The organism is Cryobacterium sp. W22_MBD10_FK3, from assembly GCF_052113745.1.
In the GTDB taxonomy this organism is placed as follows: Bacteria; Actinomycetota; Actinomycetes; order Actinomycetales; family Microbacteriaceae; genus Cryobacterium.
The window spans coordinates 113,902-170,785 of record NZ_JBGQOH010000007.1; the positions used below are offsets into that span (position 1 = coordinate 113,902).

The following is a 56,884-nucleotide window of genomic DNA, read 5'->3' on the forward strand; positions in this document are numbered from 1 at the left end:
TGCCGTCGGCGTGATGGTGGCGGGCCAGCAGCGTGAATTGCGCGTCGGTGGTGGCGAACGCCTTGAACAGGTAGGTCTCGCCAGGCTCCACGTCCACCCGTGGGGTCGTCAGCGTGACATCGCCCGAGGCGTACCCGGTGATGTCGACCTTCAGCGCGCTGTCGTCCAGCTCCCCGTCCACCAGCTCCAGCGAGGCCCGGGCGTCGCCGCTGTGACTGACGTTCCAGCCGCCCACGGACCCGGCGGACGCCGACGGCCCCGACATCGCCGCCGGGGCCCCTGCCGCAGTCGCATCGAGCGCGGGGAGCAGGTTCGCGCCTGGCCGCGCCTCGGCGATGCTGCTCGAGCCGCCGGTGTACAACAGCCACCCGGTGGTGACAGCGACGACAACCACCAGGCTGAGCAGGAGCGGATTGAGCAGCACGCCCAGCCCTCGCCTGCGCCTAGGCGCCACGGGCCACCACCACAGTGCGACCGGCCCGCTGCGGCGACGTCCAGGTGTTGATTTCGGGCCGTCGGAAGAGGCCGCGCGCGCCCACGATGCAGCGAAGCGCTGCTGTCAGCTGCACCAAGTCCATGATGTAGAACAGGATGTACGCGGTCGGCGCGTAGACGGAAAGCCGGGCGCGTTCGCGCACTGTCATGTTGTCATCCAGCCAGATGGTCAGCAGTGTGTATGCGGTTATGGTGGCGTACGCGCCGAGGATCAGGGCGGGCGTCTGCGTGGCCAGCGACCAGTAGACCGCGTACGTCCAGGCCAGAGGCGACACGAGCAGCGTGAACTCGCTGAGCATAGCCATCGGCATCCGGTAGTAGGTCAGCGTGCCGGTGTACCGGCGGCTCGGGTTGAGCATCATGGCGCGGTGCTTGATGAGGTTTTGGAGGCTGCCGTACTTCCAACGGAAGCGCTGCTTCGCCAAGGCGGGGAGCGTCAGCACGCTCTCGGTCTTCGCAACCACGTCGGCGCCGTAGACCATGCGGAAGCGCCGGTTGCCCAGGCTGGTGATCTTCATGCTCAGGCCGATGTCCTCGGTCAGGGTGTCTGTGTCGTAGAAGTCCACCTTGCGCAGCACGCGCATTCGATAGGTGGAGGCCACCCCGCCCACCACGAACTCGCAGTTCAGCAGCGAATAGAGCTTCTTCGAGCGGTACCCGATCATGTGCTCGAACCGCTGCAGGAGGCCGAGCACCGTCGTGTCCGCGAGAATCTGTACGTTGGCGGCGACACCGGCCACGTACGGGTCGTCGAAGTAGGACAGCGCGTTCGTGATGGCATCCGGTTCGAGGATCGAGTCAGCGTCGAGGGTCATGACGAACTGACCTCGCCCGTGCCGTCGGAGCGCCGAGTTGAGCGCCACGCCCTTGCCGACGTTCGTGCGCATCCGCACAACTCGCAGGTCCAGCTCGGGGTGGCGCACCTGGTAGTCCCGAACCAACCGGCCGGTGAGATCCGTGGAGGCGTCGTCCGCGACCAGAACCTCGACGGAACGGTAGGTGGTGTGCCGGATGGAATCGAGCGTCCGGACGATTGCCGCTTCCTCGTTATGCGCGGCGACGACGATGGTGACCAGCCCCGGCACCTCGGGGAGGGCCCGGCTGGTCCAGGTGGCCGTCGCCGCGCACTCCGCCTCGTACTCGGCTGGGAACCGGATGCCCCAGATCGCCTTTCGCCGCTGTTGCCAGACGTCGTAGAAGTTGGCGCCCACCAGGTAGAGGCCGAAATGCACGACGTAGAGAATGCTGACCGCGGCGAACAACCAGAAGATCAGAATGGGAACGTCCATACTCACGCTTCCACGGAGTCGGGGGCGAGCGCGGGCAGGGGCGCGGCAGAGCACGGCTCGGCACGCTGATGGCGAGGACCGCCGAGCCGAATCTGCATGGATGCGGCCACGGCGGGCGTGACGACGGCGTGCGGCGCGGGCGCGGGCGCGGGCTCGGGCGCGGGTGCCGATACGGGTTCGGGTGCGGGCTCGGTCGTCGCGACAGCCCGGCGGATTGCGGCGTGCCGATAGACCCGGATGCCGACGAAGCGGATGACCGCCGTGAGGATCACCAGGCTCCACAAGGCCACGCTCAACTGAGCCACGAAGCCGAGCAGGCCCTCGAACATCGCGCCGTCCCGGCCGAAGGTCGACTGCACGGTCTCGGTGACGTTCTCCTCGAGGCGGGTCACCGGAGACGACCTTCAGCTGCGTGCGGGAAAGCCGCTGTGGCGCGGCCGAAGACTGGGCGTGGAAAACTCTGCATGGGTGTTGTCCTCCGGGCGATCGGGATGCGCACCGCTCGATTGTCGGGTCTGCTGCGCGCGGGGGCGGTTCTACCCAGGGGAAAGTAGAAGGGTTTTGCGGTCTTGCATACCCTCATTCGGGACACGGGCAATAACTCCGGAGAGGGTGGTACTCTACGCCGCTGGGTCCCGGGGCCAAATCCATGCTCGCTAGGATGAGGTGCGTGCCTATTCGTATGTCGAACTACTTTCTCCGGACCCTTCGCGAAGACCCCTCCGATGCCGAGGTGACCAGCCACCGGCTGCTTGTGCGGGCCGGTTACATCCGCCGCCAGGCTCCGGGCATTTTCGCCTGGCTGCCGCTGGGCCTGAAGGTCAAGGCGAAGATCGAGACCATCATCCGCGAGGAGATGGCTGCCGCCGGCGCTTTCGAGGTGCACTTCCCGGCCCTGCTGCCCCGCGAGCCGTACGAGATCACCGGACGCTGGGACGAATACGGCGACGGCCTGTTCCGTTTGCAGGACCGGAAGGGCAGCGACCTGCTCCTGGCCCCCACCCACGAAGAGGTCTTCACCCTGATGGTGAAGGACCTGTACAACAGCTACAAAGACCTGCCGTTGTCGATCTTCCAGATCCAGGACAAGTACCGCGACGAGGCCCGCTCCCGGGGCGGCCTGCTGCGCGGCCGCGAGTTCACCATGAAGGACGCCTACTCCTTCGACCACACCGACGCCGGCCTCGACGCGAGCTACCAGGCCCAGCGCGACGCCTACGAGCGCATCTTCACCCGCCTCGGCCTCGAATACGTCGTAGTGCAGGCGGATGCCGGCGCCATGGGCGGTTCGAAGAGCGAAGAATTCCTGCACCCCACCCCGGTCGGCGAAGACACCTTCGTGCGTTCGGCGGGCGGATACGCGGCAAACGTCGAGGCGTTCCGCACCCTGGTGCCCGAGGCGATCGACTTCGCCGGTTTCCCGGCCGCCGCGGTGTACGACACCCCGGACACCCCCACCATCCAGACCCTGGTCGACTCGGCCAACGCCAGTCAGCCGCGCCCGGACGGGCGCGAGTGGACCGCTGCCGACACACTCAAGAACGTGGTGCTCGCTCTCGTGCAGCCCGACGGCAGCCGCGAGATCGTGGTGATCGGCCTGCCCGGCGACCGTGAGGTCGACCTCAAGCGCGTGGAGGTGGCCTTCGCCCCCGCCGAGGTCGAAGCCGCCAACGACGGCGACTTCGCCAAGCTCGCCAAAGTCGTCGGCAAGCCAGCCCTGGTCAAGGGCTACATCGGCCCGTGGTCCGCCGACGGCGCGATGCTGGGCGAGGAATCCGCCACCGGCATCCGTTTTCTGGTCGACCCGCGCGTGGTCGACGGCACCGAGTGGATCACCGGCGCCAACGAGCCCGGCCGTCACGTGTTCGGTCTCGTCGCCGGTCGTGACTTCGTCGCCGACGGCACCGTCGAGGCGGCCGAGGTGCGCGCGGGAGACCCCGCCCCCGACGGTTCCGGACCCGTGGAGCTCGCTCGCGGAATGGAGATCGGGCACGTCTTCCAGCTCGGCCGCAAGTACGCGGAGTCGCTGGGACTCAAGGTGCTCGACGAGAACGGCAAGCTCGTCACCGTGACCATGGGCTCATACGGCATCGGCGTCACCCGGGCGCTTGCCGTGATCGCCGAACTGAACAACGACGCCAAGGGCCTGATCTGGCCGGAGGCCGTTGCCCCGTTCGATGTGCACGTGATCGCCACCGGCCGCGACGAGATCGTCTTTGAGACCAGTGAGACCGTCACCGCCATGGTCGAGGCGTCCGGTCGCGACGTGCTCTACGACGACCGCCGCAAGGTTTCGCCCGGCGTCAAGTTCGGCGACGCCGAGCTCATCGGCATCCCCACCATCGTGATCGTGGGCCGCGGCGCGGCCGACGGCATCGTGGAGCTGTGGGACCGCCGGTCGGGCGAGCGCACCCAGGTTGCTGTCACAGAGCTGGCCGCGCACTTCGCCTGACCCGCAATCGCGAAAGCGGTCATAGGGTTGCCTCAGCGACGCTGAAGCAACCCTATGACCGCTTTCGCGTGCCCGAGTGGCTAGAGCTTCGCGAAGCGGGCTCGGAAGAAGCAGTAGACCCCGTAGGCGATCAGGCCCAGACCCACCAGAACCAGGATCACCACGCCGAACGGCAGGGCGGCGAGCGAGCGCAACGCACCGTCCAAGCCCGTCGACTGGCTCGGGTCGACGGTGAAGCCCGCCACGACCACCAGGATGCCCACCACGCCCACGGCGATGCCCTTGGCGATGTACCCGGCGACGCCGAGTCCCACCGTCACCTTGCCCAGGGTGCCTGCGGGCACGGCGAGGTCCTCGGTGAACGTCTGGGCGACACCCTTGTAGACGAAGTACACCCCGATCGCGAGCACAGCGAGCCCCGCGATCATGAGCAGCACCGGCCCGGCGGGCAGTGCGAGCACGGATGCGCTGGCCGACGACGTGCTGCCCGACGAGTCCGCAGACCCCGTCAGGGCCACCGTCAGGGCGGTTCCGGCCACGAAGAGGTACGCCACACCCTTGCCGATTTCCTTGAGCCGGTGCGCCCAGACCTTCTTGGGGTCGCTGCCCGGCACCAGGAACGCCTGCAGAATCTGCCAGAGGCCCAGGGCGGCCAGGCCGACGACGATGGTCCAGATCACAAAAATGCCGCCGGGGGACTGGGCGAGCTGGCCGAGTGCCCCGGACTGGTCTGCGCTCTCGCCGCCGGCCCCGATGCCCAAGCCGATGGCGATGGCGCCGATCAGACCGTGCAAGAGCCCGTTGACTGCATAGCCGACCTTGGCCAGGGTCTTCAAGTGCGGGTTGTTGCCGGCGCTCTGGGCGGCACGTCCGGCCGATCGGGCGCCGGACTCTGCGGAGGATCGAGTATTCATCGGGTTATCGTACCCGCGCAGCGCACCCCAGCCGCCGGCTGCGCCTGGCGAGTCCCGCGGACGGGGGACGGGCGGGTGACGGGGCCGCTGGGATTCCGGTACCGTAGGGAGAAGCCCGCTGCGCGGTTTCGCGGCGGCAAGATCTGAATAGAGGAGGCCGGCCATGGACATCGACCTCAGCGTGTTGCGGCTGATGGAGCGCGAGAAAGAGATTCCCTTCGAGGAACTCGTGCAGATCATCGAGCAAGCAATTCTGACGGCCTACCTCAAGCACACCCACCAGGGTGAGCCACTGAAGCAGGCAGCAGAAGAAGAACCCGGAGCTCGCGTCGTACTCGACCGCAAGTCCGGTCACGTCGACATTTACATTCCTGAGCACGACGACGAGGGCAACATCATCGGCGAAGCCGTTGACAACCCCGACGACTTCGGCCGCATCGCCGCATTCGCGGCCAAGCAGGTCATCAACCAGCGTCTGCGCGACATTGCGGATGACGCGGTGCTCGGCGAGTTCAAGGGCCGCGAAGGCGAGATCGTCGCCGGCGTGATCCAGCAGGGCCCCAACCCCCGCATGATCCACGTCGACCTCGGCACCATCGAAGCGATCCTTCCCCCCGAAGAGCAGGTGCCCGGCGAAAGCTACGTGCACGGTTCGCGCATCCGGGTGTATGTCACGGCCGTCGGCCGCGGCATGAAGGGCCCGCAGATCACGGTGTCGCGCACTCACCCGTCGCTCGTGCGCCGGCTGTTCGCGCTGGAGGTCCCCGAGATCGCCAGTGGTGTCGTCGAGATCGTGTCACTGGCCCGCGAGGCCGGCCACCGCACCAAGATCGCCGTGCGCGCCACCGAGCCCGGCGTCAACGCCAAGGGTGCCTGCATCGGCGAGCTCGGCCAGCGCGTTCGCGCGGTGACCGCCGAGCTCAACAACGAGAAGATCGACATCGTCGACTACTCGCCCGACCTGGCCACCTTCGTGGCCAGCGCGCTCTCGCCCGCGAAGGTCACCAGCGCCTACGTCATCGACGAGTCGATCAAGGCAGTGCGGGCCCTCGTGCCCGACTACCAGCTGTCGCTCGCGATCGGCAAGGAGGGCCAGAACGCCCGCCTCGCCGCCAAACTGACCGGCGCAAAAATCGACATCCAGCCGGACAGCATTCTGGAGGATGACGAATAGGGGGTACGATGGATCCCGTTAGAACGTGCATTGGATGCCGTTCCCGCGCCTCGCGCTCCTCACTTCTGAGGATCGTCGCCCAGAATTCGGACCTTGTGGTGGATGAAACCGCCACGCTCCCTGGGCGAGGTGCGTGGATTCATCCCACCATCGCGTGCTTCCAGGCGGCCGTGAGGCGGCGAGCTTTCGGGCGTGCCCTTCGAGTGACCAGCCCCCTGGATGCAAAACAACTAGAGAACAGGCTGACTTGGCTAATGGATAACTAATGAGCGGCTCGAAATGAGAACCGTCCGTTACTAACGGTCTGCCCCTTTCCGGGTGCAGGCCCGGAACAGGAGAATTGTGGCTGCGAAACCACGCGTACACGAGATCGCAACTGAACTCGGTGTCGATAGCAAGGTAGCCCTTGCGAAATTGAAAGAGATGGGCGAGTTCGTCAAGGGACCGTCCTCTAGCGTTGAACCCCCCGTTGCACGCCGTCTGCGTGCCGCCCTCGAGGCCGACGGAGTCGCCACCGGCGCCGCCGCCGCGACCCCGGCAACCCCCGCCGCCGCGAAGCCGGCGTCGACCACCACGGCCAAGCCCGGTGGCGCACGTCCGTCTCCGGCACGTCCCGCCGCCCCGATGCCCGCACCGGTAGCCGAGGCTCCCGCCGTGGATGCCCCGCCGATGCCGGCAGCACCGCTGACCGTCGCCGAGCGCCAGGTTCAGGCTGCCGAGAAGGCCGCTGCAGCCGAGAAGGCTGCCGCGACCGAGAAGGCCGCCGCCGAGGCTCCCGCAGCAGCGGGCGCCGAGGCGACCCCGACCCCCGCTGCTCCGGCCGCCACGGCCGACGGCGAGACGGCCACGGCCGCCAAGCCCGGCGGATCCGTGCCGCGTCCGGGAGCCCGACCGGGTAACAACCCGTTCGCCAGCAACCAGGGCATGGGCAAGACCCCCACCCCGCGTCCGGGCAACAACCCGTTCGCGAGCGCTCAGGGCATGGGCCAGCGCCCGCCGTCCTCAGCCTCGCCCAGCAACATCCCCCGTCCTGCCGCACCCCGTCCCGGCGCTCCGCGTCCGGGTGGGCCCGGCCAGGCACCCCGCCCGACCGGCTTCGGCCAGCGTCCGGGTGGATTCCAGCGCCCCGGCGGCGCTCCGGGTGGAGCCGGTGGCGCACGCCCCGGTTTCCAGCGCCCCGGTGCACCTGCCGGCGCGCCCGGCTTCGGACCGCCCCGCCCCGCCGGTGGCGGCGGCGCCGGTGGACGTGGCCGCGGCCCCGGCGGTGGAACCGCTGGTGCGTTCGGTCGCGGAGGCGGCAAGAACAAGGCTCGCAAGTCCAAGCGTACGAAGAGGGCCGAGTTCGAGCTGCGCGAGGCCCCGTCGCTGGGTGGCGTCAGCGTCCCCCGCGGCGACGGCGGTACCGTGGTGCGTCTGCGCCGTGGAGCCTCGATCACCGACTTCGCCGACAAGATCGACGCGAGCCCGGGCAACCTGGTCACCGTGCTGTTCCACCTCGGTGAGATGGCCACGGCGACCGAGTCGCTCGACGAGGCCACGTTCGACGTGCTGGGCAGCGAACTGGGTTACAAGATCCAGATGGTCTCGCCCGACGACGAAGACCGCGAACTGCTGCTCGCCTTCGACATCGACATCGACCAGGAGCTGGCCGACGAGACCGACGAAGAGCTCGAAGTTCGTCCTCCCGTCGTCACCGTCATGGGTCACGTCGACCACGGTAAGACCGCGCTGCTCGACGCCATCCGTAACGCCAAGGTCGCTGCCGGTGAAGCCGGTGGCATCACCCAGCACATCGGTGCCTACCAGGTCGTCACCGAGCACGAGGGCATCGAACGCGCCATCACCTTCATTGACACCCCCGGTCACGAGGCGTTCACCGCCATGCGTGCTCGTGGTGCGCAGGTCACCGACATCGCGATCCTCGTGGTCGCCGCCGATGACGGCATCATGCCGCAGACGATTGAGGCGCTCAACCACGCCCAGGCCGCCAACGTGCCGATCGTGGTCGCAGTGAACAAGATCGACAAGGCAGGTGCCAACCCGCAGAAGGTGCGCCAGCAGCTCACCGAATTCGGTCTCGTCGCCGAAGAGTACGGCGGAGACGTCATGTTCGTCGACGTGTCGGCGAAGAACAAGATCGGTATCCAGGAGATCCTGGACGCCGTCCTGCTCACCGCAGACGCCGGACTCGACATGCGCGCCAACCCGAACAAGGATGCCCGCGGTGTGGCCATCGAGGCCAAGCTCGACAAGGGCCGCGGTGCAGTCGCCACGGTGCTCATCCAGTCCGGAACGCTGCACGTCGGCGACTCGATCGTTGCCGGTACCGCTTACGGCCGCGTTCGTGCGATGGCCGACGAAAACGGCAACGCCGTTCTCGCCGCCACTCCGTCTCGTGCCGTTCAGGTGCAGGGCCTCTCGAGCGTTCCCCGCGCCGGTGACACCTTCCTCGTTATCGAGGAAGACCGCACCGCACGTCAGATCGCTGAGAAGCGTGAAGCCGCCGAGCGCAACGCCCTGCTGGCCAAGGCCCGCAAGCGCATCAGCCTCGAGGACTTCACCCGTGCACTCGAAGAGGGCAAGGTCGAATCGCTCAACCTCATCATCAAGGGTGACGTTTCCGGTGCCGTTGAGGCCCTGGAAGAGTCGCTGCTCAAGATCGAGGTCGACGACTCCGTTCAGCTGCGCATCATCCACCGTGGTGTCGGTGCGGTCACGGAGAGCGACGTCAACCTCGCCACCGTCGACAACGCCATCATCATCGGCTTCAACGTTCGCCCCGACACGAAGGCGCGCGAACGTGCGGCTCGTGAAGGTGTGGACGTGCGTTTCTACTCCGTCATCTACAACGCGCTCGAGGACATCGAGTCTTCCCTCACCGGAATGCTCAAGCCCGAGTTCGAAGAAGTGCAGAGTGGTATCGCCGAGATCCGCGAGGTCTTCAGCTCCTCGAAGTTCGGAAACGTCGCCGGTGTCATCGTGCGGTCGGGAACGATCACGCGAAACGCCAAGGCACGGGTCATCCGCGACGGCATCGTCGTGGGCGACAACCTGGCCATCGAGTCGCTGCGTCGCTTCAAGGACGACGTCACCGAGGTTCGCACGGACTTCGAGGCCGGTATCGGTCTTGGTAAGTTCAACGACATCCAGATCGGCGATGAGATCGAGACGATCGAATTGAAGGAAAAGCCGAGAAGCTAATAACTTCTAGTGGCAAGGGGTCTCCGCTTGATCCCCCCTCAGGGGAAGAGCGGGGACCCCTACCCCGATTCCCCTGAGGGGGGATCAAGCTACGACCCCACTCCCCGAGAAACGCCTCCGTCAATACGATGGTTGGGGAGGGCTAAAGAGCGTTTGAAGTATCCCGAAACTTATAGGAGTTCGACATGGTAGATCCGGCACGCGCTAGGAAGATGGCGGACCGCATCAAGGTCATCGTGGCCAAGCGGCTCGAACGCGGCATCCGCGACCCGAGGCTCGGCTTCGTGACCATCACCGACGTCAAGGTCACCGGCGACCTGCAGCACGCCTCGGTGTTCTACACCGTCTACGGCTCCGACGACGAGCGCAAAGACAGCGCCGCGGCGCTCAAGGCTGCCACCGGCATGATGCGCAGCGAGGTGGGCAAGAACATCACCGCCCGCCTGACCCCGTCGATCGAGTTCATCGCCGACGGCATCCCGGAGAACGCCGCCCTCATCGACGACCTGCTCCGCGAGGCCCGCGAACGCGACACCCAGGTGGATGAGATGGCCCGCACCGCCGTCTACGCCGGCGACGAAGACCCGTACGTCAAGCCGCGTGAGTACACCGAGCATGACGAAGATGACGACGACGATTCCGACGAGGACGAGGCTGAGGCAGCTCCGGCGCCAACCGGCCGGCACGTTGCTCCGACGGAGCCCGACGCCCTGTAGTCCTCTGCCGGCCAGCCCGGGCCGGCGCACAATCTCGAAACCTTCGGCGCCCTTCGGGTGCCGGAGGTTTCGTGCGTGTGACATATAACGGAACACCAGGCCCTTTTTTGAGAAATCCCCGGTGACCGCACTCATTTACTTCTAGGATCGACGCAATCGTCCCATCCAGAAGGAGTTGTCATGGTCGTACCCCAGCAAACCGCCGCACCTGTCGCGGGCGTTCCCCTGTCCCAGCCGTATTACGGCGCACCCATCGCCGTGGCGGTCAAGCGCTTCTTCGGCAAGTACGCCACCTTCTCGGGCCGGGCCAGCCTCAGCGAGTACTGGTGGTGGGCGCTGGTGAACTACGCCGTGCTCCTGGTGCTCGGCATCCTCGCGCTCGTGGCCGGCGGCACCCCGCAGGTGTCCGTGGACGGCACGGTGGCTCCGCCCGCCGGTGGCGCAATCGTGGTGGTGCTCATCATCACCGTGTACTCCCTGGCCACGATCATTCCGGGGCTGGCGCTCACGGCCCGGCGGCTGCACGACGGCAACTTCTCGGCGTGGTTCATCCTCATCGCCCTGATCCCCGGCATCGGCGGACTGATCCTCTTCATCCTCACCCTGCTGCCGTCCAAGCCCGAAGGCGCACGGTTCGACCAGGGTTCGCCCCAGTACAGCTGAACTCGAGCACACGAGCCCAGCACTGAAGGAAGAAAGCACTTGAGTAAGACCCCGTGGCCAGTGCCACGGGGTCTTCTTGGTGTGTCGGGCCGGGCCGGGTCAGGCCTCGGTGGCCGCGATGGTCCAGCTGGCGGAGTGGGCGGTGCCGGGGGCCAGCAGCACGAGGTCTTCGCCGGTGGAGAAGGCATCCGGCGGGCAGGTCATCGGCTCGACGGCCAGGCCGATCCGGCTGCGTTCAGGGGCCGGGCGGTCGGCGGTGTGCACCTGCAGCCAGGGCAGCTCGGCGCCGAAGCTCATGCGCACGCCGGTGCCGGCGGGGCTGGTGACGGTGACGCTTGCGGAGGCGTCCGCGCCGCGCGCGATCGCGGTGAAGGCGTGGTCGATGAAGGTGTCGCCGATGGTGCGGGCCGTGCGGAAGTCGAACTCCGGGGTGGTCTCGACCGGGACGGTGGCCACGGGGCTGAGCCGGTCCGGGGTCACCGTGAGGTAACTGGCCGCCGGAAACTCCAGAGTCCAGTCATCGACGGTGCCCGGCCCCGCCACGAGATAGGGGTGCGGCCCGGTGCCGTACGGTGCGGTGGCGGTGCCGAGGTTCTCGGCCGTGACCGTGCTGGTGAGGCCGTCGTCGGCCAGGCTGTACGTGACCAGGAGGGCGATGCGGTGCGGGTACCCGTCGCTCGGCACGATGGTGGTGCCCAGGGTGACCGAGTCGGCGGAGCGGGCCTGCAGGGTCCAGTCGGCCCAGCAGACCAGGCCGTGCAGGGCGTGCGAGCGGCTGGGTTCGGTGAGCGGCAGCTGGTAGTCGACGCCGTCGAAGGTGTAGCTGCCGTCGACCACGCGGTTGGGCCAGGGCGCGAGCACGGCGCCCCGGTAGCCCGGGCGCACCTCGTCGGCGTCGAACGGAACGACGAGGTCACGGCCGTGCCAGGTGAGCAGCCGCAGGCTCGCGCCGACGCTGGCCACGGTGGCTGCATAGCCGTCGTGGGTGATCGTGAACTGCAGCCCGGAGAGCGGCAGCACGGACGCATCCGTGGGAGGGGTGGTGGCGACGGCGTCAGTCATGGGACAGAACTCGTTTCAGGTAGGCGTTCTCGAATCGTCCGTCTGGATCGACCCTGTGCACGTGCGCCGCGAAGTCGTCTAGGCGCGGATAGGCGCGGCGGAGCCCCGCCGGGGACATCGTGGCGACCTTGCCCCAGTGCGGGCGCGGCGCGAAGGGTTCCAGGGTGTGCTCGATGAGGGGCAGCACCGTGAGGATCTCGGCCGGGAGCGGTTTCCAGGTGAAGTGGATGGCGAGCGAGTCGCGGGCGTAGCTCGGGCTGAGCCAAGCGGTGTCTGCGGCCACACTGCGCAGCTCGGAGATGTGCAGCAGCGGGGCGATCCGGTCGCCGATCGCACGCAGGGCGGTGATCGCGGCGACGGCATGTTCGGCCGGAATGAGGTACTCGGACTGGATCTCTTCACCGTGGCTGGGCTGGAACTCGCTGCGGAAGTGCGCCAGGCGCTCGTTCCACGGTCCGGGCTCGCGCAGTTGTCCGGTCACGCTGCCGGCGTCGACGCCGGGCAGCGGATGCAGGGCCACCGTCGCCTCGGTCGCGCCGAGGGCGGCGAGGTCCAGCTCGGGTCCATCAACGTCGAGCCGGCGCTTGGACCAGACCTGGTGGGTGTTCTCGCCCTGAAAAGTCGTGAACACGCTGACGCTGTAGCCGCTGGACATGATGGCGGCCCAGTTGGCCAGGGCAGCGGTCCAGGACAGGCCCTGGTGCACGAACTGGGAGATCTGGAAGTGCGGCTGCACCCTCAGGGTCACCGCGGTGACGATGCCGACAGCGCCCAGGCCCACCACCGAGGCCGCGAAGTCGGGGTCGTGCTCCCGCACGATCTCAACCTGGCCGGACGCTCGCACGATCTCCAGTGCCAGCACCGAGGACGCCAGCGAGCCGTTGCGCACCCCGGAGCCGTGGGTGCCGGTCTGGATGGCGCCGGCGACGGAGATGTGCGGCAGGGACGCGAGGTTGGGCAGGGCCAGGCCGTGCTCGGACAGGTAGGCGCCCACCTGGGCGTAGGTGCTGCCGGCGCCGACCCGCACGCTCACCGCCGTGCCGTCGGCATCGTGCTGCAGCGTCGGTTCGATGACCAGGGCGTCCAATGCCACGAGGGTGCCCGCGGTGTCGGCGATGGTGGAAAACGAGTGCCTGGAGCCCAGCGCCTTGATCCGGCCGCCGGCCGCGTCGACGGCGGCGACGATGGCCGCTACCTCCGCAGGCGTGGCTGGATGCCTGACGTCGTCGGTTGAATACACGACATTGCCGGCCCAGTTCTTCATCGAAACCATTTCTGTTGGAGAGAACGCGGGATTTTCACCCCTGGGAAAGAGCGTACAGCCCGGTTTCAACGGCAACGGCGAGGCCGTCGGCGAGGAGCCCGGCCAGGGCCCGGCCGCGCTGCACGGCGTCCGGCCACAGGCCGTCGATCTCGGCCGCGCTCACCGGATGATGCGTGGACCGCAGCTCGGCCATGATCAGGCCGCGCACCTGCCGGTCACTGCCCTCGAACTTCTTCTGCACAGCCTTCTTCGGTCCCTCGTAGGCCGGGTAGCCGGCCGCCCGCCAGGCGCAGGCATCCCGGATCGGGCACGCCGCACAGCGCGGGCTCCGGCTGGTGCACACGATGGCACCCAGTTCCATGATGGCCGCATTGAACACCGCCGCGTCCTCGGCCGGGGCGGGCAGCAGCGCCGACATCGCGTCGAGGTCCCTGCCGCGGCTGGGCGGGGCGGGTTCGGCCTGACCCGACACCGCCCTGGCGATCACCCGGCGGGTATTGGTGTCGACCACCGGATGCCGGTGGCCATAGGCGAACGCCGCCACGGCCCGGGCCGTGTAGTCGCCGACCCCGGTGAGGGCGAGGAGCTCCTCCACGTCGTGCGGCACGATGCCGCCGTGCCGTTCGGTGATCTGCACCGCAGCGGCGTGCAACCACAGCGCCCGGCGCGGGTAGCCGAGGCTCGCCCAGGCCCGAACGGCCTCGCCGGGCGGCACCGAGGCCAGATCGGCCGGGGTCGGCCAGCGTTCGAGCCATTCTTCGAGACGGGGGATGACCCGGTTCACCGGGGTCTGCTGCAGCATGAACTCGCTCACCAGGGTGCCCCAGGCGCTGAACCCGGGCCGTCGCCAGGGCAGGTCGCGGGCGTTCTCACCGAACCAGAGGCTGATCGTGTCACTGAGGCCCGCGCCGACGGGCGGTGTTTTCACGGGCACGTCGCCCTGGGCTGTGACGTTCATCGGTTCTAACCTAGGCTCGATTCATGAAGCTCGTTTCCACTCCGCGCGTCGAGTACCTGCGTACCCTCGCGGCCGAGATCCTCAACCTGAACGGCAGGGGCCGGGTGATCGTTGCCGTGGACGGCGCCGACGCCGCGGCCCGCACCGCCTTCGCCGACGACCTGGCCGCGGTGCTCGACGAGGCCGGGACCCCCACCTACCGGGCGTCGTTGCGTTACTTCCAGCGCTCCAGGGAAGACGTCGGCCGGTTCGGCGCCGAGTCCGCCGAGCGGCACTACCGGCACGGTTTCGACTATTCGGCGCTGCGGCGGGTTCTGCTCGAACCGTTCAGGCTCGGCGGCAGCACCGGCTTCGTCACTCAGGTGTTCGACCCCGACCGGGACAGCTGGATCGAACCGACCTGGACCACAGCGCCCGTCGACGCGTTGCTGGTGATCGACGGCGAATTCATCAACCGTGGCGAGCTCCGGGACGCCTGGAACTACCGCATCCTGCTGGAGAGCGAAGCCACCTCGGAGGCCGACTACCTCTATCAGAAGGAGGAACGGCCCCGGCAGGTGGCGTCCGCCGTGATCGACCTCAGCCAACGGCACCTCCCGCAGCGGGTGTTCAGCGACTCCTGCTGAACCGCGCCAGCACCTCGGCAGGGTCGAGGAATGAGCCGCGCTGCTCCACCTCGTGCACCAGTGCGGTGAGCCGGGTGTTCACCGGGGCGGCCATGCCGGCCACGGCGGCCTCGCGCACCACGGCTCCGTTCAGGTGGTCCACCTCGGTGCGCTGACCGCGGGTGATGCTCTGCAGGGTGGAACCGCGGTTGGGCACCGCGCCCATGCGGGCGCGCATCATCAGCGGCAACACCTGGCCGGCCCAGGCCGGCAGCAGCGAGAACACCCGCAGCCGACGGTCACCGAGCGCCTGCATGGCGCCGAACCGGATGCCCCGGCGCATGCCCACCCGCACGGCTTCGCGCATGCTCAGGGTCATCACGCGGCGCAGGCCCCGGTTCGAGACCACGGCCTGCACACTGAGCCCGGTGATCGCGGGCAAGGCGTTGAGCATGTTGACCACGAGCTTGGTCCACTGGGCACCGACGAAATTGTCGATGGCCTGGCAGGGCACCGCCCCGGCGAGCACGGCCTGCCAGTGCCGGGTGGCCGCATCGGCCGGCCCGGAGCCCCGACCGAGATAGGTGGGCGCGGCCGTGGTGACGGTGACCAGCCCCGGCTCGGTGTAGTTGGCGGCGATGATCGAGAGGGCGCCGAAGCAGTCGGACCGGGGGAGCAGCCGCCGGGCGGTGCTCACGCCGTCGAGTCCGTTCTGGATCACGATCACCGCCGCACCGTCGATGACCGCGGCGTTGTCCAGGATGGCGGCCTCGGCATCCTGTGCCTTGGTGCACACCAACACCAGCTCGGGGGTGTCGACCAGCCGTTCGAGGGCGGTCGGCCTGGCCTCGGCCTGGCCGAAGCCGCCCTCGAGCCGGATGCCCCGCTCCCGGATCGCGGCCAGACCGGCACCGCGAGCTGTCACGGTCACCTCGTGCCCCGCCGCGCTGAGGAGGGTGGCGAAGGTTCCGCCCAGGGCGCCGGCACCGATCACAGCAATTCGCATGACCTCAGCCTAGAAGCCCCAGCGACGGCGCCGGGACTAGCCGCGAACCAGCACGGAGTCCGCCGGAACCTGGGCAGGGCCCGTCTCCGGCGTCGGGGCGACCCGGCGTCCGGACGGCAGCGCGAGGGCGATCACCGCCGCGACGGCAAGCACCCCGGCGCCGACCAGCACGGCCGGCACCGCGGCATCCACGTACCCGGCCGGAGTCAGCGTGCCGCCGTTACCGGTGAACACGGCGGTGAGCACGGCCACGCCCAGCGCCACGCCGATCTCGCGGAAGGTGGAGTTGGTGCCGGACGCCTTGGCGTGGTCGTTCGGCACCATGTTGGCCAGCACGGCGGTGGAGCTCGGCGCGAAGACCAGGCCCATACCGAGCCCGGCCAGGATGAACGCGCCCACCAGCTCGCCGTACTCGACGTCGGCCGACATGGTGAGGGCCAACCAGAACATGGCGATCGCCAGCAGGGCCAGCCCCAGCACTATTGGCAGCCGCGTGCCGGTTCTCGGGCTGAGCATGCCGGTCAGCGGCGCCACGACCATCGGCGCCAGCGTCCACGGCATTGTCATCACGCCGGCCTCGAGCGGGCTGTGGCCCTGCACGATCTGCAGAAATTGGATCAGGATGAAGATCGATCCGAAGATGCCGAAACTGAAGGTGATGCCCACCAGGTTCGCGACCGTGAAGCTGCGGTCGCGGAATAGCCTGAGCGGCAGCAACGGTGCGGATGCCCGCCCCTCCCACCAGACGAAGACGAGCAGGAGGGCGCCGCCGCCGATGAGCGCCGTGAGCACTTCGGCGCTGGTCCAACCGGCCTCGTTGCCCCGCACGATCCCGTAGACGAGCCCGAAGACCCCGCCGCCGGCCAGCACCAGGCCCACCACATCGGCGCGCAGCCGGGCACCGAAGCTGTTCGGCAACGCGATCAGCACGAGCGGGATCGACAGCAGGCCGAGCGGCACGTTCAGCCAGAAGATGGCCTCCCAGTTCCACCCTTCCACCACGGCGCCGCCGATGAGCGGGCCGAGGGCCACCCCGAGGCCGGCGATGCCGCCCCAGATGCCGATGGCCGCCGGCCGGAACCTGTCGGCGACGGACCCGACGAGCAGGGTGAGGGAGAGCGGCATGAGCGCCGCAGCACCGACGCCCTGGAGCGCGCGGGCAGAGATCAGCATCCACGGCTCCACGCTCATCGCGCAGAGAGCCGATGCGGCGGTGAACACCGCGATGCCGGCCAGGAACACCGACCGGCGACCGAACCGGTCACCGATGGCGACAGCCATCAGCATGAACGTGGCGAAGCTGAGCGAGTAGGCGTTGACGACCCACTGCAGTTCCTCGATGGTGGCGGAAAGGTCGGTGTTGATCACCGGCAGGGCGCTGGTCACCACGAGGTTGTCGAGGGTGTCCATGAACATGGGCAGTGACGCGGCGACGACGGCAAGCCAGACGGGCACCCGGTTGAGGCGCTGTACGCCTGGCGGGTCGGAGGCGGTGGTCATGGGAGGTCCCTTCGGGCACGAAGCCGAGAATGTTGTAATTGAATGATTACAAAATAGGAGATTAGTAATCGACTGATAACCTGTCAAGTGTGAACCAGTCATCCGGCATCGCAGCCGCCCAGCCCACCGAGCGCATCCCCGCCGCGGAGCGCCGCGAGCAGATCCTGGCCGCGGCCAGCGTGGTCTTCGGTGAGCGAGGCTACTCAGGCGCCACCACCGACCAGGTGGCCAAGGCCGCCGGCATCAGCCAGCCCTACGTGGTGCGCATGTTCGGCACCAAGGAGAACCTCTTTCTGGAGGTGCTGGCCCGGGCCCTCGAACGCCTGGTCGCCGGCTTCAGGCAGATCATCGCCGAACCGCGTGAGCACGGCGACGACGAGGCGGAACTCCTGGCCACGCGGCTCGGCGCCGCCTATGTCGACCTCATCGAAGATCGCGGCATCCTGCTCTCGCTCATGCAGGCCTTCATCAGCGGGCACAACCCCGTCGTCGGCGCCAAGGCCAGGGCCGGCTTCCTCGAGATCTACCGGATGCTGCGCGACGAGGCCGGCTTCCCGCCGGACACCATCAGGGAGTTCCTGGCTGACGGCATGTTGTTCAACACACTCCTGGCCATCCGGCTTCCCGACGTCTTCGACGAGGACCCCGACGCCGCCGAATTCATGCGCTGCACGTTCCGTGGCAAGCTCGACGTGGTGCTCGGGGCCACAGCCGCCGAGGCCGGAGAGCACTACCTGACCTCAGCCAAGAAGGATTTCCAGTGAACGCCCCACGCCGCAAGCCCGGCAGCACCACCAGCGGCCTCGTGCTGATCGACAAGCCCCAGGGCTGGACCAGCCACGACGCCGTCGCACGCACCAGGCGCCTGGCGAACACCCGCAAGGTCGGCCACGCCGGCACCCTCGACCCGATGGCGACCGGACTGCTGATCCTCGGCATCAACAGCTCCACCCGGCTGCTCACCTATGTGGTCGGCCTCGACAAGGAGTACCTGGCCACGATTCGGCTGGGCGCCGCGACAACCACCGACGACGCCGAGGGGGAGGAGCTCACCCGCGCCGCCGCCGGGGTCGTCGACGGCGTGTCCGCCACGGCCATCGCCGCGGGCATCCAGGGTCTCACCGGAGCGATCAGCCAACGGCCCAGCGCCGTGAGCGCCATCAAGGTCGACGGCAAACGCGCCTACGCCAGGGTGCGGGCCGGAGAAGACGTGGAACTGCCCGCCCGACCGGTCACCGTGAGCGAGTTCGACCTGGTCAGCAGCACCAGGGTCGACGGGTTTCTCGACCTCGAGGTGCGCGTGGTCTGCTCCTCGGGCACCTACATCCGGGCGCTGGCCCGCGACCTCGGCGACACCCTCGACGTCGGCGGCCACCTCACCAGCCTCCGCCGCACCCGCATCGGCCCGTTCGTGATCGATGCCGCCGACCCGCTCGACCAGCTCGACGTGGCCAGTGCCCTGATCGGGCCGGCGGATGCGGCCAGCCGGCTCTTCGGCAGGCTCGACCTCAGTGAGGAGCAGGCCATCGACCTCGGCCACGGCAAGCGCATCGATGCGCCCGAAGGCTCCGCCGACGCGGGACCGATCGCCGCCGTCGACCCGAGCGGCCGACTCGTGGGCCTCGTGGAGTACCGTGCCGGCCAGGCCAAGTCGATCGTCAACTTCCCGCCCGACGCCCCCATGGCCGAGCCCGTCGGCCCCGCCGCCGCGGAGGATGCCTCGTGATCGAGTGGTTCACCTACCTGCAGCTGGCCATTGCCACCTCCGCGGGGCTGCTCTGCCTGGGCCTGGGCCTGGCCGGCCGCAAGCCCACCGACCTCAGCATGGGGGCGACCCTGCTTGTTGAGCTGCTGCTGATCGCCCAACTCGTGGTCGCCATCGTCGCGCCCCTCACCGGGAACCAGGCCACCGGCAGTCTGCTGGAGTTCTACACCTACCTGGTCAGCGCCATCCTGTTGCCGATAGCCGGGGGAGTGTGGGCGCTGATCGAACGCAGCCGTTGGAGCACGGTGATCCTCGGTGTGGTCTGCCTGTCGGTGGCCGTCATGGTCTACCGGATGCTGCAGATCTGGACCGTGCAGGGCGTCTGAGCCGAGGTTCGCGCCCGGCACCGTGCGCCCCGAAGATGCTGCGATAATTACTGAGCGATGAATGAGCTCAAGACCGACTCCGGAGACAATGCCACCGGCACGACGAAACCCGGCCGGGTGACCGGAATCGGCCGTGTGCTGATCATGGTCTACGGCGTGCTCGCGCTGGCCGCCACCGGTCGCTCCTTCGTGCAGATCGTCGGCAAGTTCAACGAGGCTCCGCTGGCGTACACCCTGTCGGCGCTCGCCGCCGTGGTCTACATCATCGCCACCATCGCTTTGATCAACCGGGGGCAGGTCTGGTACCGGATCGCCTGGATCACCATCGGCTTCGAACTGCTGGGTGTTCTCGTGATCGGCACGCTCAGCCTGGTCGACCCGCAACTGTTCCCGCACGACACAGTCTGGTCGGTCTACGGCCGCGGCTACCTGTTCATCCCGCTGGTGCTGCCGGTCCTGGGCATGTGGTGGCTGGCCCGCCACGCGCCGGAGCGCGCCGGCCGGAACGGAGCGGCAGCGTGAGCGCCGCCCACGCCGTTCCCACCAACGCGCCGATGAAGGTGCTCAACGGTCTCGACTCGGTGCCGGCCGACTGGCCGGCGTCCGCGGTGAGCATCGGCAAGTTCGACGGTGTGCACGCCGGCCACCGCGCCGTGATCGCCGAGCTCAAGGCGCTCGCGCATCGGGAGGGCCTGGCCGCCGTCGTCGTCACCTTCGACAGGCATCCGCTGGCCCTGCTGAACCCCGACAGGTGCCCGGCCGAGCTGGTCAGTGTGCAGCAGAAACTCGACCTGCTCGGCGAGACCGGCATCGACGCCACCGTCGTGCTCGCCTTCGACAGGGCGCTCTCGTCGTTGCCGCCGGAAGCCTTCGTGCGCGACATCCTGGTGAACACCCTGCACGCCCGCCACGTAATGGTGGGCCGGGACTTTCGGTTCGGCGCCCGCGGTGCCGGCGACGCCGAGCTGCTCACCGAACTCGGCCGAAAATACGGCTTCGATGTGCGCCTGATCGACGACGTCATGCCGCACGGGGAGCGCCGGGTCTCATCCACCTGGATCCGCGAACTGCTCTCCGACGGCGACGTGCTGGCGGCGACCCGGCTGCTCGGGCACACGCCCACGGTGCGCGGCGTCGTGGTGCACGGTGCGGCCAGGGGCCGCGAACTCGGCTTTCCCACCGCGAACCTCTCACCGCAGGCCGAGGGGCTCATTCCCGCTGACGGCGTCTACGCCGGCTGGCTCACCGACAACGGCAAGCGATATCCGGCCGCCATCTCCATCGGCAACAACCCCACCTTCGACGGCGTGCCGCAGAAACAGGTCGAGGCCTACGTGCTCGACCGGGAGATCGACCTCTACGACCACGTTGTCGAAGTCGCCTTCGTCGAACACATCCGCGGCATGGTCGCGTTCACCGGCATCGAGCCGCTGATCAGACAGATCGAAGACGACGTCGTGAAGACCCGCGCGATCCTGAACGTCCCACTGCCGTAGACGGCGGGTCACGCGGCGGGTCAGACGGTCGGCTCCTCCGGCGAGGGCTCTGCCGGCGGCGTGTTCGCGGGCAACGGGCCGCGGCCGAACAGGAACAGGATCAGCTCCGTCGCCGTGCTGCGGAGGGGGGTGCCGTGGCCGACACTCCATTCGGCATCCGTGGCCACCAGCCGGCGGGTGTGCAGCACGGCCTTGATCTCGGTGGGCGCGATCAGACTGCGGCGCAGCGCCACGGCGCCGCCGGCCGTCGCGTGAATGCGCAGGGTCAGGCCCAACGGATGCGCCAGGTCCAGACCGTGCACAACGGCCTCGGTCAGCTCGGTGATGCTGCCCCGGCCCGTGGCGGCCCTGGCGGCGGCGATCTCGCGCAAGCGCTCCACCAGCTGGTCGGGCTCGGCCGCCGCCGCGGCCCGGCTGACCGCGTCGATGGCTCGGCTCGGGTGCAGGTGGTGCCCGACGTACGCGCGGGTGGAGCTGCCGACAAGCTCCCTCTTGCTGCTGCCGAGCCGCCAGACCAGGTGCCCGGCGACGTCGCGCACCCGCCAGCCGGCGCACAGGCTCTCCGCCTCCCACTGCTCGGGAGTGAGCCCGGCGAGCAGGTCGGCGATGGCGGTGAGGGTCGCGGCCAGATGCCCGGACCAGCGCGCGTTGACGCCGGATTCATTGCCGACGCTCCGCAGGCTGAGAGGGAGGAGTCGTGCGAATTCTGCCATGCCCTCCAGCCTAGACTTGCTGAGTGTCAGCCAACTCGCCCCGCCCCCTGTGGACCGGGCGAACCCTCGCGCTGCTGGGCATAGTCCTGGTCGCCGCCAACCTGCGCACCGCCGTTGCGGCGCTCTCGCCCATCGTCAGCCAGATCTCCACCGACGTTCCACTGAGCGCAACGGCCATCGGCGTCCTCGGCATGCTGCCGCCGGTCTGCTTCGCCGTCTTCGGCATCTTCACGCCCGTTTACACGCGCCGGCTCGGCCTGGAGAACGTTCTCGTGCTCGCCCTGACCGCGATGCTGATCGGGCACCTCACCCGCGGCCTGGCCGGCTCCCTGCCGGTGCTGGTGATCGGCAGCGTGGTCACCTTCGCCGGCCTCGGTGTGGGCAATGTGCTGCTGCCGCCGCTGGTGAAGAAGTACTTCCCCGACCGGATCGGTCTGGTCACCTCGCTCTACGTCACGATGCTGTCGCTGAGCACCCTGTTCCCGCCGCTGATCGCGGTGCCGGTCGCGGATGCCGCCGGCTGGCGGGTGTCCCTCGGCCTGTGGGTGCTGCCGGTGCTGATTGCCCTCGTGCCCTGGGTCACCATGTTCGTGCGGCACCGTGTGCAGCTGACTCCCGGCACCGTCGTGGAGGAAGCCGAGCCGGCGCTGGTGGGCCGGATCTGGGGGTCGTCGATCGCCTGGGCCCTGGCCGTGGTGTTTGCGACCTCCTCGCTCAACGCCTACGCGATGTTCGCCTGGCTTCCACAGCTGTTGATCGACACGGCCGGCGTCACCCCCGCCCAGGCCGGCACGCTGCTCTCGGTCTACGCGGCGATGGGCATCCCCTGCGCCCTGCTGATTCCCTGGCTGACCGCGCGGATGAAGAACGTGGCCGGGCTCGTGTACCTCGGCGCTGCCGTCTTCCTGATCGGCGACCTCGGGCTTCTCCTGGCCCCGGGCACACTGACCTGGCTCTGGGTGGTTCTGGCCGGCCTCGGACCGCTGCTGTTCCCCCTCGTCCTGGTGCTGATCAACCTGCGCACCCGCACCCACGCCGGCTCGGTCGCTCTGAGCGGGTTCGTGCAGAGCGTGGGCTACACCCTCGGCGCGCTCGGCCCGCTGAGCGTCGCCCTGCTGCACGAGGTCACCGGGGGCTGGACGGCGCCGCTGTTGTTCCTGATCGGTACGGCGCTCGCGGTCACCGTGGCGGGGGCCGTCATCGCTCGTCCGCATCTGCTCGAGGACGATCTGGAGCGCCGGCACCGCCTGTGACCATCCTGCTCATATGAGCAAGATCGGCAACGAGTGTTGTACCGGTCGGTCAGATCCACTTACGCTAGGGCCACGTAGGAAGGCACCAACGAATGACCGACATCGACGAGCTGCTGTCCATTCGGGCTGCCGAGCTGTACTACGAAGAAGACAAGACCCAGGATGAGATCGGTACGATCCTCCGGCTCACCCGGTGGAAGGTCGGCCGGCTACTGGCCCAGGCCAAGGCGAACGGGTTCATTCGCATCGAGATCGTGCATCCGCGGGCCCGCCGCATCGGGCTCGAGCGCCAGCTGCGGGAAGCCACCGGCCTGGCCGACGCCATCGTGGTGTCCACGTCGGGGGTCGTCGACGAACTCGACCTCAACAAGCGCACCGCGCAGGCGGCCGCGGACTACCTCAGTGCCCTGCGCCCGGTTCCGCGCACGCTCGGCATCAGCTGGGGGCGCACCCTGTACGACATCTCGGTGCAGCTCAAGCCCGGCTGGGCCAACGGTGTCAACGTGGTGCAGATCAACGGCGGCGTCAGCCTGAACGCCCGGCCCGGCACCGCCGCGGCCACCGCCGTGAGCATCGCGCAAAAGGGCGCGGGCCAGTTCACCCTGTTGCCCAGCCCCGCGATCCTGGAGCGGGTCGAGACCAAGCTGGCCATCGCCTCCGACCGTTCGGTCACGGCAGTGCTCGAGATGGGCTCGTCGGCATCCGCGTACCTCTTCAGCGCCGGTCAGGCCGACGAGGGCTCCGCCCACGTCGACAGCGGCTACCTCACCCCTGCCCAAGTCGACGAGCTCGTGCGGAAGGGCGCCGTCGGGGATGTGGTGGGCCGGTTCATCGACAGCGCCGGCCAGATCGTCGACCCGGCCCTGGACGAACGAACGTTCGGAATCCCGCTCGAGCAGTTGCGGCGCGCGAAGACCGCCATCGCCGTGATTGCCGGGCCCCGCAAGCACGCCATCGCCCGCTCGGTGGTTCTCAGCGGTCTCTGCACGGTCCTGATCACCGACGAAGACACCGCGCTGTCCCTCATCCGCGCGGCCTGACCGGCGAGCCGGCTACGCCTCGTGGGGGCGGTCGGGGTTGTCGTCGCGGAGAAGGTCTTCGAGGGCCTGATCAACATCGTCCAGCACCGGCGGCTCGCCCTTCGCGGTGGAGGTCAGGCGGGCGACCAGGGCCTGCGGGTCGTCGAGGTCCTCTGACGTCGGCAGGATGTCGGGGTGCGCCCACAGGGCGTCCCTGGCCTCGTTGCCCACGGCATCCGTCACGGCCTGCCACATCGCTGCAGCCTCCCGCAGCCGCCGGGGGCGCAGCTCCAGGCCCACCAGGGTGGCGAAGGCCGATTCTGCGGGGCCACCGGAGGCGCGGCGCCGTTTGACTGTCTCGTTGATGGCGTCGGCGCGCGGCAGCCGGCTGGTCGCCTCCACCGTGACCACGTCGACCCAGCCCTCGACCAACGCGAGCATGGTTTCGAGCCTGGCCAGGGCGGCCAGCTGGGCGTCGGACTTCGGCGGGATCAACGAACCGTTGACCATGGCGTCGCGCAGCTCCTCGGGGTTGGACGGGTCGAACCCCTCTGCCAGCGACTCGAGACGCTCGGTATCGATGGTGATGCCGCGGGCGAATTCGGTGATCGAGCTGATCATGTGCAGCCGCAACCAGCGGGAGTGCCGGAACAGGCGCGCGTGCGCAAGCTCGCGCACGGCGAGATAGATCTGCACCTGGTCACCGGGCACGTCCAGGCCCTCGCCGAACTCGGCGACGTTCTGGGGGAGCAGGGCAGCCTGCTGGTCACCGAACAGGGGGATGCCGATGTCGCCGCCGGAAACGACCTCGCTGGAAAGCTGACCGACGACCTGGCCGAGCTGCATGGCGAACAGGGTGCCGCCGAGGTTGCGCATCATCTGGCTGGCACCGGCGAGCATGCCCTTGAGCTCCTCTGGAGCCTGCTCGGTGAGCACGTTGGTGAGCGAATCGGAGATGCTCGTCGCCACGGGCTCGGCCAGCTGACTCCAGAGCGGCATAGTCGCCGTCACCCACTCCTTGCGGGTCATCAGGCGCGGTTCCACGGTGAGCTCGGCAACGTTGATCACATCGTCCAGCCACAGGGCCGCAATGTGAAAGGCCTGCTCGAGCTCGGCGCGCTGGGCGTCGGTGGTGCTGAGTTGACCGGCAACGGCACGTTCCTGGCCCTGCTTCAGGGCGATTTCCCAGTTGATGCCGCCGTCACCGCCGCCCTTCAGGGCGCCCTGCAACTGGTTCATCAACGCGGCGACACTGGCGGGATCGTTGGGGAGGCCGGCCGCGCCGGCCAGCTGACCTGGGTCGATCGAGGACTTGCCCGACAGGATGTCTCGGAGCATGTCCCGGAATTCGTCTTCTGGGTTCTGACCCTCGTCGGGTCGGGAGTCATCGGCCACTTCAGGCACCTCTCAGTTGCGTCCCTCTACGCTAGCCCGAGAACCCCGGCTAGAACTGGGAAATGACCTACGCTGGGGTCATGCGGTGTCGCCTGTAGCGAACAGATCGCAGTAACCCCGCACATCTCTCTAAGGAGCCTGGTGGCCCTCTTCACCGCTGAATCACATTCGGGCTCCGATCGACCCCGCCGGGGCTCCCGCACGGGCTGGGTGGTGCTGGGAATCGCCCTGGTCACCGGGCTCGCCCTGGCCGTGGTGCCGGCGCCGTACGTGGTCGAAAAGCCCGGGCCGGTGTTCAACACCCTGGGCTCGGCCGAGTACGAGGGTGAAGAGACGGACCTCATCACGATCCCGGATCAGACCGTGTACCCCACCGAGGGCACTCTCGATCTGCTCACGGTCTCGGTGCTCGGCAACCCCGACAGCCGGTTGAACTGGTTGACGGTCGCCGGCGCCTGGCTCGACCCGAGCCAGGCCGTCGTGCCGCTGGAGTCCGTCTTCCCCGCCGACGTCACGACCGAACAGCGTGACGAGCAGAACCAGGCGGCCATGGTGAACTCGCAGCGGGACTCCATCGCCGCGGCACTGACCAGCCTGGGCTACGACTACCCGACCGAGCTGACCGTCGCGTCGCTGGCTGATGGGGCGCCGGCGGAAGGCCTGATCGAGGCGGACGACGTCATCGAGTCCGTGAACGGTGAGGCCGTCGCCGACATCACCGCCCTGCGCGGCGCGCTCACCGCCAACGGCGCCGACACCCCTGCCACCATCGGGCTGAGCCGCGGCGGCACCGAGCAGAGCGTCGACGTCACCCCCGTCGACATCGACGGCAACGTGGTGCTTGGCATCAACGTCACCTCGGAATACCAGTTTCCCTTCGACGTCAACATCCAACTCGACAAGGTCGGCGGACCGAGCGCGGGCATGATGTTCGCCCTGGGCATCATCGACAAGCTCACCCCTGGATCCATCCAGGGCGGCGCGAAGGTCGCCGGTACCGGCACCATCGACCAGTCCGGCACCGTCGGTCCCATCGGCGGGATCCGCCAGAAGCTTTTCGGCGCCCAGGAGGCCGGCGCGAAGTGGTTCCTGGCGCCCACCGCGAACTGCGATGAAGTGACCGGGCATGTGCCTGACGGTCTGACCGTGCTGGCCGTGAACACCCTCGACGACTCCCTCGCCGCGCTCGACGCAATCCGCACCGGAGCAGACACCAGCACCCTGCCGACCTGCCCGGCAAGCTGATAGCAACCCTCCTTCTGGGCGAGCCCTCAGCGAACTGGGGGTTTGCCCAGAGACGGCTTGCATAGAATGAGGGTCTGACCCCCGATCTATCAGAGCAAGAGGCCAATTCGTGACCACATCATCCGCCGGAAGCGCTCCACGTCGGAGCCGTGCCCCGCTCGCCATCACGGCAGCGATCATCGCAGGGCTGGTGATTTTGTTCTTCATCTTCGCCGGGCTGTACGCGGACGTGCTCTGGTTCGACCAACTCGGGTTCCTCAGTGTGCTGACCACCCAGTGGATCGCCGGTGCGGCGCTGTTCGTGGTCGGATTCCTCGGCATGGCCGTGCCCGTCTGGGTGAGCATTCAGCTCGCGTACCGGCTGCGCCCGGTCTACGCCAAGCTGAATTCGCAGATCGACCGCTACCAGCAGGTCATCGAACCGCTCCGCCGGCTCGCGATGTACGGCATCCCCGCCCTGCTCGGCCTGTTCGCCGGCGTCGCCGCCGCGACGCGCTGGCAGACGATCCTGATGTGGCTCAACCGCACGGATGCCGGCACCACCGACCCGCAGTTCGGCTTCGACGTGTCGTTCTACCTCTTCGACCTGCCGTTCTACCAGTCGCTTCTCGCGTTCAGCTCCGCTGTCGTGCTGATCTCCGCGCTCGTCGCCCTCGCGACGTCATACCTGTACGGGGCCATCCGAATCACCGGCCGTGAGGTCTTCGTGGCCAAGGCCGCGCGGGTGCAGATCGCTGTCACCGCCGCCATCTACCTGCTGCTGCAGGGCGTGAGCATCTGGCTCGACCAGTACTCCACCCTCACCCAGGCCAACGACCTGATCACCGGCGCCGGTTACACCGACGTCAGTGCCACCATCCCCGGCCGCGCCATCCTGGCCGGCATCGCGATCTTCGTCGCCATCCTGTTCATCGTCACCGCCTTCATCGGCCGCTGGCGCCTGCCGGTGATCGGCACCGCGTTGCTGCTCGTGAGCAGCCTGCTGATCGGCTCGCTCTACCCCTGGGTGGTGCAGCGCTTCCAGGTGGACCCGAGCGCCAAGAGCCTTGAGGCGCCGTACATCCAGCGCAACATCGACCTCACCCGCGATGCCTACGGTGTGGCTGACGTCGAAGAGATCCCGTACACCGCCACCACAGAGGCCACGCCCGGCGCCCTGCGCGAAGACGCCGAGACCACCGCCAACATCCGCATCCTCGACCCCGCGCTGGTGAGCGACGCGTTCGCCCAGCTCGAGCAGTTCAAGCAGTACTACCAGTTCCCCTCGAACCTCGACGTGGACCGCTACACGATCGACGGCAAGTCCCAGGACACCGTGGTTGCGGTGCGTGACCTCGACCTCGGCGGCCTGAGCAGCGAGACCTGGGTCAACTCCTCGGTCGTCTACACGCACGGCTACGGCGTCGTCGCCGCCTACGGCAACCAGCGCTCGGCCGACGGCCAGCCGGTGTTCCTCGAAAACGGTATCCCCACCTCCGGAGCCCTGGGCGAATTCGAGCCGCGGGTGTACTTCGGCGAGACCTCGCCGACCTACTCGATCGTCGGCGCGCCCGAGGGCACCGACCCGATCGAGCTGGACTACCCGTCCGGCGAGGACGGCGCCCAGCAGACCCAGACCACCTTCACGGGTGACGGCGGACCCAGCCTGAGCGGCCCGTTCAACAAGCTGATCTACGCGCTCAAGTTCCAGTCCGAGCAGATCTTCCTGGCCAATGCCGTCAACGAGAAATCCCAGATCCTCTACGACCGTGACCCCATCACGCGTGTGCAGAAGGTCGCCCCGTACCTCACGCTCGACTCCGACCCGTACCCGACCGTTGTCGACGGCAGCATCAAATGGGTTGTCGACGCCTACACGACCTCGGCCAGCTACCCGTACTCGACCGCGGTGAGCCTGAGCGATGCCATCGCCGACACCGAGACGCCCGAACAGCCGTTCGCGCTCGACAACATCAACTACATGCGCAACTCGGTCAAGGCCACCGTGGATGCCTACGACGGCTCCGTGACCCTGTACGCCTGGGACGAGAACGACCCGCTGCTGCAGACCTGGCAGAAGATCTTCCCGTCCACCGTCAAGCCGATGAGCGAGATGACCGGCGACCTGATGAGCCACGTGCGCTACCCGGCCGACATGTTCAAGGTGCAGCGCGCTGTCCTCGGCAAGTACCACGTGACCGACCCCGGTTCGTTCTACTCCGAAGACGACGCCTGGACCACGCCGAACGACCCCGTGTCGCCGAGCACCAACACCACCCTGCAGCCGCCGTACTACCTGACGATGCAGATGCCCGGCCAGGAAGCGCCGTCGTATTCGCTGTACTCCACGTTCATTCCGAACGCGTCCGGTGAGACCAGCCGTAACGTCCTGACGGGGTACCTTGCCGCCGACGCGGATGCGGGTGCGACCGACGGCGAACGGGCGGATGGCTACGGCAAGCTGCGCCTGCTGACCCTGCCGAACGACATCACGGTGCCCGGCCCCGGCCAGGTGCAGGCCAAGTTCAACGGTGATCCCACGATTTCCGCCGAGCTCAACCTGCTCAAGCAGGGCCAGTCCACTGTGCTCAACGGAAACCTGCTGACGCTGCCCGTCGGTGGCGGTCTGCTCTACGTGCAGCCCGTGTACGTGCAGTCCACCGGTGAGACCAGCTACCCGCTGCTGCAGAAGGTCCTGGTGGCCTTCGGTGACCAGATCGCCTTCGAGGACACCCTGGACAACGCGCTCAACGTGCTCTTCGGCGGTGAGTCCGGGGCCAACGCCGGCGACACCGACGTGCCGGCCGTGGAAGCGCCCGCCCCGGGCGAGGCTCCCGTCGACGAAGGCACAGCCCCGTCGACGACGACCGGTGACCCGGCGACGGACGCTCAGATCAGGTCGCTCCTCGCGGAAGCCAAGCTGGCCGTGACCGAGAAGCAGGCGGCCCTGACGTCGGGTGACTTCTCCGCCTATGGGGTTGCCGACAAGAAGCTGAACGATGCGGTGGCCGAGCTGCTGGTGCTGCTCGACGCGCAGTAGCGCGTAGTTCGCCGCCTCATCCGCGCGCGGGTGGTGCGCCGGGGAAACCCGGTCGCACCACCCGCGTTTTGGCTCTCCGGCCGCGACGCGCCCGGGGGGAGACCCCGATTCGAGGGCCTTGCGGAACTGTGGTAACTTAGTTCTTGTAGCGCGGGGTGGAGCAGTTCGGTAGCTCGCTGGGCTCATAACCCAGAGGTCGTAGGTTCAAATCCTGCCCCCGCAACAAGAAAAAGTCCCGGTCTCGACAGAGGCCGGGACTTTTGCGTTAAGCGGCGAAGGCCGACCCTCCTACGTCGACGCTCGATGCGACCGTCCTACGTCGACGCTCGATGCGACCGTCCTACGTCGACGCTCGATGCGTCCACGTCGTTGAGCTGTCGAGATCCCGGGCGACGTCCTGCAGGCCGTGCCCCGTCGTTGATCGAGCCTGTCGAGATCCCGTGCGACGTCCTGCAGGCCGGCTCTGCGTCACGCCCGGCCAGGGCACAACAAAACGGCCCCGCACGAGTGTGCGGGGCCGTTGTGGTGGTGCAGGGTCGAACGGTTACTGCTGTGACGCGAGGAGCCTACTTGCCGGCCTTGCGGGCCGGCTTCTTGGCGTCTGCGGTCGGGGCGGCAACCTCTGCACCGGTCTCGAGAGCTGCGTCAACCACGGCTGCGCGTCCGGCGCGAACCTCGGCGAACGACGTGCCGTAGTACGCGGCCTCCATGAGGGTCTTCATGTCCTCGAGCATTGGCATGCGCGGGTTGGCCGGAGCGCACTGGTCGCCGTAGGCGCCCATGGCGAGCGAGTCGAGGCGGCTGATGAAGTCTTCCTCCGGCACGCCCTGAGCCTGGAAGGACGGCTTGATGCCGACCTTGTCGCGCAGCTGCTCGACGGCCTGGGCGTAGGACTCGACGCCCTCGGCAGGAGTCGAGGCCGGGAGTCCGAGGTGACGAGCGATCTCCTGGAAGCGCTCCGGGGCGATGTAGTGCTCGTACTTGGGCCAGCTGGTCAGCTTGGTCGGTACGGTGCCGTTGTAGCGGATCACGTGCGGCAGGTAGGTCGCGTTGACCCGGCCGTGGATCAGGTGCAGCTGGGCGCCGGTGACGTGAGCCATGGCGTGGACTATGCCCAGGAACGCGCTACCGAAGGCCATACCCGAGATGGATGCGGCGTTGTGCATCTTCTCGCGGGCCTTGATGACGCTGCCGTCGGTGCTGCCGATGGTGCCCTTGACGCTGGTCTCGATGTTCTCGAAGATCAGCTTGATCGCGTGCAGGCAGAGGCCGTCGGTGAAGTCGTTCGCGTACACCGAGACATACGCCTCGGTGGCGTGGGTCAGGGCGTCGAAGCCGGAGTCGGCGGCGAGGAACGACGGCATCATGGCCGTGAGCACGGGGTCGATGATCGCGACGGACGGGATCAGCGCGTAGTCGGCCAGCGGGTACTTGACTCCGGTGACGTCATCGGTGATGACGGCGAACGGGGTCATTTCGCTGCCGGTACCCGATGTGGTCGGGATGCAGACCAGCTTGGCGAGCTCGCCCAGGTCGGGGAACTTGAACGCGCGCTTGCGCACGTCGAAGAACTTTTCCTTCATGTCGGAGAATTCGATTTCGGGGTGTTCGTACAGCAGCCACATGACCTTCGCGGCGTCCATCGGCGAACCGCCACCGAGGGCGATGATGGTGTCCGGCTTGAAGGCGCGCATTTCCTCTGCGCCCTTCTCGACGGCTGCGACGGTGGGCTCGGGGAGCACGTTGTCGATGATCTGCAGGGCGACGCGGTTCTCGCGGCGGTTGAGCACGTCGAGGATCTTGTCGACGAAGCCCAGGCGGGTCATGGTCGAGTCGGTCACGATGGTGACGCGGCTGACGTTGCGCATGTCGGCCAGGTAACGAACCGCGTTCGGTTCGAAGTAGGTCTTCGCGGGGATCTTGAACCACTGCAAGTTGTTGTTCCTCCGGCCAATGCGCTTGACGTTGATCAGGTTGATCGCCGACACGTTGTTCGAGACGGAGTTGTGTCCGTACGAGCCACAGCCGAGCGTGAGCGAGGGGATGAACGCGTTGTAGATGTCGCCGATGCCACCGAGCGAGCTGGGAGCGTTGGTGATGATACGGACAGCCTTGACGCGCTTGCCGAATTCCTCGATGATCTCGGGGTTCTCGCTGTGGATGGAGCCCGAGTGGCCCAGTCCGTCGAATTCCACCATCTGCTCGGAGAGCGAGATGCCCTCTTCGGCGTCCTTGGCGTGCATGACGGCGAGCACCGGTGCCAGCTTTTCGCGGGTCATCGGCTCGTGCGGTCCGACTCCGGACACCTCGACCAGGATGATCGACGTCTCTTCGGGAACGGTGAAGCCGGCCTGCTGGGCGATCCACACCGGCGACTTGCCGACGACGGTGGGGTTGAGCTTGGCTCCGGCGCAGTTCTCCGAGTTGGCGGTCACGCCGAAGATGAAGTCTTCGAGCAGGGCCTTCTCGGCGGCGGTGGTGAGGTAGGCGTGCAGAATCTTGAACTCTGCCATGGCCTCCTTGTAGAGGGGCTCTTCGATGATGACGGCCTGCTCCGAAGCGCAGATCATGCCGTAGTCGAAGGACTTGGAGAGCACGACGTCGTTGACGGCACGCTTGAGCTTGGCGCTCTTCTCGATGAAGGCCGGCACGTTTCCGGCGCCGACACCCAGGGCGGGCTTGCCGCAGGAGTACGCGGCGCGGACCATGGCGTTTCCACCGGTGGCGAGGATGGTGGCGATGCCGGGGTGGTTCATCAGCAGGGTGGAGGCCTCGAGCGAGGGGGCTTCGATCCACTGAATACAGTTCTCGGGGGCGCCGGCCTTGATGGCGGCGTCACGGACGACGCGGGCGGCGGCGACGGAGGACTGCTGGGCTCCCGGGTGGAAACCGAAGATGATGGGGTTGCGGGTCTTCAGCGCGATGAGCGACTTGAAGATCGCGGTCGACGTGGGGTTCGTGACCGGGGTGATTCCGCAGATGACGCCGACGGGCTCGGCGATCTCGGTGATGCCGGTGATGTCGTCGCGGCTGATGATGCCGACGGTCTTGAGGTTCTGCATGGAGTTGGTGACGTGCTCGCAGGCGAAGAGGTTCTTCACTGCCTTGTCTTCGAAGACGCCACGGCCGGTCTCGGCGACGGCGTGCACGGCGAGTTCGGCGTGCTTGGACAGTGCAGCGACGGAAGCCTTCTTGACGATGAAGTCAATCTGCTCCTGCGTGAAGTTTGCGTATTCCTTGAGCGCAACGGCGCCCGCGGAAACCATGGAGTCGATCTGCGCAGCTAATGGAGTGGCGACTGGATGGTCTGTGATCGTCATTAGTATTCCTCCTGGACAACCCGATCTGGGATCTTTGTCTCTGGTTCAAACATAGAACGCCGCAACGCCCAAAACACGGGCCAAAGGTCCCACTTCCCGCCATTCGGCTGGCATTCGGCGCTCGTTCAGCATCCGTTCAGCACGCGCCGCAACTGTTGCCCGTGCGGACAAATGGTCCCGGCGCACCGGAACCATTTGTCCGCTTTGGGAACAGTTGCGGGCTCAGCCGGCCAGGCCGCGCACGGCGGCGACGGCGTCGTGCACCCGGGCGGCGGCTTCGGTGAGCTCGGCGGCCGTGGTGCTGGCCGAGAGCGTGAACCGCACGGCGGTCTGGGCGAGGTCGCTGGGGATGCCGAGCGCGGTGAGCACGTGCGACGGCTCGTCGCTGCCCGCAGCGCAGGCCGAGCCGCTCGAGCAGACGATCTCGTGCCGTTCCAGTTCGAGCAGCACCGCTTCGCCACCGGTGCCGGCGAAGGTGAACGAGGCGTTGCCGGGCAGACGGTGCACCGGATGCCCGGTGAGCGCCGCGCCCGGAGTGCTCGCGAGCACCGCCGCCACGAACGAATCGCGGAGCACCGCCAATGCGGGCGCGAATTCGACCCGCTCGGCCTCGGCCAGGTCGAGGGCGGTGGCCAGCCCCACCGCGCCGGCCACGTTCTCGGTGCCGCTGCGTTTGCCGCGTTCCTGGCCGCCGCCGTGCAGCAGCGGTTCCACCGGCAGGCGTCCACGCAGATACAGCGCGCCCACGCCCTGCGGTGCCCCCAGCTTGTGCCCGGAGATGCTCAACGCGTCCACGCCCAGGTCGGCGACGTTCAGGGGCAGCCAGCCGGCGGCCTGCACGGCGTCGGTGTGGAACGGCACACCCGCCGCGCGGGCGACCGCGGCGAGCTCACGGATGGGCTGCACGGTGCCGATCTCGTTGTTGGCGTAGTGCACGGTGACGAGGGTGCTGTCGGGGCGGATGGCCCGGGTGAGCTCGGCGGGATCGACGCGCCCGGTGGCATCCGTGGCGAGCAGGGTGATCTCGAAGCCGTGCAGCCGGTGCAGGTAGTCGCAGGACTCGAGCACGGCCTCGTGCTCGAGGGCGGTGGTGATGATGTGCCGGCCGCGCGGGTTGCCGAGCGCGAGGCCCTTGACCGCGAGGTTGTCGGCTTCGGTGCCGCCGCCGGTGACGGTGACTTCGCCGGGCCGGCAGCCCAGCACCCGGGCGATGCGCGCCCGGGCGGCCTTGAGAGTGGCCGCGGCGGCCTCGCCCACCCGGTGGTGGCTGGACGGGTTGCCGAACCCGCGGGTCAGAACCGGCCAGATGGCTTCGGCGACCTCACGGCGAAGCGGCGCCGTGGCGGCGTTGTCCAGGTAGATCATGACTGCTCCGGGAGTCGGGAGTCGGGCGTCGCAGGAGGGGAGGGTGGGCGTCAGTCCTCGGTGAGGATCACCACGTCCAGCCCGAGGTCGAGCGACCGAACGCTGTGGGTGAGGGCGCCGACCGAGATCACGTCGACACCCGCCTCGGCGATCCGCCGCACGGTCTCGAGTGAGACGCCGCCGCTGGCCTCCACGATGGCCCGGCCGGCCACCAGGCGCACGCCCTCGGCCAGGCTCTCGGCGTCGAAGTTGTCGAGCATGATCGTGTCAATGCCGGCCGCGAGCACCGGTTCGATCTGCTCGAGGGTGTCGACCTCCACCTCGAAGTGGGTGGTGTGCGAGAGCTTGGCGCGCACGGCCAGCAGGGCCTCGGTGAGACCGATGCCGCCGGCGCTGAGCACGGCGAGGTGGTTGTCCTTGGCCATCACGGCATCCGACAGGCTGAACCGGTGGTTGTGGCCGCCGCCGTCACGCACCGCCTGGCGTTCGAACGCGCGCAGCCCCGGGGTGGTCTTGCGGGTGTCGACGATGCGGGCCGCGGTGCCGGTGGTCTCGGCCACGTAGCGGGCGGTGAGGGCGGCGATACCGCTCATTCGTTGCACGAAGTTCAGGCCGATGCGTTCGGCCGTGAGGATGCCCCGGGCGGGACCGGACGCCTCGGCGAGCAGGTCGCCGGCCGCGAAGACGGCGCCGTCGGCGACGTGCAGGTGCACGGCGATGCGGGGGTCGACCAGGCGGAACGCGGCCGCGAAGACGGCACCGCCGCTGAAGACGCCGGCTTCTCTGGCCACCAGCTGGGCGGTGGCGACGGCATCGGCGGGGATCAGCATCTCGGAGGTGAGGTCGCCCCACGGCGCGTCCTCGTCGAGGGCGGCCCGGACGACGGTATCGATGGCGGAAGTGGTCAGCATGCGATGGCCTCCGAAGGCTGCGGCGGAACTGTGACAAAGGAGTGGGTCGGCCGCATCAGACGGCGGGTGAAGCGGGGCCGGGCCAGTTCCGGCCGGCTGTCGGGGAAGTCGGCGCGGTGGTGGGCGCCGCGGGATTCCTCGCGGGCCAGGGCGGCGGCCACGATCAGCCGGCCGAGGTCGAGCAGGTTGCCCGTCTCCAGCTCGGCGACGCCGGCCTGCCGCCGGTCAACGGCCTGCCACCCGGCCAGGGTCACGGCGGCGCGGGTGAGGCCGGTGCCGGCGCGGTGCACCCCGGCGGCCTCCCAGAGCAGGTCCTGCAGCGCGGCCCGGTCGACGAGGGTGTGCGCGTCGCCCAGCCCAGCGTCGAAGGCGGCGAAGGCGTCGTCGACGTCGGAGTCAACGGGGTCGCCGGCCGGCAAGGTTCCGTCGTCGAAGAGCGGCGGGCGCTGCTCGGGTTCGCCGAGGGCGCGCACGGCACGGTCGGCGAAGACCGCGGCCTCCAGCAGCGAGTTGGACGCCAGGCGGTTGGCGCCGTGCGCTCCGGTGCGGGCGACCTCGCCAACGGCGAAGAGGCCGGCCAGGGAGGTGCGGCCCCAGCCGTCGGTGGCGACGCCGCCCATCCAGTAGTGCGCGGCCGGGGCCACCGGGATCGGTTCGAGTGCCCAGTCCAGGCCGGCGGCCCGGCAGGCCGCGGTGATGGTGGGGAAACGACCCTCGAGCAGTTCCCGGCCCAGGCCGGTCGCGTCCAGCAGCACGGGTGCGCCGTCCTGCTTTTTCATCTGCGCGGCGATGCTGCGGGCCACGATGTCGCGGGGCGCGAGTTCGGCATCCGGGTGGATAGCCGGCATGAAGCGTTCGCCCTGGCTGCTGAGCAGCACCGCCCCCTCGCCGCGCACGGCCTCGGACACCAGGGGAGTGCCGGGAACCGCCAGGGCGGTGGGGTGGAACTGGTAGAACTCGACGTCGGCGATCGCGGCGCCGGCCCGCCAGGCCGCGGCCACGCCGTCGCCGGTGGCGATGGCCGGGTTGGTGGTGTGCTTGTAGAGCGCCCCGGCACCGCCGGTGGCGAGGATCACGGCGTCGGCGGACACGGCGAGCTGGGCGCCGTCCGGCCCGAGCAGGAGCGCGCCGGAGACCCGGCCGTCGTCGACGATCAGGTCCACGAGCATGGTGTGTTCGTGGATGGTGATCTGGTCGCCGCCGAGGGCGTGGGCGCGGTTCGCGCGCTCGCGCACCGTGTGCACCAGGGCGGTCTCAATGGCGGCGCCGGTGGCGTCTCCGCCGGCGTGCAGCACCCGTGACCGGGAGTGCGCGGCCTCCAGGCCGCGGGTGATGCCGGACTCGTCGCGGTCGAAGTCGACCCCGAACCGGATCAGGTCCCGCACCCTGGCCGGGCCTTCCTCGCAGAGCACCTGCACGGCGGCGGGATCGCAGAGGCCCGCGCCGGCCCTCAGGGTGTCGAGGATGTGCGCATCCACCGAGTCGTCGGGGAAGAGGGCCGCGGCGATGCCGCCCTGGGCGTACCGGGTGTTGCTGTCGGAGAGGGCGGCCTTGGTCACCAGGGTCACCCGGTGGCCGGTATCGGTGGCCCGCACCGCGGCGATCAGGCCGGCCAGTCCGCTGCCGACGACCAGCACGCGTGCCATGGTCAGGCTCCCACCGGGGCGGCGACGGCTGCCACCGGTCCAGCCGCGGGCGGCTTGGCCGCGAGCATCCGCTCGAGCGCGACCCTGGCGTGGTCGGCCACGTCGTCGGCCACAGTGATGCGGTTGAGCACCTCGGCCGGCATCTCCTCGGCGCCCACCAGGGCCTCCAGCACCCAGGCCAGGTAGCCGGAGTGGATGCGGTACATAGTGGAGCACGGGCAGACCACCGGGTCGAGGCAGAAGATGGTGTGCTGCGGGTACTGGGCGGCGAGGCGCTGCACAAGGTTGATCTCGGTGCCGATCGCGAACGTCGACCCGGCCGGAGCGGCGGCGATGGCCTTGGCGATGTAGTCGGTGGAGCCGTACTCATCGGCGGCGTCCACCACGGCCATCGGGCACTCCGGGTGCACGATCACGCGCACACCGGGGTGCTCGGCGCGAGCGGCGTCGATCTGGTCGACGGTGAACCGGCGGTGCACGCTGCAGAAGCCGTGCCAGAGGATCACCCGCGAGTCTTCGAGCTCGGTCTCGGTGTTGCCGCCGAGCGGCTTGCGCGGATTCCACATCGGCATCTGTTCCAGCGGCACGCCCATGGCCTTGGCGGTGTTGCGGCCCAGGTGCTGGTCGGGGAAGAACAGCACCCGCTGGCCGCGCTCAAAGGCCCACTCCAGCACGGTCTCGGCGTTCGAGGAAGTGCAGACGATGCCGCCGTGCTCGCCGCAGAAACCCTTGAGCGCGGCGGAGGAGTTCATGTAGGTGACCGGGATCACGGGAACGCGGCCATCGGCATCCGGTTCGGTGCCGTAGAGCTCTTCGAGCTGCTCCCAGCACTCGGTGACCGAGTCGATGTCGGCCATGTCGGCCATCGAGCATCCCGCGGCGAGGTTGGGCAGGATCACGGCCTGCTCGGGGCGGGAGAGCAGATCGGCGGTCTCGGCCATGAAGTGCACACCGCAGAACACGATGGCCTCGGCGTGGGGCCTGCTCTGGGTGGCCACGGCGAGCTGGAACGAGTCGCCGACGAAGTCGGCGTGCTGGAGCACCTCTGCGCGCTGGTAGAAGTGGCCGAGCACCACGACCCTCTCACCGAGGGTGGCCTTGGCGGCGCGGATCCAGTCGTCCAGGTCGGCATTCGATGCCGTGCGGTAGCGCGCGGGTAGCTCGCCCTGGCGGGGGGAGCCGGTGGGGATGACGTCGCCCATCGACGAGCCGGGCCCGTAGCCGGGTGCCTTGTCGTCGAAGTACCAGGGGTCAACGGCGAGGTCGGGCGTGCAGGTGCTGCCGGCGGCCTCTCCGGTGCTGATCAGGCGGATGGTGCGGTCGACCGATGCGATGGTCATGTCGTGCTCCTCGGGGAGTGCGGGGTGGGTCGGAGGGGAGTCTGGGGGGAACCGGCCAGCGGGCCGAGCGGGCCTTGTTCGGCCAGCGACTGGGAGTCGTTGTAGCGGTAGAGCCGCGGCGGGCGGTGCGGAACCCCGGCCAGGCGGAGGCCGGTGTCGACCAGGGAACCGGATGACTCGATCGTGCGACGGAAGTTCGCCGGGTCGAGGGGCTTCTGCAGCACGGCTTCGTGCACATCACGCAGTTGCGCCAGGGTGAAGGTGTCACCGAGGAAGGCGTGCGCGATGCGGGAGTACTCGACCTTGGTGCGCAGCCGCCAGAGGGCGTATTCCACGATGCGGTTGTGGTCGAAGGCGAGGTCGGGCAGCCGGTCTGCGGGGAACCACTGCACATTGTCGTCGACGACGGCCAGTTCGGCCTCGGTGGACTGCACGAGAGCCCAGTAGACGACCGAGACCACCCGGCTGCCGGGCGAGCGGCTCAGGTCACCGAAGGTGTAGAGCTGCTCCAGGTACTTGGGGGTGAGCCCGGTGGTTTCGCGCAGGGTGTTGGCGGCGGCGGCCGAGAGCTCTTCCTCCGGCGGCAGCCAGCCACCGGGCAGAGCCCACAAGCCCAGGTAGGGATCCCTGGTGCGTCGCACGAGCGGCAGCCACAGGGTCATGAACCCGGATTCAACGTCGGGCCGAAGGGCGAAGATGACCGTCGACACCGCAAGCACGGGCGGGTGGGAATCGGTCATCGGGGCATCCATCGACTAAAGGTCAGTGTGACTCTAACGTGATGTCCATCATATAGTCATTGTGACCTGAAGCCGACACCCTCTCGTTTCGCAACCCGCTTGCGTGGCGAATGATCAGGCGTCCGGGGTGGGCCGCGGTGCAGGGGCCGGGTTGCTGTGCCGGGCTCCGCGGCCGGTCAGGCCCCAGATCGTGACCCGTCCCATGGCCTCGAAAACGATGCCCCCGCTCATCTTGGAACTGCCCCGGGTTCGTTCGACAAAAGTGATCGGCACCTCCACCACGCGCAGCCCGGCGCGCACGGCGTGCAGCAACATGTCGATCTGGAAGCAGTAGCCGAGGCTGTCGACGCTGCCCAGCCGCATCCGTTCGAGAGCGTCGGCGCTGTACACCCGGTACCCGCCCGTGACGTCGTGCTGCGGGAGCCTCAGCAGCAGTCGGGAGTAGGCCGAGCCGCCCCTGGACAGCATCCGGCGGTGCCACGGCCAGTTCTCCACCCGCCCGCCGGGGATCCACCTGGATCCCATGACGACGTCGGTGGTGAGCGCGGCCGACAGCAGGCTGGGCAATTGTTCCGGCTGGTGGGAGCCGTCGGCATCCAGCTGCACCAGGTAGTCGTAGCCGCGGGCGCCGGCCCAGTCGAAGGCCTCGAGGTAGGCGGCACCGAGACCGTTCTTCTGGGCGCGGTGCAGCACCTGCACCTTCGAATCCGACATCGCGAATTGGTCGGCGAGGGCGCCTGTCCCGTCGGGGGAGGCGTCGTCGACGACCAGGATGTCGGCATCGGGAACGCTGGCGCGCACGCGACCGATGATCGGGCCGAGATTCTCTCGTTCGTTGTACGTGGGAATGATGACCACAGTGGATGGCATATATCTACCTTGTCAGTTCGATCATGATGGTGCGATTGATGGTGCGGGCGGAGGTGACGGTGAAGCCCAGGTTCTCGAGCACGTCGACGTCGGTACCGGTCGTTGTTTGCGTGCTGCCCACGTTCTGCAGCACCCACACCCGGTCGGTGCCGGCCAGCCGCGAGGTGGCCTGGTCCAGCGGAATGGTGGTGTCCCACAGCCAGTCGACGTCCTGGTAGGGCTCGTCGAGGGTGACGTCCCTCAGCCCGACGAAGGCCGCCGGGTACAGGTGCATGGCCAAGCGCGGGCGCTGGGACGGCTTGGTGCTCTCGTCGAACACCACCGCATCGCCGGGACGTGCGTCGGTGCGCAGCACGTCGGCCACCTGGCGCCAATCGCTGCCACCGTTCTTGGCGAATTCCGTGCGCTGCGCGAGATAGCCGGGCAGGGCGAGGGCGGCCACGAGCAGCAGCACCCCGGCCTGGGCCCAGCGGTGCCGGAGCGCGCCGATACCCACGGCTACCGCCACGGCCGCGGCCGGAGCGCAGATCGACATGTAGCGCAGCGAGTACACCGGCGTGACGAGGTAGCTGCCCAGCAGGAGCACGGCGCTGGGAAGCAGCAGCCAGGCCAGCACGACGAGCAGTTCCCGGCGCGGTGCACGCCGGGGGTCGCCAGGGGCGCGGGCCCGGCCAGCGCTGCTGGCGTCGAAGCGTGGCACGAAGGTGGCCAGGCAACCCAGCACGATGAGTCCCCACGCCAGTGCCGCCAGCAGAGCGGTGCCGAACCACTGGTGTATCGCGGCGTCGAGTACCCCCACCTGGGCTCGGCGGCCGAGAAAGGAGATCTGGCCGCGCTCGGTGAACCCCCAGTAGATCACCGGGGCGGCGACCAGGAGCGCGCTCGCCGCGGCAGCGCCCCAGGCTGCGAGAGGGATGGTGGACGGCCGACCAGCCAGGAGAATCACGAGGAGCAGGTGCACGGGAAGCAGGAGCACAGAGTAGAGGAACACGTAGATGCCGGCGGCGAGCAGGGCTGAGTACGCGGCCCACAGCGCGACGCCCCAGCCGAGGTTCGCCGGTCGCGCCCTGAGGAGGTGCACGAGCAGCACGGTGGTCCAGACGGCCAGCATGGTTGCCAGCGCCGTGGAACGCGCTTCGGCGCCCATGTAGGTGACCCTGGGCAGTACCGCGAAGACCAGGCCGGCGGTCACGGCGACCTGCCGGTTGACGAGCAGCCTGGCCAGCATCGCGGTACCCGCGGTGGCGGCGCCGATAGCGAGGGCGCTGGGCAGCCTGGTCGAGAACTCGCTGGCGCCGAACAGGTCGATCCAGCCGTGCAGAAACAGGTAGTAGGTGCCGTGCACGGCGTCGATGTGTCCGAGCATCCGGAACAGCGACGGCAGGCTCCGCTCGGCGGAGAGGACGCTGGCCGCCTCGTCGCCCCAAAAAGACGGCCGCCAGGATCCGGCGGCCGAAACCAGGAAGCCCACCAGGCCGAGCGCGGCGGCGGTGCCGGCGAAACCACGCGACCGCCACGTCGAAGGCCGCAGGACCTCGACGGTGGGAGAGGCGAGAACAGTCGTCACGTGCAGACGTTAGAACCCTCGGGTTAACGTTTGCCGCCGGACGGTGTCGGTTGGCCTGCGAACTTTCTCAGACAGCCGATTCTGCGCTCGGGCGTGGCGGCGCCTGCTCAGCGGATGTGCCGGGGCAACCGGATCTCGACCGCCAGCCCCGCGCCGGTGTTCCGCAGCAGGACCGACCCGTTGGCCCGTTCGACGATGGCGTGCACGATCGCCAGGCCGAGCCCCGATCCGCCGGAACTGCTCGACCTGGAGTTGTCGGGGCGGGAGAACCTGTCGAAGGCCAGGGGAATGAAGGATTCGGGTAGCCCGGGGCCGGTGTCGACAACGGTGAGGAGGGCGCCGCCACCGGAGCGCATCAGCGTGACGGTGACGCTGCCGTGGCCGGCCATCGCCGCGATGGCGTTGGTGATGAGGTTGTCGAGGAGCTGGCCCATATTGGTGCTGGAAATCCCGTACCGGCCCACCGGGTCGTCGTCGTCGATGCGGTAGACGACCTCCAGTTCGTGGCCTTCCCGCACAATCCTGGCCCGGTCCACCGAGGCCGTGATCTCTCCGACGAGGCCGGCCCAGTCGGTCTCCGGCGGTGCCTGCTCGCTCTCCAGCTTGCTCAGTTCGAGCAGGTTGGTCGCCAGCCGGCTGAGCCGTTGGGCGGTCGCCGACGCATCGCGGATGTCGCGCTCCAGGGCCGGCGCGTCACCGGAGTTGAGATGGGCCAGCTCGAGTTGCGCCTGCAGCACCGCGAGGGGAGTGCGCAGCTCGTGGCTGGCATCGGACACGATCTGTTTTTCGCGGTCGACGCCTCGCCGGAGCCTCGCGATGAAGTCATTGAGGGTGCGGGCGAGTTGGCTCACCTCGTCCCGCCCGGCGGGCACCCGCAGCTGGGCCGAGGACGCCGTCGTGCTCAGGCTCTCGGCCTCCTCGCGCAGGCGGGTCACCGGGCGCAGGGCGGCACCGGTGAGAAGCCACGAGGCCAGCCCGAAGCCGGCGGTGAGAATCAGGGTGCCGAGACTCAGCACCCCGGTGAGTTCGTCGAGCAGGAGCGTGGGGGCCTGCTGGCTGCGAGCCGCGATCACGAGCCAATCGCCCGCATCCGAGGTCACCGGGGTGGCCGACACCAGGTAGGTGGCGGCGGGCGTGTTCACGGTCTGCGGATCGGGGCCCAGCTCGGTGAGAGCATCGATCTGCCGGTCCAGGCTGCGCGGGAGTGACGACTTGCGCACGTTCCCGGCCGGGTCGACGATGGCCAACAGCTGGCCCTCGCTCGGGCTGCGAATCGCCTCGGTGGGATCGGTCGCGAGCTGGCCGAGAAGAGACTCGGCGTCGTTGCGCAACATCGTCTCGTTCGTCTCCGTGAGGATGGATTGCACCTCGAGGCGGAAGAAGAACGCGGCGGTGCTGAACAGCACGGTGGCCACGAGCAGGCTGCCCGCGGTGATGCGGGCGCGGATCGAGAGCGCCGGCCACCAGATGTGACGGAGACGGCTCACCGGGTGGGCCGCCTCATTCGACGAGTTCCACGGCGTATCCGGTGCCGCGCACGGTGACGATCCGCACGCCGGCGGCATCGGTGTCGATCTTGCGACGCAGGTAACTGATGTACTGATCGACGATGTTGGGGTCGATGTGGTTCGTGCCGTTCCAGATCTCTTCGAGGATGGTGGTGCGGTCCACGGTGCTGCCGGCCCTGGAGCAGAGCAGCCGCAGCAGCGCCACTTCCTTGGGGCTCATCGACACCGCGCGCCCGGCGACGGTCACCCGCAGGTCGCGCGAGTCCAGCACGAGGTTGCCGATCTCCACGGTGGCCGGGGCGCCCATCGACCGGCGGCGCAGCAGGGCACGCACCCGGGCGGAGAGCTCTGCGAAGGCAAACGGTTTGGTGAGGTAGTCGTCGGCGCCGCTGTCCAGACCGAAGACCCTGTCGTCAACGGTGTCGCGTGCGGTGAGCAGCAGCACGGGCATGGTGCTGCCCGACTCGCGGATGCGCCGGCAGATCTCGAATCCCGACATCTGCGGCAGCATCACATCGATGGCGGCCAGGCTGAAGCCGTCGCCGGAGATGGCGATCAGGGCATCGACGCCGTTGGAGACCCGCGCGGTCTCGTACCCCTCGGCTTGCAGGCCGCGTTCGATGAGGGCGCCCATCTGGTCATCGTCTTCCACGACCAAGATCTTCATCCGTCACCCTCCACTTGCACCAGGGTCTCATGCTGGCACGTTGAGGGCCGCTCCGCTCGCGACCTGCCGACGGTCAAGCTGGGAAGCCGCCGCTAGGCTGGCGGCATGGTGGATGCGCGCACACGAGACGAACTCGGGGTGGCCGTGGCGCAGTTCGCGCCCGGCGCCGACCAGGCCGCGAATCTGGCCCAGATGCGTTCGCTGGCCGTGACCGCCGTGGCGCGGGGGGCGCGCATCGTGGTGTTCCCCGAGTACTCCTCGTTCTTTGAGAGCCGGTTGGGCGCAGCATCCGTTGCGGCGGCCGAAAACCTCGATGGGCCGTTCGTGAGCGCCCTCGGCCGATTGGCCGCGGAGCTGGGCGTGCACGTCGTGGCGGGTCTGCTGGAGCGGACCGGCGACACAGAACGGGTGCACAACACCCTCGTGGCGGTGGACCCCGCCGGGCTGATCGTGGCCCGCTACCGCAAGCTGCACCTCTACGACGCTTTCGGCGCGCGGGAGTCCGATCGGGTGCTCGCCGGCACCATCGAAGCGCCCCAGACCTTCGACGTGGCCGGCATCACCGTGGGCCTGCAGACCTGTTACGACATCAGATTCCCCGAGGTGACCCGGCGTCTCGTCGACGCCGGCGCCGACCTCGTGCTCGTTCCGGCGGAATGGGTGCGCGGGCCGCTCAAGGAACAGCACTGGCGCACGCTGCTCACGGCGCGTGCGCTCGAGAACACCGTCTATGTGGCAGCGGCCGACCATGCGCCGCCCGGCGGCGTCGGCGCGAGCATGGTCGTCGATCCGATGGGGGTCGAACTGGTCACGCTCGGTGAGACGACCGATGTGGCCGTCGGCTGGATCTCAACCGCCCGGCTCGCTGAGGTGCGCACGGTGAACCCCGCCCTGGCCCTCCGCCGGTTCGGAGTGGTGCCCCTCTAGCCGGGTCCGAACCGGTTACTCGGGCGCGGCCACCGACGACTTCGGCAACGAGGCGGCGGACTTCACCGCGAACCTCACGTCGGTGCCACCGGAGTGCCCGGAATCGACGCTACGTTCTTCGCTCGTGGCGATCAGCCCCTGGGAGCTGTTCGCCGAGCGCGTCAATTGCGCGATCCACTCGGGATTGAGCGTCGGCGTGTGCCCACCGGTGAACTTGAAATAGAGCGGGATCGCCGGATTCATCCATGCCGAGCTGCGACCGTCACCGACCTCCATGGCATTGCGCCAGGAGAAGAGGAAGCTTTCGCCTCGGCGGAGCTTCTGCACGATAACGACTTGCAGATGCGTCAGGATCCTGTCGTCAAACTCGACGACGACCCGGTCGTAGGACAGGGTGCCCATGAGTTGTCACTTTCACTTCCAGATTGGCCACGCGCGGTGCCGGGAACGGGTGAAAGCGTTGATGGGGCACTGACAGAAGAACCGGAGTATCTCTCAACTCTCCTCTGCCGCATCGCAAAGCGCAAGCGGATCGGGGGGAATGCCCGCGCGGTTCTGGTTCAGGTGGTCGGGAGGGAGATTCCGCGCATCAGCAGGTCGATTTCGGCCCGCAGGGTGCCGGGCAGATCGGCGGGTGTCTCGCGGCCGAGCCCGGTGCGAATAATCTCCATGTGCAGGGCGGAGAAAATGCTGCGCGCAGCGAGCTTGACGTCGACTCCGGGCCGTAAGCGCGGTCCGGAGCCGGGCTCGGCCAGCTGGCTCAGTGTGCCGGCAATCGACGATTCCAGCCGATCGACCAGGTCGAGGGCCTCGGCGCGGTAAGCGCCATCCGGGTCGCCGAAGAGAATCTCGCGTTGGTAAGCGGCCATGTTCTCGTGTTGACGGATGCCGGAGGACAGCAGGGGACCCAGCAGAAGCATGATCCGCTCGGTCGGGTCGGCGTCGGGCGAGGCGGCGGCGAGGCCGGCGTCGATGCCGGCGCGCAGGTCGGCGTTGTAAACCATGGTGAGGAGTTCGGCCTTGGACGTCGCGTACCTGAACAGGGTGCCGATGGCCACGTCGGCCTGGTCGGCGATTTCCTGTGTGGTCACGGCCGAATAACCACGAGCGGCGAAGAGGGCGGCGGCGGCCGCGTGGATCCGGCCCTGCTTGTCGAGCTTGCCGCGTTCACGGCGCCCGAGCGGCACGGGCACGCTCGATCGTGCGTGCTGAACGGGGCTGGCCCCCGGCGAGGATGTCATCCGCATCATTATGCCGCGTCGGCGAGGTGCGGCGCGGATCTCGGGGCGGGTGCGGTTCGGTGGAAGCCGCCGGTTTGGCCCATTTGCGGAGTACGCTCCGTTATGAGTGAACTATCAAAGTATCGCTCTTCAATCGTTCGAAGGACGGGAATCATGGGTCGGGTAGAGGGCAAAGTTGTTCTGATCAGTGGCGGTGCGCGGGGGATGGGTGCAGCGCACGCCCGCTTGTTGCTGAGCGAGGGCGCGAAGGTGGTGCTCGGCGATCTTCTCGACGCCGAGGGTGAGGCGCTCGCGGCCGAGCTGGGCGATGCCGCCAGCTACACCCACCTGGATGTCACCAGGTCAGAGGACTGGGCGACGGCCGTCGCGCACGCCGTGCAGCGATACGGAAGTCTCGATGTCTTGGTGAACAACGCAGGCATCGCCAATGGGGCACCGATCGTCGAATTCCCGGCGAACGTGTGGAACAAGACCCTGGAGATCAACCTGACCGGCACCTTCCTCGGAATTCAGGCGGCCGTGCCCGAGCTTGCCAAGAGCACCAGGGGTGCCTCGATCATCAACGTCTCGTCGGTGGAGGGGCTGCGCGGCAGCGCGGGCCTGCACGCCTATGTCGCGTCGAAGTTCGGCGTGCGCGGGCTGACCAAGTCGGTGGCGCTCGACGTAGCGGCCATGGGGATCCGGGTGAATTCAATCCACCCGGGCTTCATCGTCACCCCGATGACCCAGAATCTGTACCACCACATGTTGCAGATCCCGCTCGGCCGTAGCGCCGAACCCTCTGAGGTGTCCCAGCTGGTGCTGTATCTGGCCAGCGACGATTCGAGCTATTCCACGGGGTCGGAGTTCGTGGTCGACGGCGGCCTCACCGCCGGCATCCCTGTCAACAAGGGCTGAACCTGGCACCCTGCTCGCGGCAGCACTGCGAGCAGGGCGGCTGTCGGGCGCTCGACGTGCCCGAAGTGACCGGTGCCGGCCAGCACCGTGACCTCGAGGTCGGCGATGACAGCGGCCATCCGGCTGTCGTCGTCGTCGGTGACGAAGACGTCTCGATCGCCGTGCACGGATCGCACCGGGCATCGGATGCGTGCCCAGGCCGCATCGGCGTCGTACCGCCCGGCTCGGCCGGCGGCCAAGACGAACGAACGAGGCCGCGCCTCGGCAGCCAGGGCCGCCACGATGCTCCCGTCGATCCGGCCGGGGTCGCCGAACAGCGGGGCCGTGAGGTGGCCCAGTAGACCCAGCCTGTGCAGGCCGCCCGGCAGAGCGCGGCCCATTGAGCCCCAGGCCGTCAGCACGCGCATGACCCCGAGCAGTGCCGTGAAACCGGGCAGCACCGCGAACCTGGTCAGCGGATGCCGCACGCTCTCGATGACGCTGAAGGTCGTGGCAGACACAAGCCCGACGAACCGCGTCTGCTCGGGCGCGCGCGCCGCGAGCTCGAGGGCGACGAAGCCGCCCAGCGAGTGCCCGATCACCTGCCACCGCTGGTAGCCCAGGGTCTCGGCTATCCGGGCCACCGCCGTGGCCAACGACTCGATGGTCTCGGCGTCTTCGTCCACCGGCAGCGAAGTGTCGCCCCACCCGGGCAGGTCCGGGATGATCAGGTCGGTGAGCGGGGCTCCCGCGACGCCGTCGGCCGCAGTGATCAACGGGGTCCAGGTGGTCCAGGACCCGGCGGCGCCGTGCAACAGGATCGTCGCGGTGCCGGTGCCACCAGGGGCGCCGGCTCTGCCGTGTCGCACGGTCACCGGACCGAGAGCAGTCTCGATCAGGCTGGTGCGCAGACCGAACTGGCCGGGGTCGCTGGACAGGGCGAACGGGGAGTAGCCCAGGTCGGCGTCAAGCCTGCCCAGGCCGGCGGTGGCGGTGCTCATACCGGTGGTTCGGTGCGGCAGAGCAGGGGGATTGGCGACCGGGTGAGCCTGAGTGCCGGCTGTTCATCGCCTCAAGGCGGAATAGCGGGTGCCACCGCACTGTTTGCTGAACGGGACGCGTGTCCGACAACTGCGGCACAGCCGCGCATCCACTGCGTCCGCATCACACAGATAGAAGGAGCACTACGTGAGTCTTTTCACCCCGCTGAACCTTGGCGCCCTCGAGCTGCCCAACCGAATGGTCATGGCACCGTTGACCCGGATGCGTTCCGGTGTCGACGGCATCCCGAACGCGCTGAACATCGAGCACTACCGCCAGCGGGCAACCCTCGGTCTGATCGTCTCCGAGGGCGTCTACCCCGACAAGGCCGGCCAGGGCTTCCCGGGCCAGCCCGGCCTCGTCACCGAGGAGCAGGTCGACGGCTGGGCCAAGGTGGCCGACGCCGTGCACGCCGCCGGAGGACGCATCGTGGCGCAGGTCATGCACGCCGGTCGGGTCACCCACCCGGAGACCAACGGCGGCCTTCAGGTCGTCGCCCCCAGCGCCATCGCCATCCAGGGTGAGAGCCACACCTACAAGGGCAAGCTGGCCTACCCGGTGCCGCGTGCGCTCACCCTCGAAGACCTGCCCGGCATCATCGACGGCTTCGTGCAGGCGTCCCGCAACGCCGTCGCGGCGGGCCTGGACGGCGTCGAGATCCACGGTGCCAACGGGTACCTGCTGCACGAGTTCCTGTCCCCGGCCTCCAACCAGCGCGACGACCTCTACGGCGGCTCGGCCGAGAACCGTGCCCGCTTCGTGATCGAGGTGGCGACAGCCGTGGCCGCCGCGATCGGCGCCGACCGGGTGGGCATCCGGATCTCGCCGCAGCACAACATCCAGGATGCGCTCGAGACCGACGACGCCGATGTGCTGGCCACCTATGGCGCGTTGGTGGATGGGCTGGCCCCGCTCGGACTTGCCTACCTCAGCGTGTTGAACCGCGACCCCGCGGGCGAACTGGTGCGCACCCTGCGCACCCGGTTCGGCGGGCCGCTGCTGGTCAACACGGGTTTCAGCGAGGTGACCACCCGTGAGGAAGCGATCGCCCTGCTCGACGACGGTCTGGGTGACGGCGTGGTGGTGGGCCGTGCCGTGATCGCCAACCCCGACCTCGTGCGCCGCTGGCTCGAGAACCTGCCGTTGAACGAGCCCAACGCGGCCACGTTCTACGGACCGGATGCCGTGGGTTACACCGACTACCCGGCCTACGCGGTCTAACCTCACTCGCAGCGCCCCGCGCACCGCAACAGAAACGGCCCCCTGGATCAGGGGGCCGTTTCGTGTGTCTCGCGGCGGCTAGAGTCGCGCGAGCCGAGCGACGGCTTCCTCGAGCACGTCGACGCGCTTGCAGAACGCGAAGCGCACCAGCGAGGCGTACTGGGCCTTGTGCTCCGGCAGGCAGAACGCCGTGATCGGGATTCCGACCACCCCGGCCAGATCGGGCAGGGCCCGGCAGAACTCGACGGCGTCGGTGTGACCGAGGGCGGAGGCATCCGCCACGATGAAGTACGACCCCTGGGGCACGGTGAGGGTGAACCCTGCCGCGCTGAGCCCGCCGGCCAGCAGATCCCGTTTGGCCCGCAGGTCGGCGGCGATGCCTGCGTAGTAGGCGTCGGGCAGGTCCAGACCGATCGCCGTGGCCGGCTGGAACGGCGCACCGTTGACGTAGGTGAGGAACTGCTTGACGGCCAGGATCGCCGTGACGATCGCGGCCGGGGCACTCAGCCAGCCGATCTTCCAACCCGTGGTGCTGAAGGTCTTGCCGCCGGAGGAGATCGTGACCGTGCGTTCGGGGGCGCCGGGCAGTGTCGCCACCGGAATGTGGGTGGCCCCGAAGGTGAGGTGCTCGTAGACCTCGTCGGTCACGATCAGGGCGTCGTGCTTGTGCGCGAGAGCCACAATCAGTTCGAGGGTCTCGCGAGTGAAGACCGTGCCGGTGGGATTGTGCGGGTTGTTCAGCAGGATGATGCGAGTGCGGTCGGTCACCACGGCCTGCAGCTCATCCAGGTCGGGCTGGAAATCGGGGGAGCGCAGCCGCACCGTGCGGTGCACGCCGTCGGCGAGGGCGATCAGGCCGCCGTATGCGTCGTAGAACGGCTCGAAGGTGACCACCTCGTCGCCGGCTTCCAGCAGCGCCAGCAGGGTGGCCGCGAGGGCCTCTGTGGCGCCGGAGGTAACCAGCACTTCGGTGCCGGGGTCGACGGCCAGCCCATAGAAACGCTGCTGATGACGCGCGATCGCCTCGAGCAGCACGGGGTTGCCGCGCCCGGGCGGGTACTGGTTGACGCCATCGGTGATGGCCTGTCGTGCGGCTTCGAGAACGACGGCGGGGCCGTCTTCGTCGGGGAAGCCCTGGCCCAGGTTGATGGCGCCGGTGCGGGTGGCCAGGGCACTCATCTCGGCGAAGATGCTCGCGGAAATGCTGCCGTCGGCGGCGAGGAGTCCGGCCCCGTGAGCGGTGCGCCGCCAAGCGCCGGCGATGGTCATGAGGTGGCCTGCTGCATACCCCCAAATTTACGACATCCCACCCCATCCGCCCGCCATGCGCCGAGGAGGGGTGCTGAATCATCCACCGTCGATCTTGCTGGCGTGGGCTCCGCAACGCGCAAGGCTTCCTACCCCGATCTGCGGGAAGGTGGGGGCCTCTGCGAGTGAAACCGCAGACGGTCGATTTAGGGGCTGTGGATAACTCTCACGCGGTGAGGGCCTGCTGGCCTACGGTGGCGGCATGGGGATCGTGGGCGTTGAACGACGAGGTGTGAAGCGGATGGTGACGGCTGCCTGTGTGGGTGGTCTGCTGTTGGGTGCGGTGGGCTGCACGGCGGCACCGACGCCCGCGCCTCGGTCGGCAACGCCCACGGTCGCCTCCATCTTCGCCTCCGACGAGGAGGCGCTCGCTGCGGCCACCGAGGCCTACGCGAACTACCTCCGCGTTTACGACGCACTCTGGACAGAGGGTGGACCATCGGTGGATGACTATCTGTCGCTTTCGACAGGAGCCGCTCATGAAGGTGAAGCGGCCTCAATTGCGGATTGGCAGTCGAAGGGTTGGAAGGCCGTCGGAGTGACAACCTTCGACTCGATTCAACTCCAATCCGTCTCGCAATCCGACTCCGGGAACTGGCAAATCCGCACATATCTGTGCGCAGACGCAAGCGACGGTGACGTACTTGATTCCGCAGGACTCTCGGTAGCAGAGCGTGATCGACCGCTGAGGCTGCCGCTGGAAGTCGAGTTCGTGACTGCTTCCGCTACTTCACCCGCTCTCAAGATTTCGGAATCAAAAGTATGGTCCGGCACAAACTTCTGTTAGCAGTGATGATGGTCAGCTTCGTCGGGCTGACGAATCTGGAGCCTGCAACCGCCGCACGGGCTAACGTCGAAGCGGCGGATTGCTCCGTTGGTCAATGGCGGCAGGGTTCGTGCCCTGGGGCAAGCGCCACCGTGGTGGATGGAGGGGTCGACCTCAGCGCGGACCAGGAGGTCGTGACCCCTGGGCGTCAGGGGACCGGTGGTGGCGGCGGCAACAACTCCGGCGACGGTGATGACTGGGACGGCCTGCCGGAAGGCGTCAGTCCGGTTCCCGGGGGTGTTCCGGTCGACCGTGGTGACGCATCCCCTGGGCCGGGAGGGTTGCCCCGCCGGACCCCGACCGTGCTGCCGGCCGACCCGGCAATACCCGCCTGTCAGCCGCAGACACCCTGCGATCCGGACTTGGTTGTGCGGGTGAGCGATCTGGTCAACATCCAGGCCGCCGCGCCCAGCCAGGGGATGGAACCCGACGGCTGGCTGGTCGTCGGAGTACCGACCAACTTCTTCGCGACAGCGTCTGCTCATGTGCGGGCCGGACCGCTGCTCGGCGTTGCGGCGGAGGTGCGATTCACTCCGGTGGCGTTCCGTTGGGACTACGGCGACGGCGCATTCCGAACGGCGGTGGCTGGTGGGTCGAGCTGGGCCGCCCAGAATCTTCCCGAGTTCTCGGAGACCGCGACCAGCCACGTCTTCGAGCAGACCGGCACCCTGACCATCGGCCTGGTCGTGTCGTATTCGGCCGAATATCGCTTTCCAGGAACGGACTGGCGCACCGTGCAGGGGCTGGTGCTGGTTCCGGCCAGTCCGATCACCGCGATCGCCGACCGGGCCGGCACTGTGCTCGTTGCCGAGTCCTGTCTCGGGAATTCGCGCGGGCCGGGCTGTTAAGCCCGGTCCCTGGCAATTGTGGAAATGCTTCATTCCTCGAGCCGGGCAACGTCACGGCTTCATCATTGACTGCTCCCAGTCTGCGCATATCAAACGCTCAGCTTCGGGCGAGAAGCTATCCTCGCTTGGAAGGAGCACATCATGACTGACAACACTCAAGACCCGGGAACGACACCCGACCAGCCTCATGACAGCGCACCCATCGAGGTCAACTCGTCCGGTGAAGCCGTCGCGGATCACCAGCCCGCCGTACCCCGGCCGGCAGACAACCAGCCCACCGAGGTTCTCGGTTCTGGAGACGGCGCAGTCGCCGCCCAGGCGCCGGCACCTACCGCAGCGGAGCAGCAGGCCGCCGCGCAGCAGGCCGCCGCGCAGCAGGCCGCCGCGCAGGCCCACCCCGCGCAGCCGACGCCTCAGTACACCCAGGCCGCCCCGGCGCAGACCGCGGCGTACCCCACGGATGCCTTTGGTCGCCCCATTCCGGGCCCGGACGGTTCCACCCCGATTTACGCCCCCACGCCGGCCCAGCAGCAGGCCTACGCCAACGCCAACGGATACGGCCCGCAGCCGTCCGTCGGCCAGAAGGCGCCCAAGGACCCCAATCGTCGCAAAGGCAGCGTCGCCTTCGTCGCCGCACTCGCCATCGCCGCACTGGTCGGCGGGGTCTCGGGTGCCGGCGTCTCCGCCCTCGTCTACTCGAACCAGACCAACGGCACCCCGTCCAGCGAGGCTCAGGGCCCGAGCAGCGTTGTGGTGAACAACACCGACAGCGTCAACGAGATCACCGCCGTTGCCGCGAAGGCCTCGCCCAGCGTGGTCACGATCGAGGTTGCCGCCGGCGAGTCCGGCGGAACGGGCTCCGGCGTGATCCTGAGTGAGGACGGGTACATCCTCACCAACACCCACGTCGTCACCCTCGACGGCGCCGCCTCAGAGGCGACAATCCAGGTGAAGGCCAGCGACGGCAAGCTCTATGCAGCCACGCTGGTCGGCACCGACCCGGTCTCCGATCTAGCCGTGATCAAGCTCACCGATGCCTCCGGACTCACGCCGATCAACTGGGCCGACTCAGGTGATCTCAACGTGGGCGACACCGCCATCGCCATCGGCGCCCCGCTCGGCCTGTCCGGCACCGTCACGAACGGCATCGTCAGTGCGCTGAACCGCAGCATCACCGTGGCGTCCTCCGCCGCGCCCACCACGCCAGACGAAACCACGCCAGACGAGGGCGACGGCAACTTCTTCAACTACGACCTGCCCAACCGAGACGGCTCCACCCCCGACACGCAGACGGCCCAGAGCAGTATTTCGCTCTCGGTGATTCAGACCGACGCCGCGATCAACCCCGGCAACTCCGGCGGTGCACTGCTCAACAGCAAGGGCGAACTGATCGGCATCAACGTCGCCATCGCCAACGCGGGAGGCAGCTCCAGCGCCTCCGCAGCCGGAAGCATCGGTGTCGGATTCTCGATCCCGGCCAACCTGGCCAAGCGGGTCTCAGACGAGATCATCGAGACCGGATCGGCCTCGCACGGGCTGCTCGGCGCCAGCGTGACCAGCGCCACCAGCACCGACAGTGCCACCGTCGGCGCGCTCATCAGTGACGTGTCGTCTGGCGGAGCCGCGCAGGATGCCGGGCTGAAGGCCGGTGACGTCGTCACCAACTTCAACGGTGTTCCCATCACCGACGCCACCGACCTCACCGCTCAGGTGCGCACCCTGGCGGGCGGCGAAACCGCCGACCTGACCTACGTGCGAGACGGCCAGTCGGTGACGGTATCGGTCACCGTGGGCGAGCTCACCAGCTAGCCCGCGCCAGCTCCTTCCTTCCCACTGCGCCGCCGGTCCTGCACCGGCGGCGCAGTTGTGCGCTACCCGGGGTTCCACCTGCGAAGCCGTGCACAGGCGACGCGAACCGAGTGAAAAGACTCGGCTGCTAGGCTCAGGCGATTGCCCGAATGAGTGGAAAGATGGCCAGCCCAGTGCAGGAGAGCGCAGACACAGTGCTGATCGGCGTCTCGTACATCATGCCCGTGCTCAACGAGGCCAGTCATGTGCGAGCCGCTGTGCAGAGCCTGCTTGAGCAGGATTACGACGGCCCGTTCGAGGTCACCCTGGCCCTTGGGCCGAGTATCGATGGCACCACGGAGCTCGTCGAAGAGATGGCCGCGGTGGATCCCCGCATCCGTGTGGTGGCCAATGAGGTCGGGTCCACGCCGGCGGGACTCAACATCGCCATCCGCGCCTCCACCTACCCCGTGGTGATCCGCGTCGACGCGCACTCGGTGCTGCCCCGCGACTACGCCCGCATCGCCGTCGAAACGCTGCAGCGAACTGGCGCCGACAACGTGGGCGGCATCATGGATGCGCAGGGCACCGAGCCCTTCCAGCAGGCCGTCGCCCGCGCCTATGGCACCCGCATCGGCCTGGGCGGCACCCCGCTGCACGTGGGTGGCCCCGAAGGTGAAGCCGAAACCGTGTATCTCGGCTGCTTCCGTCGCGACAGCTTGCTGCGGGTGGGCATGTTCGACGAAGGCATCAAGCGCGGTCAGGACTGGGAACTCAACCGGCGCCTGCGCGAGCACGGCGGCTCGGTCTGGTTCACGCCCGCGCTCAAGGTCATCTATCGGCCCCGGCCCAGCCTGTCCCGCCTGGCCCGCCAGATGGTGTCCACCGGGCTCTGGCGCGGTGAACTGGCGCGTCGCTATCCCGCCTCCAACGGCGTGCGGTACTTCGCGCCGCCCGTAATGGTGCTCGGCGTGACCCTCGGCCTCCTTCTGGGCCTGGTCGGGCTTGTGCAGCTCGTGCTCGGCGCTCCCGGCTGGCTGTTGCTTGGTTTCCTGGCCCCGCTGGCCTACCTGCTCATCGTCGTGGCGGCCACAGCCATGTCGACCCGTGCCGACGGTGTTCGTGTCGCGCTCTGGTTTCTCGTAGTCTTGCCGTGCATTCACTTCTGCTGGGGAATCGGGTTTCTGCTCGGCTACCTCAAGCTGACCACCAACATCTCGGCACACACGGGAAGACATCAATGACGTCTGGTTCGCCCAACACGGCTCGGCCCTCTTCGATCGCCGAGCTTCGTGCCGTCGCGCAGCCTCCCGAGGTGCGGATGCGCGCCAATGCGGAGCACTGGACCGCCTCGCTCTACCTGCGCGACCTGTCGCCGTACCTCACCTGGATGCTGCTGAAGACGCGCATCTCGGCCAACGGCGTCACCGGCCTGATGATCCTGGTCGGCTGGTCCACGGCCGCGGCGCTGCTCATCCCCGGCATCTGGGGTGCCCTGCTGGCGCTGGTACTCGGGCAGCTGCAGATGCTCGTGGACTGCTGCGACGGTGAGGTCGCCCGCTGGCGCAAGACCTCGTCGCCGGCCGGAGTGTTCCTCGACAAGGTCGGGCATTACTCGACCGAAGCCCTGATCCCCATCGCCCTGGGCATCCGCGCCGCTGCCTACCCGTTCGAGGCGCCGGCCGACTTTCTCTTCACCACGCTCGGCCTCGCGCTGGCGCTGCTGATCGTGCTCAACAAAGCCCTCAACGACATGGTGCACGTGGCCCGCGCCAACGCCGGTCTGGCCAAGCTGGCCGACAACAAGGGCGAGAAGGTTCCGCAGGCCGGACTGATCGCCACCCTGCGCCGCCTGGCCCGGTTCCTGCCGTTCCACCGCCTGTACCACTCGGTGGAGATGACCATGGTGATCTTCGTGGCCGCTGTGATCGGCCTCGTTGCCGGCCAGCCGGTCACCGACCGGATCTTCCTCGCCGTTCTCGTTCCCCTCGCCTTCCTCGCGCTGATCGGTCACTTCCTGGCGATCATGGCCTCCAAGCGCGTGCGCTCCTGAGGCCAGGCGAGAGCGTGCCTGTCACCATCGGCGTCGTCGTGCTCACCCAGGGCCGCCGTCCAGACGACCTCGAGCGGGGCATCCGCAGCCTGCTCGCGCAGCAGGACGTGCAGCTCGACATCGTCTGCGTGGGCAACGGGTGGCAACCCACCGGCCTACCCGCCGGCGTCGCCGCGCTCGCCCTGCCCGAGAACCTCGGCATCCCGGCCGGCCGCAATCGCGGGGTGGACCACGTCACCGGCGAGTACCTGTTCTTTCTCGACGACGACGCCAGCCTGCCGGATCCCCGATTCCTGATCGACGCCGTGGGGCTGTTGCGCGCCGATCCCACCGTCGGCCTGCTGCAGCCGCAGGTTGTCGACCCCACCGGACTGACCGCTCCCCGCCGCTGGATCCCGCGCATCCGCAAGGGCGAGGCCACGCACTCCAGCGCCGTTTTCTCGGTGTGGGAGGGTGCTGTGCTGCTGCCCCGGCCGGTCTTCGACGCCACGGGCGGCTGGGCCGAACCGTTCTTCTACGCCCACGAGGGCATCGAATTGGCCTGGCGGGTCTGGGACCAGGGCCTGCGCACCTGGTACGCGGGCGACCTGGTGGCCAATCATCCGGTGATCCTGCCCACCCGGCACGCCGACTTCTACCGGCTCAATGCGCGCAACCGCGTCTGGATCGCCCGGCGCAACCTGCCGGTGGTGCTGATGCCGGTCTACGTGGGATCGTGGACGCTGATTCAGGTGCTGCGCGGTGCTCGCAACCGGGCGGCCCTGGCCGCGTGGTTCCGCGGCTGGTGGGAGGGCTGGACCACCGACCCCGGCGAACGCCGTCCGCTGTCTGCCCGCACCGTCTGGCGGATGACCCGCGCGGGTCGGCCCCCGGTCATCTGAGCCGACAGACTAACGATTGGCTACCGCCGAGCCTCCTCCGGGGGTGAACAGGCCTTAGGTCCCAGCCCGGTGGGTAGGCTGGACCAGTGGTAAGCAGGAAAGACGTCCGTCTCGCAGCAAAGCTGGTCAAGGATGTGATTGCATCCCGGAAGGCGCAACGCCTGCTGGGGGAGCGACTGCAGGCGCAGGATCCGCTGCCCAGCCAGCACTTCAAGATCGCCGTCTACTTCGCGGACGGCCCGGTGAACCTCTACCAGATGCGTCAGTGGTACAAGCCGCTGGCCAAGCTGGCCGAGACCTGGCCGGTCGTGCTGCTCAGCCGCACCGCCGGCGGCACCCTCAAGCTTCTCGACGAGAGCCCGGTGCCGGTCGCCTACGTGCGCAAGGTCGCCAACCTCGAACGAGTGATC

51 protein-coding genes and 1 tRNA gene (2 of these 52 running past the window's edge) are annotated in these 56,884 nt (G+C 68.3%); 27 read left to right on the forward strand and 25 right to left on the reverse strand.

Annotation, left to right across the window (positions count from 1 at the left end; translation table 11 throughout):
* The 3 genes in view from ACEN2M_RS09565 to ACEN2M_RS09575 are tightly spaced (at most 19 nt apart) and all read right to left on the reverse strand, a layout consistent with a single transcriptional unit that may run on beyond the window.
* A protein-coding gene (locus ACEN2M_RS09565) for a polysaccharide deacetylase family protein (RefSeq protein WP_441647886.1) crosses the window boundary here: on the reverse strand, positions 1-424 show its 5' end (the start). 1,373 nt of this gene lie to the left of the window's left edge; only the first 424 of its 1,797 coding nucleotides appear in the window; the start codon lies at positions 422-424; its stop codon lies beyond the left edge, outside the window.
* Between the two features lie 19 nt (positions 425-443).
* Positions 444-1,784, reverse strand: a complete 1,341-nt coding sequence (locus ACEN2M_RS09570) for a glycosyltransferase family 2 protein (RefSeq protein ID WP_441647887.1) — start codon at positions 1,782-1,784, stop codon at positions 444-446.
* Positions 1,785-1,786: 2 nt separating this feature from the next.
* Positions 1,787-2,176 carry a hypothetical protein gene (locus ACEN2M_RS09575; RefSeq protein WP_441647888.1) on the reverse strand — a complete coding sequence of 130 codons (390 nt, stop codon included), beginning with the start codon at positions 2,174-2,176 and terminating at the stop codon, positions 1,787-1,789.
* A 269-nt stretch (positions 2,177-2,445) separates the two neighbouring features.
* Between ACEN2M_RS09575 and ACEN2M_RS09580 the strand changes: the two genes are divergently transcribed.
* Entirely contained in the window at positions 2,446-4,236 is a 1,791-nt protein-coding gene (locus tag ACEN2M_RS09580; protein WP_441647889.1) for a proline--tRNA ligase, read from the forward strand.
* A gap of 80 nt (positions 4,237-4,316) precedes the next feature.
* Here ACEN2M_RS09580 and ACEN2M_RS09585 read toward each other — a convergent pair whose 3' ends face one another.
* Positions 4,317-5,150, reverse strand: a complete 834-nt coding sequence (locus ACEN2M_RS09585) for a DUF1206 domain-containing protein (RefSeq protein ID WP_441647890.1) — start codon at positions 5,148-5,150, stop codon at positions 4,317-4,319.
* 163 nt (positions 5,151-5,313) lie between these two features.
* On the opposite strand from ACEN2M_RS09585, the gene nusA reads away from it, so the two are divergent.
* The 5 genes from nusA to ACEN2M_RS09610 all read left to right on the forward strand — a co-directional run bounded on the left by nusA (position 5,314) and on the right by ACEN2M_RS09610 (position 10,904).
* On the forward strand, positions 5,314-6,324 hold the full coding sequence (nusA, locus tag ACEN2M_RS09590; RefSeq protein ID WP_441647891.1) for a transcription termination factor NusA: 1,011 nt from the start codon (positions 5,314-5,316) through the stop codon (positions 6,322-6,324).
* 8 nt (positions 6,325-6,332) lie between these two features.
* Entirely contained in the window at positions 6,333-6,590 is a 258-nt protein-coding gene (locus tag ACEN2M_RS09595; protein WP_441647892.1) for a YlxR family protein, read from the forward strand.
* 76 nt (positions 6,591-6,666) lie between these two features.
* Positions 6,667-9,525 carry a translation initiation factor IF-2 gene (gene infB, locus ACEN2M_RS09600; protein WP_441647893.1) on the forward strand — a complete coding sequence of 953 codons (2,859 nt, stop codon included), beginning with the start codon at positions 6,667-6,669 and terminating at the stop codon, positions 9,523-9,525.
* A 185-nt stretch (positions 9,526-9,710) separates the two neighbouring features.
* On the forward strand, positions 9,711-10,241 hold the full coding sequence (gene rbfA, locus ACEN2M_RS09605) for a 30S ribosome-binding factor RbfA (protein WP_441647894.1): 531 nt from the start codon (positions 9,711-9,713) through the stop codon (positions 10,239-10,241).
* Between the two features lie 180 nt (positions 10,242-10,421).
* Positions 10,422-10,904 carry a DUF805 domain-containing protein gene (locus ACEN2M_RS09610; protein WP_441647895.1) on the forward strand — a complete coding sequence of 161 codons (483 nt, stop codon included), beginning with the start codon at positions 10,422-10,424 and terminating at the stop codon, positions 10,902-10,904.
* A 99-nt stretch (positions 10,905-11,003) separates the two neighbouring features.
* Here ACEN2M_RS09610 and ACEN2M_RS09615 read toward each other — a convergent pair whose 3' ends face one another.
* From ACEN2M_RS09615 to ACEN2M_RS09625, 3 genes are read right to left on the reverse strand one after another with little or no spacing between them, the layout of a single operon-like run.
* Entirely contained in the window at positions 11,004-11,966 is a 963-nt protein-coding gene (locus ACEN2M_RS09615; RefSeq protein ID WP_441647896.1) for an aldose 1-epimerase family protein, read from the reverse strand.
* The gene (locus tag ACEN2M_RS09620) at positions 11,959-13,230 is read right to left on the reverse strand and encodes a D-arabinono-1,4-lactone oxidase (protein WP_441647897.1); all 1,272 of its coding nucleotides are present in this window, start codon (positions 13,228-13,230) and stop codon (positions 11,959-11,961) included. Before ACEN2M_RS09620 ends, ACEN2M_RS09615 begins: the two co-directional genes overlap by 8 nt.
* Before the next feature lie 34 nt (positions 13,231-13,264).
* Entirely contained in the window at positions 13,265-14,188 is a 924-nt protein-coding gene (locus tag ACEN2M_RS09625; RefSeq protein WP_441647898.1) for an A/G-specific adenine glycosylase, read from the reverse strand.
* Positions 14,189-14,211: 23 nt separating this feature from the next.
* On the opposite strand from ACEN2M_RS09625, the gene ACEN2M_RS09630 reads away from it, so the two are divergent.
* Complete coding sequence (locus ACEN2M_RS09630) at positions 14,212-14,814, forward strand: hypothetical protein (RefSeq protein ID WP_441647899.1); 603 nt, start codon at positions 14,212-14,214, stop codon at positions 14,812-14,814.
* On the opposite strand, the gene ACEN2M_RS09635 is transcribed toward ACEN2M_RS09630, so the two are convergent.
* Positions 14,798-15,799 carry a ketopantoate reductase family protein gene (locus tag ACEN2M_RS09635; RefSeq protein WP_441647900.1) on the reverse strand — a complete coding sequence of 334 codons (1,002 nt, stop codon included), beginning with the start codon at positions 15,797-15,799 and terminating at the stop codon, positions 14,798-14,800. The genes ACEN2M_RS09630 and ACEN2M_RS09635 overlap by 17 nt on opposite strands.
* Before the next feature lie 36 nt (positions 15,800-15,835).
* On the reverse strand, positions 15,836-17,299 hold the full coding sequence (locus ACEN2M_RS09640) for an MFS transporter (RefSeq protein WP_441647901.1): 1,464 nt from the start codon (positions 17,297-17,299) through the stop codon (positions 15,836-15,838).
* A gap of 89 nt (positions 17,300-17,388) precedes the next feature.
* Between ACEN2M_RS09640 and ACEN2M_RS09645 the strand changes: the two genes are divergently transcribed.
* From ACEN2M_RS09645 to ACEN2M_RS09665, 5 genes are read left to right on the forward strand one after another with little or no spacing between them, the layout of a single operon-like run.
* Positions 17,389-18,063, forward strand: coding sequence for a TetR/AcrR family transcriptional regulator (locus ACEN2M_RS09645; protein WP_441647902.1), 675 nt, complete (start codon positions 17,389-17,391; stop codon positions 18,061-18,063).
* On the forward strand, positions 18,060-19,025 hold the full coding sequence (truB, locus tag ACEN2M_RS09650; RefSeq protein ID WP_441647903.1) for a tRNA pseudouridine(55) synthase TruB: 966 nt from the start codon (positions 18,060-18,062) through the stop codon (positions 19,023-19,025). Before ACEN2M_RS09645 ends, truB begins: the two co-directional genes overlap by 4 nt.
* Positions 19,022-19,390: a hypothetical protein gene (locus tag ACEN2M_RS09655; RefSeq protein WP_441647904.1), complete on the forward strand. Its 369-nt coding sequence runs from the start codon at positions 19,022-19,024 to the stop codon at positions 19,388-19,390. The genes truB and ACEN2M_RS09655 overlap by 4 nt, the downstream gene beginning before the upstream one ends.
* A gap of 57 nt (positions 19,391-19,447) precedes the next feature.
* On the forward strand, positions 19,448-19,912 hold the full coding sequence (locus tag ACEN2M_RS09660) for a hypothetical protein (RefSeq protein ID WP_441647905.1): 465 nt from the start codon (positions 19,448-19,450) through the stop codon (positions 19,910-19,912).
* Between the two features lie 32 nt (positions 19,913-19,944).
* Positions 19,945-20,886, forward strand: a complete 942-nt coding sequence (locus ACEN2M_RS09665; RefSeq protein WP_441647942.1) for a bifunctional riboflavin kinase/FAD synthetase — start codon at positions 19,945-19,947, stop codon at positions 20,884-20,886.
* A gap of 20 nt (positions 20,887-20,906) precedes the next feature.
* Here the strand turns inward: ACEN2M_RS09665 and ACEN2M_RS09670 are convergent, their stop codons facing one another.
* Positions 20,907-21,599: a maleylpyruvate isomerase family mycothiol-dependent enzyme gene (locus ACEN2M_RS09670; protein WP_441647906.1), complete on the reverse strand. Its 693-nt coding sequence runs from the start codon at positions 21,597-21,599 to the stop codon at positions 20,907-20,909.
* Positions 21,600-21,622: 23 nt separating this feature from the next.
* Here ACEN2M_RS09670 and ACEN2M_RS09675 point away from each other — a divergent pair, with 23 nt between their 5' ends.
* Positions 21,623-22,852: an MFS transporter gene (locus tag ACEN2M_RS09675; protein WP_441647907.1), complete on the forward strand. Its 1,230-nt coding sequence runs from the start codon at positions 21,623-21,625 to the stop codon at positions 22,850-22,852.
* Between the two features lie 92 nt (positions 22,853-22,944).
* On the forward strand, positions 22,945-23,892 hold the full coding sequence (locus ACEN2M_RS09680) for a sugar-binding transcriptional regulator (RefSeq protein WP_441647908.1): 948 nt from the start codon (positions 22,945-22,947) through the stop codon (positions 23,890-23,892).
* A 12-nt stretch (positions 23,893-23,904) separates the two neighbouring features.
* On the opposite strand, the gene ACEN2M_RS09685 is transcribed toward ACEN2M_RS09680, so the two are convergent.
* Positions 23,905-25,266, reverse strand: coding sequence for a zinc-dependent metalloprotease (locus ACEN2M_RS09685; protein ID WP_441647909.1), 1,362 nt, complete (start codon positions 25,264-25,266; stop codon positions 23,905-23,907).
* A gap of 141 nt (positions 25,267-25,407) precedes the next feature.
* Between ACEN2M_RS09685 and ACEN2M_RS09690 the strand changes: the two genes are divergently transcribed.
* From ACEN2M_RS09690 to ACEN2M_RS09700, 3 genes are all read left to right on the forward strand, one after another.
* Complete coding sequence (locus tag ACEN2M_RS09690) at positions 25,408-26,511, forward strand: YlbL family protein (protein ID WP_441647910.1); 1,104 nt, start codon at positions 25,408-25,410, stop codon at positions 26,509-26,511.
* 109 nt (positions 26,512-26,620) lie between these two features.
* Positions 26,621-29,530 (forward strand): UPF0182 family membrane protein, encoded by a 2,910-nt coding sequence (locus ACEN2M_RS09695; protein ID WP_441647911.1) that lies wholly within the window; start codon positions 26,621-26,623, stop codon positions 29,528-29,530.
* A gap of 149 nt (positions 29,531-29,679) precedes the next feature.
* Positions 29,680-29,753, forward strand: a tRNA-Met gene (locus ACEN2M_RS09700).
* 343 nt (positions 29,754-30,096) lie between these two features.
* Here ACEN2M_RS09700 and adhE read toward each other — a convergent pair.
* The 10 genes from adhE to ACEN2M_RS09750 form a co-directional block, all read right to left on the reverse strand.
* Entirely contained in the window at positions 30,097-32,850 is a 2,754-nt protein-coding gene (gene adhE, locus ACEN2M_RS09705; protein ID WP_441647912.1) for a bifunctional acetaldehyde-CoA/alcohol dehydrogenase, read from the reverse strand.
* Positions 32,851-33,072: 222 nt separating this feature from the next.
* The gene (locus ACEN2M_RS09710; RefSeq protein ID WP_441647913.1) at positions 33,073-34,215 is read right to left on the reverse strand and encodes a cysteine desulfurase family protein; all 1,143 of its coding nucleotides are present in this window, start codon (positions 34,213-34,215) and stop codon (positions 33,073-33,075) included.
* Between the two features lie 50 nt (positions 34,216-34,265).
* Positions 34,266-35,126, reverse strand: coding sequence for a carboxylating nicotinate-nucleotide diphosphorylase (nadC, locus tag ACEN2M_RS09715; protein ID WP_441647914.1), 861 nt, complete (start codon positions 35,124-35,126; stop codon positions 34,266-34,268).
* Positions 35,120-36,772 (reverse strand): L-aspartate oxidase, encoded by a 1,653-nt coding sequence (gene nadB, locus ACEN2M_RS09720; RefSeq protein ID WP_441647915.1) that lies wholly within the window; start codon positions 36,770-36,772, stop codon positions 35,120-35,122. Before nadB ends, nadC begins: the two co-directional genes overlap by 7 nt.
* Positions 36,773-36,774: 2 nt before the next feature.
* A complete protein-coding gene (gene nadA / locus ACEN2M_RS09725) occupies positions 36,775-38,112 on the reverse strand; it encodes a quinolinate synthase NadA (RefSeq protein WP_441647916.1) in 1,338 nt (445 codons plus the stop codon).
* Complete coding sequence (locus tag ACEN2M_RS09730; RefSeq protein WP_441647917.1) at positions 38,109-38,852, reverse strand: NUDIX hydrolase; 744 nt, start codon at positions 38,850-38,852, stop codon at positions 38,109-38,111. The genes nadA and ACEN2M_RS09730 overlap by 4 nt, the downstream gene beginning before the upstream one ends.
* A gap of 114 nt (positions 38,853-38,966) precedes the next feature.
* Complete coding sequence (locus tag ACEN2M_RS09735) at positions 38,967-39,722, reverse strand: polyprenol monophosphomannose synthase (RefSeq protein WP_441647918.1); 756 nt, start codon at positions 39,720-39,722, stop codon at positions 38,967-38,969.
* A gap of 4 nt (positions 39,723-39,726) precedes the next feature.
* A complete protein-coding gene (locus ACEN2M_RS09740; protein ID WP_441647919.1) occupies positions 39,727-41,289 on the reverse strand; it encodes a glycosyltransferase family 39 protein in 1,563 nt (520 codons plus the stop codon).
* 107 nt (positions 41,290-41,396) lie between these two features.
* Positions 41,397-42,776 (reverse strand): sensor histidine kinase, encoded by a 1,380-nt coding sequence (locus ACEN2M_RS09745; protein WP_441647920.1) that lies wholly within the window; start codon positions 42,774-42,776, stop codon positions 41,397-41,399.
* A 13-nt stretch (positions 42,777-42,789) separates the two neighbouring features.
* Entirely contained in the window at positions 42,790-43,464 is a 675-nt protein-coding gene (locus tag ACEN2M_RS09750) for a response regulator transcription factor (RefSeq protein ID WP_441647921.1), read from the reverse strand.
* A 105-nt stretch (positions 43,465-43,569) separates the two neighbouring features.
* Between ACEN2M_RS09750 and ACEN2M_RS09755 the strand changes: the two genes are divergently transcribed.
* Positions 43,570-44,391 (forward strand): carbon-nitrogen hydrolase family protein, encoded by an 822-nt coding sequence (locus ACEN2M_RS09755; RefSeq protein ID WP_441647922.1) that lies wholly within the window; start codon positions 43,570-43,572, stop codon positions 44,389-44,391.
* Between the two features lie 15 nt (positions 44,392-44,406).
* Here the strand turns inward: ACEN2M_RS09755 and ACEN2M_RS09760 are convergent, their stop codons facing one another.
* Both ACEN2M_RS09760 and ACEN2M_RS09765 read right to left on the reverse strand, forming a co-directional pair.
* Positions 44,407-44,793, reverse strand: coding sequence for a DUF7882 family protein (locus ACEN2M_RS09760; RefSeq protein ID WP_441647923.1), 387 nt, complete (start codon positions 44,791-44,793; stop codon positions 44,407-44,409).
* Between the two features lie 158 nt (positions 44,794-44,951).
* Positions 44,952-45,632, reverse strand: a complete 681-nt coding sequence (locus tag ACEN2M_RS09765) for a TetR/AcrR family transcriptional regulator (protein WP_441647924.1) — start codon at positions 45,630-45,632, stop codon at positions 44,952-44,954.
* A gap of 153 nt (positions 45,633-45,785) precedes the next feature.
* Between ACEN2M_RS09765 and ACEN2M_RS09770 the strand changes: the two genes are divergently transcribed.
* Positions 45,786-46,529 (forward strand): glucose 1-dehydrogenase, encoded by a 744-nt coding sequence (locus ACEN2M_RS09770; protein WP_441647925.1) that lies wholly within the window; start codon positions 45,786-45,788, stop codon positions 46,527-46,529.
* Here the strand turns inward: ACEN2M_RS09770 and ACEN2M_RS09775 are convergent.
* The gene (locus ACEN2M_RS09775) at positions 46,460-47,509 is read right to left on the reverse strand and encodes an alpha/beta fold hydrolase (RefSeq protein WP_441647926.1); all 1,050 of its coding nucleotides are present in this window, start codon (positions 47,507-47,509) and stop codon (positions 46,460-46,462) included. The genes ACEN2M_RS09770 and ACEN2M_RS09775 overlap by 70 nt on opposite strands.
* A gap of 187 nt (positions 47,510-47,696) precedes the next feature.
* Between ACEN2M_RS09775 and ACEN2M_RS09780 the strand changes: the two genes are divergently transcribed.
* Positions 47,697-48,770, forward strand: a complete 1,074-nt coding sequence (locus ACEN2M_RS09780) for an alkene reductase (RefSeq protein ID WP_441647927.1) — start codon at positions 47,697-47,699, stop codon at positions 48,768-48,770.
* A gap of 78 nt (positions 48,771-48,848) precedes the next feature.
* On the opposite strand, the gene ACEN2M_RS09785 is transcribed toward ACEN2M_RS09780, so the two are convergent.
* On the reverse strand, positions 48,849-50,039 hold the full coding sequence (locus ACEN2M_RS09785; RefSeq protein ID WP_441647928.1) for an aminotransferase class I/II-fold pyridoxal phosphate-dependent enzyme: 1,191 nt from the start codon (positions 50,037-50,039) through the stop codon (positions 48,849-48,851).
* Between the two features lie 241 nt (positions 50,040-50,280).
* Here ACEN2M_RS09785 and ACEN2M_RS09790 point away from each other — a divergent pair, with 241 nt between their 5' ends.
* From ACEN2M_RS09790 to ACEN2M_RS09820, 7 genes are all read left to right on the forward strand, one after another.
* A complete protein-coding gene (locus ACEN2M_RS09790) occupies positions 50,281-50,865 on the forward strand; it encodes a hypothetical protein (protein WP_441647929.1) in 585 nt (194 codons plus the stop codon).
* Between the two features lie 413 nt (positions 50,866-51,278).
* A complete protein-coding gene (locus ACEN2M_RS09795) occupies positions 51,279-51,752 on the forward strand; it encodes a PKD domain-containing protein (RefSeq protein WP_441647930.1) in 474 nt (157 codons plus the stop codon).
* Positions 51,753-51,893: 141 nt separating this feature from the next.
* Complete coding sequence (locus ACEN2M_RS09800; protein WP_441647931.1) at positions 51,894-53,561, forward strand: S1C family serine protease; 1,668 nt, start codon at positions 51,894-51,896, stop codon at positions 53,559-53,561.
* 161 nt (positions 53,562-53,722) lie between these two features.
* A complete protein-coding gene (locus tag ACEN2M_RS09805) occupies positions 53,723-54,784 on the forward strand; it encodes a glycosyltransferase family 2 protein (protein ID WP_441647932.1) in 1,062 nt (353 codons plus the stop codon).
* Positions 54,781-55,593 (forward strand): CDP-alcohol phosphatidyltransferase family protein, encoded by an 813-nt coding sequence (locus ACEN2M_RS09810; RefSeq protein ID WP_441647933.1) that lies wholly within the window; start codon positions 54,781-54,783, stop codon positions 55,591-55,593. The genes ACEN2M_RS09805 and ACEN2M_RS09810 overlap by 4 nt, the downstream gene beginning before the upstream one ends.
* 14 nt (positions 55,594-55,607) lie before the next feature.
* Positions 55,608-56,474: a glycosyltransferase family 2 protein gene (locus tag ACEN2M_RS09815; protein WP_441647934.1), complete on the forward strand. Its 867-nt coding sequence runs from the start codon at positions 55,608-55,610 to the stop codon at positions 56,472-56,474.
* Between the two features lie 137 nt (positions 56,475-56,611).
* Positions 56,612-56,884 carry the start of a hypothetical protein gene (locus ACEN2M_RS09820; RefSeq protein ID WP_441647943.1) on the forward strand. It continues 960 nt past the right edge of the window, so the window shows 273 of its 1,233 coding nt (coding positions 1-273); the start codon lies at positions 56,612-56,614; its stop codon lies off the right edge, out of view.

What these genes read in the sequence shown, in the direction of transcription:
- ACEN2M_RS09570 (WP_441647887.1), bottom strand. Translation starts at nt 1,784, where the DNA reads ATGGACGTTCCCATTCTGATCTTCTGGTTGTTCGCCGCGGTCAGCATT.
- ACEN2M_RS09580 (WP_441647889.1), top strand. Translation starts at nt 2,446, where the DNA reads ATGAGGTGCGTGCCTATTCGTATGTCGAACTACTTTCTCCGGACCCTT.
- ACEN2M_RS09585 (WP_441647890.1), bottom strand. Translation starts at nt 5,150, where the DNA reads ATGAATACTCGATCCTCCGCAGAGTCCGGCGCCCGATCGGCCGGACGT.
- nusA (WP_441647891.1), top strand. Translation starts at nt 5,314, where the DNA reads ATGGACATCGACCTCAGCGTGTTGCGGCTGATGGAGCGCGAGAAAGAG.
- ACEN2M_RS09595 (WP_441647892.1), top strand. Translation starts at nt 6,333, where the DNA reads ATGGATCCCGTTAGAACGTGCATTGGATGCCGTTCCCGCGCCTCGCGC.
- rbfA (WP_441647894.1), top strand. Translation starts at nt 9,711, where the DNA reads ATGGTAGATCCGGCACGCGCTAGGAAGATGGCGGACCGCATCAAGGTC.
- ACEN2M_RS09610 (WP_441647895.1), top strand. Translation starts at nt 10,422, where the DNA reads ATGGTCGTACCCCAGCAAACCGCCGCACCTGTCGCGGGCGTTCCCCTG.
- ACEN2M_RS09615 (WP_441647896.1), bottom strand. Translation starts at nt 11,966, where the DNA reads ATGACTGACGCCGTCGCCACCACCCCTCCCACGGATGCGTCCGTGCTG.
- ACEN2M_RS09620 (WP_441647897.1), bottom strand. Translation starts at nt 13,230, where the DNA reads ATGAAGAACTGGGCCGGCAATGTCGTGTATTCAACCGACGACGTCAGG.
- ACEN2M_RS09625 (WP_441647898.1), bottom strand. Translation starts at nt 14,188, where the DNA reads ATGAACGTCACAGCCCAGGGCGACGTGCCCGTGAAAACACCGCCCGTC.
- ACEN2M_RS09630 (WP_441647899.1), top strand. Translation starts at nt 14,212, where the DNA reads ATGAAGCTCGTTTCCACTCCGCGCGTCGAGTACCTGCGTACCCTCGCG.
- ACEN2M_RS09635 (WP_441647900.1), bottom strand. Translation starts at nt 15,799, where the DNA reads ATGCGAATTGCTGTGATCGGTGCCGGCGCCCTGGGCGGAACCTTCGCC.
- ACEN2M_RS09640 (WP_441647901.1), bottom strand. Translation starts at nt 17,299, where the DNA reads ATGACCACCGCCTCCGACCCGCCAGGCGTACAGCGCCTCAACCGGGTG.
- ACEN2M_RS09660 (WP_441647905.1), top strand. Translation starts at nt 19,448, where the DNA reads ATGAATGAGCTCAAGACCGACTCCGGAGACAATGCCACCGGCACGACG.
- ACEN2M_RS09665 (WP_441647942.1), top strand. Translation starts at nt 19,945, where the DNA reads ATGAAGGTGCTCAACGGTCTCGACTCGGTGCCGGCCGACTGGCCGGCG.
- ACEN2M_RS09670 (WP_441647906.1), bottom strand. Translation starts at nt 21,599, where the DNA reads ATGGCAGAATTCGCACGACTCCTCCCTCTCAGCCTGCGGAGCGTCGGC.
- ACEN2M_RS09680 (WP_441647908.1), top strand. Translation starts at nt 22,945, where the DNA reads ATGACCGACATCGACGAGCTGCTGTCCATTCGGGCTGCCGAGCTGTAC.
- adhE (WP_441647912.1), bottom strand. Translation starts at nt 32,850, where the DNA reads ATGACGATCACAGACCATCCAGTCGCCACTCCATTAGCTGCGCAGATC.
- ACEN2M_RS09710 (WP_441647913.1), bottom strand. Translation starts at nt 34,215, where the DNA reads ATGATCTACCTGGACAACGCCGCCACGGCGCCGCTTCGCCGTGAGGTC.
- nadC (WP_441647914.1), bottom strand. Translation starts at nt 35,126, where the DNA reads ATGCTGACCACTTCCGCCATCGATACCGTCGTCCGGGCCGCCCTCGAC.
- nadB (WP_441647915.1), bottom strand. Translation starts at nt 36,772, where the DNA reads ATGGCACGCGTGCTGGTCGTCGGCAGCGGACTGGCCGGCCTGATCGCC.
- nadA (WP_441647916.1), bottom strand. Translation starts at nt 38,112, where the DNA reads ATGACCATCGCATCGGTCGACCGCACCATCCGCCTGATCAGCACCGGA.
- ACEN2M_RS09730 (WP_441647917.1), bottom strand. Translation starts at nt 38,852, where the DNA reads ATGACCGATTCCCACCCGCCCGTGCTTGCGGTGTCGACGGTCATCTTC.
- ACEN2M_RS09735 (WP_441647918.1), bottom strand. Translation starts at nt 39,722, where the DNA reads ATGCCATCCACTGTGGTCATCATTCCCACGTACAACGAACGAGAGAAT.
- ACEN2M_RS09750 (WP_441647921.1), bottom strand. Translation starts at nt 43,464, where the DNA reads ATGAAGATCTTGGTCGTGGAAGACGATGACCAGATGGGCGCCCTCATC.
- ACEN2M_RS09755 (WP_441647922.1), top strand. Translation starts at nt 43,570, where the DNA reads ATGGTGGATGCGCGCACACGAGACGAACTCGGGGTGGCCGTGGCGCAG.
- ACEN2M_RS09760 (WP_441647923.1), bottom strand. Translation starts at nt 44,793, where the DNA reads ATGGGCACCCTGTCCTACGACCGGGTCGTCGTCGAGTTTGACGACAGG.
- ACEN2M_RS09765 (WP_441647924.1), bottom strand. Translation starts at nt 45,632, where the DNA reads ATGACATCCTCGCCGGGGGCCAGCCCCGTTCAGCACGCACGATCGAGC.
- ACEN2M_RS09770 (WP_441647925.1), top strand. Translation starts at nt 45,786, where the DNA reads ATGGGTCGGGTAGAGGGCAAAGTTGTTCTGATCAGTGGCGGTGCGCGG.
- ACEN2M_RS09775 (WP_441647926.1), bottom strand. Translation starts at nt 47,509, where the DNA reads ATGAGCACCGCCACCGCCGGCCTGGGCAGGCTTGACGCCGACCTGGGC.
- ACEN2M_RS09785 (WP_441647928.1), bottom strand. Translation starts at nt 50,039, where the DNA reads ATGACCATCGCCGGCGCTTGGCGGCGCACCGCTCACGGGGCCGGACTC.
- ACEN2M_RS09790 (WP_441647929.1), top strand. Translation starts at nt 50,281, where the DNA reads ATGGGGATCGTGGGCGTTGAACGACGAGGTGTGAAGCGGATGGTGACG.
- ACEN2M_RS09800 (WP_441647931.1), top strand. Translation starts at nt 51,894, where the DNA reads ATGACTGACAACACTCAAGACCCGGGAACGACACCCGACCAGCCTCAT.
- ACEN2M_RS09805 (WP_441647932.1), top strand. Translation starts at nt 53,723, where the DNA reads ATGGCCAGCCCAGTGCAGGAGAGCGCAGACACAGTGCTGATCGGCGTC.
- ACEN2M_RS09810 (WP_441647933.1), top strand. Translation starts at nt 54,781, where the DNA reads ATGACGTCTGGTTCGCCCAACACGGCTCGGCCCTCTTCGATCGCCGAG.